The sequence below is a fragment of the Hymenobacter convexus genome (assembly GCF_030580955.1).
GTDB lineage: Bacteria > Bacteroidota > Bacteroidia > Cytophagales > Hymenobacteraceae > Hymenobacter.
The window spans coordinates 57,672-114,797 of record NZ_JAUQON010000014.1 but is presented as its reverse complement, the minus strand read 5'-3'; the positions used below and the strand labels follow the sequence as shown (position 1 = coordinate 114,797).

Genomic DNA, 57,126 nt, shown 5'->3' with positions numbered 1-57,126 from the left:
CTTTATGACGGTGGCGCTGTTTGCCGTCATCGCGCAGGCCGGTTTTGCGGCCGGGCTGCTGGCGGCCTCGCCGTTCAACCGGGTGTCGAACCGCTTTCTGGCCCTGCTCATGGTGGCCATCGCGCTGTGGGTGCTCGACGGGTTTTTTCGCGTTTCGGGGCTGTACGGGCAGAACGCGGAGCTGTATTTCTCGCCCATCTACTACTCGCTGGGGTTTGGGCCGCTGCTCTATTTCTACGTGCGCAGCCTCGTGAACCACGGGTTTCGGTGGTGGCCCCGTTACTGGCTGCATTTCGGGCCGGTGCTGCTACAGGCGGCGCTGTATTGGTGGCTGCGCTTCCAGCCCTACGCGGTGCGCCTCAATTTCTGGCAGCGTGTGCACCGGCCCGTTACCTACCGGCTGGAGTTCATCGGCACCTGGGTTTCGCTGATGGTGTACCTGTTTCTCAGCCTGCGCCTGCTGCGCCACTACAGCCGCTGGCTGGAAGACAACTTCTCGGAAGTATCGCGCCTGCGCCTGCGGTGGCTGCGCTGGCTGCTGGTGCTGCTAGGCGTGGTGAGCGTGCAGTGGCTGGCCGAGCTGGTGCTGCGCGAGTTTTTCGGCTTGTATTACCGCTACGATTATTCGACCGAACTGCTGGGCGTGGTGGTGTTTGTCATCGGCATCGTGGGCCTGCGGCAGGCCGATATGCGCGCCGTACACTTCGCGCCCGGTGAGCCGGCTGATGAAATGGTTGCTGCCGAAATGGCTCCCGCCGCAGCGTCTGAAGTAACCGCATTTCCCGAAGCAAATGCCGCTGCCGAAGTACCTGTTGAAACCGGGCTTCCACGACTCCCGGAATCGTCCGCTCCGGCCACCGCGCCCGGCCCCGACCCGCTCATTATGGAGCGCATCCGCCGGGCGTTGGTCGACGACCAGCTTTACCAGAATCCGACCCTGACCTTGGCCGAGCTGTCGGCCCACATCGGCCTGCCGCCGCGCCTCATCTCCTCCACCGTGAACGCCGGCTTTGGCCGTTCCTTCAACGACCTCGTGAACGGCTACCGCGTGGCCGAGGTGCAGCGCCGCCTCGCCGCGCCCGATGCCCGGCGCTTCACCCTACTGGGCATCGCCTTCGAAAGCGGCTTCAATTCGAAGACGACCTTCAATCGGATTTTCAAGCAGGTGACGGGGGTGGCGCCGCGGGATTATCAGGGCGGAGGCGGGTGACGCCAATTAGGCCCAAATCCGGTATTGGAACGTCCCACATCTGGTTTTGGGGCGATGGGCAGTAGGGCAGAGGGCCACCTTTGGGTCGTACTTCAAACGCCCCAACCATGACCCGTTTCCTGCTGCTGACCCTCGGCGCCCTGGCCCTGCGCCCGGCCCTGAGCCAAGCCCAGACCACCCCCGCCCCGGCCTGGACTGACCACACCCGCGCCCTGCCCGACGAGCTGCGCCGCCTGCCCGTGGGCCTCACGCTCTGGCACTCGCCCAACCCCATTTACCCCGAGCCCAACCCCGCCGTGCCCGGCGGCTACGTGTGGAAACACAGCACCAGTGTGCGCGCCGAAGCCGGCGACCTGCAAATCGTGAGCTGCGGCAGCTACATCTGGTACAGCGCCGCCGGCTGGCAAGCCAACCTGCACGAAACGCCCGCCGAATTTGCCGAGCTGTTTAGTTGCCCCGGCGGCAAATTGAAGAAGGGCGTCACCTACACTTTTGCCAAAAACTACCGCTACGCCGCCAGCGCCAAGCAGCTCTATGGCGGCGATGCCCTCTGGTTCATCATCGCCAAAGACGCCCAGGGCCGGCTCTACAAAGGCTACGGGCTGATTGAAACCGAAGCCGAGCCGCAGGTTGGCAAATAGCCCTTCCCACCTTAAAACATACCCGTATGAAAACCCTTCTGATTTCCCTGTTTTCCTTCTTGAGCCTGCTGGCCACCCGCCCCACCGCCACCACCTACCGCCTCGACCCCGCCGCCAGCACCCTCACCTGGACCGGCCACGCCGAGGCGGGCGCCTGGGCGCCGCAGGGCACCATCCGGCTGCGCGAGGGCAGCGTGGCGGCCGAGGGCCAAACCGTGCGCGCCGCCCGCGTGGTAATCGACATGGCCACCATTGCCCACGAGCAGGCCCAGTTGGCCGAGCACCTGCGCGGCGCCGACTTCTTCGACGCGGCCAAATTTCCCACCGGGGTGTTTGAGCTCACCGAGTTTAAAGCGGGCCGGGCGCGGGGCACGCTCACGCTCAAGGGCCAGGCCCGGCCGGTCGACTTTCCGGTGGCCATCGAGCCGGTGGCGGGCGGCCTGCGCCTGCGCGGCACCGCTACCCTCGACCGCACTCAGTTCGGCATCAACTACAACTCCAGCGCCTTCTTCCAGAACCTGGGCAGCTACGCTATTCGCAACACGTTCGAGGTGGCCTTCGACGTGGTGGCGCGGTAGCGGGCGGCACTTCAGCTTGGCTACAGAATCGAGCGTGACCTTCGCGGCCATCCTGCCACACCAAGCCCGCTTCTCTGTGAAAAACCTGCTGATTATTGCCTGCTGCGCGCTCCTGCCCGGCGGCCCGCCCCGCGCCCAACCGACGGCCCCCGCCCCGCCCTACCACTTGCTCCACACCATTGCCATCGGCGGCGAGGGCGGCTGGGACTACCTCTCGGTGGACCCCGCCGGGGAGCGCCTCTACGTGTCGCACGGCACGCAGGTGGAAGTGGTCGATTTGCACACGCGCCAGCTGCTGGGCACCATCCCGAACACGCCCGGCGTGCACGGCATCGAGGTGGTGCCGGGCGCGGGGCGCGGCTACATCACCTGCGGGCGCAACAACACCTGCGTGGTGTTCGATGTGAAAACGCTGAAGCCCATCGGCGCGCCCATCCCGACGGGGCCCAAGCCGGATGCGCTGTTCTACGACGCCTTTTCCGGCCGCGTGTTCATTTTCAGCAACGACGGCGGGCGCAGCACCGTGCTCGACGCCAAAACCGGCGCCGTGCTGGGCACCGCCGAGCTGGGCGGCGACGCGGAAGCCCCCGCCAGCGATGGCAAAGGCCATATTTTCGTCAACCTCGAAGACAAAAGCGAGGTCGTCGAGTTCGACGCCAAAACCCTGGCTGTGCTGAAACGGACCTCCGTGAAGCCCGGCGAGGAGCCCACCGGTCTCGGCTACGACCCCCGCGCCAACCGCCTCTTCAGCGGCTGCGCCAACGAGAAGCTGGTGGTGACGGACAGCAAAACCGGCAAGCAAGTAGCCGTGCTGCCCACCGCCAAGGGCACCGACGGCGCCGTGTTCGACCCCAGCACCGGCAACGTCGTCGTCTCGAACGGCTCGGGCACGTTTACCGTCATCCACCAGGACTCGCCCACCAAATACACCGTGCTGGGCAGTGTGCCCACCGCCCGCGGCGCCCGCACCATCGCCCTCGACCCCAAGACCCACCACCTCTTCACCGCCACCGCCGACTACGGCCCCACGCCCGCCCCCACCGCCGAGAATCCGCACCCGCGGCCCGGCATCGTGCCCGGCACGTTTCGGGTGCTGGAGTTTGGGCGGTAGGAGCTTGGTAACCACAGGCCCCTGAAAACCGTCATGCTGAGTTTTAGAGGAACGTCATGTTGAGCGTAGTCGAAGCATCTCTACCGCGCAACGCAAACTATTCGATTGATTTTACTATTGCGGTAGAAATGCTTCGGCTGCGCTCAGCATGACGGTCCTTTTGCTAATTGCTCATCCTTTTTGCCGATTCATGTCTTCCTTCTGGCTGCGCCTGCGCCGTGCGTTCCGGGCTCATAAGGTGCTGCTGCTGGCCCTGATGGCCGGGCTGGTGCTGCCCTGGGTGGTGTTTGTGAATGTGGCCGAAGACATCTGGGAGTCCGGCGGCTTCATCGGCGACAAGGCCATTCTGGAGTTTTTGCACCAGCACGCCTCGCCGGGGCTCGACCGGCTGGCGCTGGGCCTCACCGCCGCCGGCGACCCACTGCCGATGAGTGCGGTAGCCATTGCCAGCACGCTGGGGCTGGCCCGGTGGGGCCGGCGCGCGCAGGCGTGGTTTTTCGGGCTCTCGGTGGGCGGCGCCATGGGGCTGAACCTGCTGGTGAAGGTGCTCTTTGCCCGGCCCCGGCCGGCGCTGTGGGTGAGTCTGAAGCCGGCGTTTTACTACAGCTTTCCCAGCGGGCACGCCATGGGCGCGGCGGCCGTGGTCACGGCGCTGGGGTTTTTGCTGTGGAAGCACCCCGGGCGCTGGTTGGCCTGGGCGCTGGGGCCGCTGTTTGCGCTGGGCGTGGGCTGGAGCCGCATGTACCTGGGCGTGCATTACCCGTCCGATGTGCTGGCCGGCTGGACCGGCTCGGTGGGCTGGGTGGCGGGGCTGCACCTGCTGTTTTCGCCCGAGTTTCACGAGCTGCGGCGGCTGTGGCGCGAGGCCCTGCACCGCCGCCTGCCCAAGATGGTGGCGGCGCCCCGCGAGGCTCCCGGGGCGGCGACTTAGCGGCCGGGCGGTTTATTTGCCGGGGTTTCAATCCCGGTTTGCTGCTCAATGACTTCGCCCGCAACATCTATCCCTGAAAATTCACGGCGTTGGACGCTGCTCACGCTGGCGTGGGCCGTATTCGGTGGGCTGGCGGTGGCCGTGGTGCGCGCCAATGGGCTGCCCCTGAGCTGGGATGCTTCGATTCTGCTGTTCTGGCACCGCCACGCCACGCCGGTGCTCGACGGGCTGGCCGTTTTCCTCACCATTGTGGGCAACACCGGGCCGATGGTGGGCCTGGGGGTGCTGGTGCTGCTGGCGCTGCTGCGCCGCCGACAGTGGCGTCCGGCCGTGGTCTGGCTGGTGGCAGTCGGCGGCTCCATGCTGCTCACCCAGGTTATCAAGGCGCTGGTGGCGCGGCCCCGGCCCGCATTCTGGCTCAGCCTGCGGCCCGAAACCACGCTCAGCTTCCCCAGCGGGCACGCCATGGACACGGCGGCCATCGCCACGGCGCTGGTTTTTTTGCTGGGGCGCAGCCGGTTTCGGGGCTGGGTGCGGGTGCTGGGGCCGCTATTCTCGCTGGCCGTGGGCTGGGCGCGCATGTACCTGGGCGTGCACAACCCGTCGGATGTGCTGGCCGGCTGGGCGGCTGCCGTGGGCTGGGTGCTGCTGGTGCAACTGGGGGCCGGGCAGTTCTGGCCGGAGCAAGCCGCTGAACTAAAACGCTTTTGACAAGCCGGGCGCGTCGGCCTCGTACCAGAAGCAGCGCGTGCCGCCTTCGGTGAACTCATTGCTCTCGCGCAGGCCAATCTTGGTCAGAATCCGGCGGGAGCCCGCATTTTCCGCGTCCGCATAGGCGCAAATGCGGGGCAGCCGCAGGGTTTGAAACCCGTATTCGAGCCAGGCCTGCGCCGCTTCCGAGCCGTAGCCCTGCCCCCAGAACTGCGGCCGAAAGCGGTAGCCAAGGTCGTAAAAATCACGCTGGCCGTTCACGGGGCCGGCCACAAGCTTCAGCCCCGCCCAGCCCATGAACTCGTCGGTTTCGCGCCGCAGCACGGCCCAGCGCCCGATGCCAACTGCCGCGTATTGGGCCTGAATGAAGGCGATGGTGTCGGTGCTTTGGGCCAGTTCGGTCACCATCTGGCCGCCCACGCCGCCGAGGTAGCGGTGCACGGCCGGGTCGGAGTCGAGCGCGAACATGCCCGGCGCGTCAGCGGCCGTGAGGGGGCGGAAATGCAAGCGGGCAGAATCGAAAGTTTGCATAATGTTTTATAGCACGGGCCGTTGTCTGCGCGGCGTCGGGCCACTTCGGCACAGGCTGAAGCATGTGTTATAAGGCTATTTCGTCACAATCAGCCGTTGGTGCTGGCCGGCGGCTTCGGCCGTGTACACGCCGGGCGGCACGGGCCGGCGGGCGTCGTCGCGGGCGTCCCAGGCCAGCGCGTGGGACTCGGTGTTGGGTTCCAGCGCCAGCGTACGCACCACCTCCCCCTGCGCGTTGCGGATGAGCAGCGGCGCTGGCTGCCCCTCGTGGCAGGTGTAACGCAGCGTGGTGCCGCCGGGCCCAAAGCTGCGGCTATCTGGTGCTTCCAGCGTCAGGGCCTCGGGCGTAGAATTGGGGGCCATATTGGTCAGAATTTTCAGGCCGCGTATGCTCACGGCCACGCCGGCGTTCATCAGGAAATGCACTTCCAGCTCGTGCTTCCCCGGGTCGTAGGAGTAGCCCTCGGCCGGCACCGGCTTCTCATCGAAATAAAGGGCCGTGGGCGGCGCGGCCACCCGCTGCACCAGCAGCCGCACGTAGCGGAACACCGGCTGGCCAGGGTACTCGCCGTTGCTGCTCAGTATCACATCGGTCTGCGCGGGCGTGCAGAAACCGCGCATGGTCAGCGTCTCGTACTGCCGCTTGGCCAGCGCCTGGGCCGAATGCCCGTCGTCGTCATACATCGTGAACTCCGATTCCGCCGCGCTGGGGTCGGGGTAGTAGCGCAGCAGCAGGGTATCGGGGCGGTACTGGGCAGTGCTGGGCCGGTAGGCTGTCATCGGCAGGAAGGCGCCGGCCCGCACCAGCAACGGCGTGTGGGCCAGCGGCGCGGGCACGCCCACCACGCTGTTGCCGGCATAGGTGTTGTTGGTGTAAAAATCAATCCAGTTGCCGCTTGGCAGCAGCACGTTGCGCCGCCGCTGGCTGGGGTTGAGCACGGGCGCCACCAGCAGGTTGGGGCCGAGGAGGTATTCAGAATTTTGGTAGTCAGAATCAGTTGATTTACTACCCGTCGTCGGGAAATGGTAATAATTACCAAAATTGAGCCCCCGCACCAGCGGCGCGCCCGTCGTCGTGTTCTGCCAGGCCAGCGTGTACAGGTACGGCAGCAGCTGGTAGCGCAGGTGCACCGCGTCGCGCACGCTGCTCTTATAAGGGTCGGGGTAATAATATGGCTCCGGCGGCACGCCCTCGCCGTGGGGGCGCAGAATGGGGCAGAGGCTGGCCATTTGCAGCCAGCGGGTGTACAGCTCCGGGTCGATGCCGCCCACGCAGAAGCCGCCGGCGTCGGAGTGCATGTAGCCCACGCCGCCCATGCCCATGCCCAGCATCACGGGCACCTGGGCGCGGTAGCCGCTCCACGAGCGGTTGATGTCGCCCGACCACGGAAACACACCGTTGCGCTGCATGCCCGCCCAGCCCGAGCGCGCCAGGTTGAACACCCGCTCCTCGGGAAAGTCTTTCGCGTAGCCTTCCGTAAAGATGCCGGCCCAGCTTTGCCCGTAGGCGTTGTGCACGGCGCGGGCCGGGCCGGGCGCGTGCTGCATGGCCGCCGGGTGGTTTTCGGGTTCGCCGAGGTCGGACCACCAGCCGGCGGCGCCTTCCTGGTGCAGTTTTTTGTAATAACCCCACAGCCATTCGCGCGTCTGGGGTTTGAACACGTCCAGTATGCTGGCCGGCCCGGCCCAGAACGACGCCACCGTGAACGGCCGGCCCGCCGTCGTGGTGCCCACCAGCCCCTGCGTGCGCACCGTCGAGTCGTTGCGCGAGGTCCGCATCACATAAGGCTCCGAGATGAGTATCGTCTTCACACCCTGCTTGCTCAAACCGCTCATCATGCCGGTCGGGTCGGGGAAGTTGGCCTTGTCCCAGCTCAAATCGCCCTGTTTTTTGGTGCCCCCAAACCAGTATAAGTCCAGCACCAGTGCGTCGAGCGGGAAGTTTTCGCGGCGCATGCGGGCGGCTACGTTCTGCATCTCCACATCCGTTTTGTAGCCGAAGCGGCTCTGAATGAGCCCCAGCGCCCAGCGCGGCGGCAGCGGCTGCCGGCCCGTCAGGCGAGTGTAGCGGTCCAGGATTTCGGCTTGGTTGCGGCCCGTTATCACGAAGTAGGAAAGCGAAGTCAGCCCTTCGCCGCCGTATTCGAGCACGTTTTTATCGGCTTTGCCCAGGTCGAGGTAGCCAGGCGCGTGGTTGTCGAAAAACAGCATGTAGCCCCGGCTGCTGAGCACCGTGGGCAGGGCGATGTTCAGGTTGGGCTCGTTGTTCTGGGAGCCGTAGTGGGCCTGGTTGTAAAGCTCCAGCCGGTAGCCGCGTCGGTTCACGGGCAGGGCCCGAGAGCCGGTACCGTAGAGCTGCTCGCCCGGCGCGAGGCGGAAGCGCACGCCTACGCCACCGGGCTCAGCCGTGGTGGCGGGGGAGGCGGCCAGACGGTGGAAGGGGGCGTTGGCCTCCACCTGAGTACCGCCGCCAATGTCTCGGATGCTTACGCTTAGGGTTTGCTTGTTAATAACAATATCCTGGCAGTCGGCGTGGTACGTGAGCGTACTGGGCGTTGAAAGGGTGCCCTTGCAAAAGTCAGGACCATATCGGGCAATGGCCTTCGACGGCGGTCCATCGCAGCCTGGGCGGCAAAGTTGCCCCAGCGGCTGGGGTTTCTGCGTGACACTTATTGAGGTATCGAACTTAGTTGCCTGGTCGGCAATGAAATAGGTGACTTTTATTACTCCCGGAGCCCATGGCAGAATTTGCAATGTGCTGCCATCGGTGCTCTTTAGTCGGAGCGTTTCGGGTGCGTATTGCCCTTCGCTGACGGTGCGATAGGTTCGTTCTTTTCCTCCAGCAGCAGGTACAATTACTCGGTACGTTCTGGTTGAGGCCGCCCTTGGGTATTCAGTTATCAGCGAATGATTTACGTACCGCCCGCCCGGTACCGCCCGCGCCGGCAGCACGCGCCGCCCGAACGGGTCCTGCGCCGGCCGGCCGCCGTCGGCGCGCTGGGCCTGGGCATCGGGAGCCAGAAACACCGCTACCAGAGCGGCTACAGAACCAAAAGCGCGTAGAACAACTTTCATCAACGACGAGTCGGGTGGGAGGTGGCACGTGGTGGCAAGTTACAGCCGAAGCCTATTCTCTTGATTCTGGCCTCCAAAAGGCAGCAGTTGTAGCCAGAATATTCAGGTAAGCTGAACTATAAAGCCCAGACCGGGACGTTTTCCCAATCTGGTAGATATTACCTTTGCTATATGACGCCTAAGTCGCCCACGTCCCCGTACGCCGCCGTTTTTATTGATTTTGAGAATGTTTATTATTTTCTCAAGAATCACTTTCATGACCCGCCCGACCTCAACGACATCTGCCTCGACATCATCCGCTCCCTGCGGGAAGAACTGAGCGGCAAAGGCCTCGACAGCCTCATCAGCTACGCATACGCCGATTTTGAGCGCCTTGCCACCGCGCCCCAGGGCGCCCTCTACCTGATGGGCGTGAGCACCCGCAACGTACTGGGCACCGACCATAAAAACGCCGCCGACATGCAGCTATGCATCGACGCGCTGGAGGTAATGTACACCCGCCCCGACATCGGCACCTTCGTGCTCGTGGCCGGCGACCGGGACTACATCCCGGTGCTACAGCATCTGCGCCGTCAGGCCCGCCAGGTGCTGGTGGCCGGCTTCCGCGAGTCCGTGTCCGGCGATTTGCTGCAGAACATCGGCTCCGCTCAGTTTATGGACGCCCGCGACCTGCTCGGCGCCGAGCGCGTGGAACAGCTCGAAAAGCGCCGCGCCGACCGCCTGCGCCTGCAGGAAGAAAGCCGCCGCCTGCGCGAGCAGGGCACGGTGGGTGTGCCCTCAGCTGCTGCCCTTGCTGCCCGAGATGCCGCCGGCACATTCAAGGGACCGCAGGTGGCGCCGGTGCCGGCCGTCGGGGCCCCGCGGCCCATTGTGCCCGCCGCGGCCCGCCCGACCACGTCCCGCTTCAGCGAGGAGGTGCCGGATTTTGCGCCCATTCGCCCGCTGGCGCGCGATGTGGAGCGGCGCACGCTGGCCTTTATTCTCAACGAGTTTCAAAAGCTGGAAGCCAAGCAGCAGCGCCGGGTGCCGGAACTGTGGCTGGGGCCGTTTATGCGCCTGCTCACCGACGAGCTGCCCGAGTTGCCCGACTACGAGCGCCGCGACTTGCTCAACCACCTGCGCGACGCCGGCACCATCCGCATCGAGAAGCGCGAAGGCGAGCCCCACCCGTTTTCCGTCATCGTGGTCAACTACAACCACCCCGATGTGCAGGCCCTGCACCCGGGCGAGGAAAACTAGCCGCCCGCCCGGTTATCTTTGGGCGTCGAACAAAGCCCTTTTGCTGGGCCAGTTCGGCGTGCCAGTGGCGTTCGCGCCGCGTCGGCCGGTTCCGGTTTATTCTCTCATTCCCCAATTCTCGTTTCCATGAGCTTCATTTCCGAAGTAGAATCCAGCATCCAAACCCTGTTTGCCGCCATTGGCAACGGCTTCCAGAACGACCCCGGCGCGGGCTTCAACCAGATTGACAACTGGATTAACCACCTGAGCGCCATCGACCAGCCCGTGCTGCGCCCCATCGTGGCCGAGCTGCAAACCCTGCGCCGCCACATCGAGGGCAACAACGCCGCCGGCATGGCCGAAGCCTTCCAGACCCTGGGCGAGCTCACCGCCCAGTCGGCCCTCACCACCCACAACTTCAGCGGCGAAGGTGACAAAGCCCGCGAAATCAGCCAGAAGCTGATTTCCGCCGCCGGCAACCTGCGCCACATCGCCCGCGTGCCGGTCACGGCTGCCCACTAAGTATCGGTTGAGCCGAATGGGCTCAGCTAACAAAGCAGAACGTCATGCTGAGCGCAGTCGAAGCATCTCTACCGCAATAGTAATTATTTACTTACGCGGTAGAGATGCTTCGACTGCGCTCAGCATGACGTTCTGCTTTATTTACTCTCCTCCTTAATACCCCAGCGCCGTGTCGTCGCCACGCGGGTCGGCGCCGCCTTCCAGGGTACCGTCGGGCAGCACGTGGATGATGTCGAGGCGGCCCCAGGGCAGGTGGGGCTGGGGGTGGTAGCCGCGGGCGCGCAGCGTGTCCTGGGCGGCGGGCAGCAGGGCGCCGGCCTCCACGTCGAGCACGTCGGGCAGCCACTGGTGGTGCAGGCGCGGCGCCGTGACGACTTGCTGGGCGTTCAGGCCGTAGTCGACAATGCCGATGATGCTCTGCAACACGCTGGTAATGATGGTGCTGCCGCCGGGTGTGCCCGTCACGAGGGCCACGCGGCCGTTGCGGGTGAGAATGGTGGGCGTCATGCTGCTGAGCATGCGCTTGCCGGGCGCGATGGCGTTGGCGGTGCCGCCCACCAGGCCGTAGGCGTTGGGCACGCCGGCCTTGGCCGAGAAGTCGTCCATCTCGTTGTTGAGGATGAAGCCGGCGCCGGGCACCACCACTTTGCTGCCGTAGGCGCCGTTGAGCGTCGTGGTGCAGCTCACGGCGTTGCCGAGGGCATCGACGATGCTGTAGTGGGTGGTCTCGTTGCTTTCATAGCCCGGCAGGTTGGCGCCGGCGGTCAGGTCGGCGCTGGCGGTGGCGCGGCCTTTGGGGCGCATGGAGGCGGCCCGCTGCTTGTTGTAGTCCACGTCGAGCAGCTTCTGGGTGGGCACGAAACCGAAGTCCGGGTCGCCGAGGTAGGTGGCGCGGTCGGCGTAGGCGCGGCGCTCGGCTTCGGTGAGGTAGTGCACGGCCAGGGGCGTGTGGTAGCCGGCCTGGGCCAGGTCGACGGGCTCCAGCATTTGCAGCATTTGCAGCAGTGCCACGCCGCCGGAGCTGGGCGGCGGCATCGTGATGACGTCGTAGTCGCGGTAGCGGCCGCGCAGGGGCTCGCGCCACTTGGCGCGGTAGCCGTCGAGGTCGGCCTGGCTCACGAGGCCGCCGCTGCGCTTCATTTCGGCCAGCAGCAGGCGGGCGGTTTCGCCGCGGTAGAAGCCGGCGCGGCCTTGGTCGCGGATGCGGGTGAGGGTGCGGGCCAGCTCGGGCAGGCGCAGGGTGTCGCCGGGCTGCCACTCGCCGCCGCCGGGGCGCACGTAGGCGGGCGGGTTGCCGGGGTTATACTTCTCAAAATCAGCGCGCGTGCGGTTCAGGGCGGCGGCTTCTTTGGTGGTGAGGGCGAAGCCTTTGGTAGCCAACATAATGGCCGGCTGCAGCAGCGTGGGCCACGAAAGCTTGCCGAGCTGCTTGTGCAGCGTGGCCATGCCGGCCACGGTGCCGGGCGTGCCCACGGCCAGCGGGCCGGCGGTGCTCAGGCCGGGCACCACGTTGCCGGCTTTGTCGAGGTACATGTCGCGCGAGGCGGCCTGGGGGGCCGTTTCGCGGAAATCGAGCGAGCCGGCCGAGCCGTTGCGGTCGCGGTAGAGCAGGAAGCCGCCGCCGCCAATGTTCCCGGCCACGGGCAGTACTACTGAGAGGGCAAACTGCACGGCCACGGCCGCGTCGTAGGCATTGCCGCCGCGCTGTAGAATCTGAGTGCCAATGCGCGACGCCTCTGGATGCGCCGATACCACCATGGCGTACCGCGCCAGCTTGGGCGCCGCCGCCTTGGGGATGGGCGTGCCCAGCGAGCCCTCGAAGGCGCGTGAAGTAGACGTGACGGGACGCTCGGCCGAACAAGCCAGCAGCAGCGCCAACGGAATCGCAAGTAAACGTTTCAACATGGAGCAAAATAACGGCTTTAATGCTGGTGGGCAATGCCGCAGGCGATGAAGGCGGGGGAAATGGCGACGGCCGTCGTTTTGAGCGCAGCGAAGGGACTTGTTTAGGCAGAACCTCGCGCCCGTCATCCTGAGCGCAGCGAAGTACCTTCTCACGGCTGAGCAATTGAGTGCGAACGGGAGAAGGTCTTTCCCTCCGCTCAGGATGACAGAAGCTTCGGCTTGCTTATTTCTAATTCAATCGAGCATCGCCTTACATTTGACCTAAACCTCCGCATCTATGGCTAAGTCGAAAACCACCGCTCCCGCCGCCGTCAAAACCCGCAAGCCCGCGCCGCTGGCCCTCGTCAGGAACGACGGCTGGCTGGCACCCTTCGAGCCCGTGCTACGCCAGCGGCAGGCCCGCCTGCAGGCCCGGCTGGCCGAAATTGAGCAGTACCACGGCTCGCTGCTGAACTACGCCACCGCCCACCAGCAGCTGGGCCTGAACCACGACGCCGGCCGCGGCGGCTGGGTGTACCGGGAGTGGGCGCCGGGGGCTGAGTATTTGGCGCTGGTGGGCGATTTCAACGGCTGGGACCGGGGCGCCAACCCGCTGCAAAAGCTGGATTTTGGGGTGTGGGAAGCGTTTCTGCCCGATGCCGAGTATGACCAGCGCCTTGCCCACGGCAGCCGCTTCAAGGTGCACGTGGTGGCCAACGGCCAGGGCAAGGACCGCCTGCCCGCCACCCTGCGCCGCGCCGTGCAGGACGAGGGAACCAAGGATTTCGCCGGCCAAATCTGGCGCCCCGAAACGCCCTTTGTCTGGACCGACCAGAAGTTCCGAACCGCCACGGCCGTGAAGGAGCCGCTCATTTACGAGGCCCACGTGGGCATGGCCGCCGAAGAAGGTCGCGTAGGCACCTACCGCGAATTTGCCGAAAACATCCTGCCCCGCATTGAGGCCGACGGCTACAATACCATCCAACTGATGGCCGTGCAGGAGCACCCGTACTACGGCTCGTTCGGCTACCACGTGGCCAATTTGTTTGCGGCCAGCTCGCGCTTCGGCACGCCCGAGGACCTCAAGTTTCTCATCAACGAAGCGCACCGGCGCGGCATCGCGGTGCTGCTGGATGTGGTGCATTCGCACGCCGTGAAAAACGAGGCCGAGGGCCTGGCCGATTTCGACGGCTCGGGCAACCTCTACTTCCACAAAGGCGAGCGCGGCAACCACCCCGGCTGGGACTCCAAGCTCTTCGACTACGGCCGGCCCGAAGTGCAGCAGTTTCTGCTGAGCAACGTGCGCTACTGGCTCGAAGAATTCCACTTCGACGGCTTCCGCTTCGATGGCGTGACGAGCATGCTCTACCACCACCACGGCGAGGGCGTGGCCTTTGTGGGCTACGACAATTATTTCGGCCCGGCGGCTGATGAGGACGCCATTCTCTACCTGCAACTGGCCACCACGCTGGCCCACGAGTTCAAAAAGGGCTCTTTGCTAGTGGCCGAGGACATGAGCGGCCTGCCCGGCCTGTGCCGCCCCATCAAGGAAGGCGGAGTGGGCTTCGACTACCGCCTGGCCATGGGCATCCCGGACTATTGGATTAAGCTGCTCAAGCACACGCCCGACGAACACTGGCCCCTCGGCGAGCTGTGGTACACCCTCACCAACCGCCGGGCCGGCGAGAAAACCATTGCCTACGCCGAAAGCCACGACCAGGCCTTGGTGGGCGACAAAACCTTGTCGCACTGGCTCTTCGATGCTGGAATCTACGCCCACATGCACATTACGGACGGTGACCCCGGCGCGGCGCGGGCCTTGGCGCTGCACAAAATCATTCGGCTGCTCACGCTGGCGGCCGGCGGCGAGGGCTACCTCAATTTCATCGGCAACGAGTTCGGCCATCCCGAATGGGTCGATTTCCCCCGCGAGGGCAACGGCTGGAGCTACCAGTTTGCCCGCCGCCAGTGGAGCCTGGGCGACAACCCCGACCTGAAATTCCACCAACTGGGCGAGTTCGACAAGGCCCTGATTCACCTGGCCAAAGCCCGGCACCTGCTGGCCGCCGGCCCGGCCACGCTGCTCAAGCACGACGAGGAAAACCAGGTGCTGGCCTTCGAGCGCGGCGGGCTGGTGTTCATCGTGAATTTAAATGTGGAGAAGAGCCTCACCGACTACCGCTTCTGGGTGACGGATGAAGGGAAATACCGCGTGGCTTTGTCGTCTGACAACGCCCGTTTCGGCGGTTTCGACCGGCCCGACGAGGCATTTGAATACGAGACGTATGAGCACCAGCTCAGCCTGTACCTGCCGAGCCGGGTGGCGCTGGTGCTGGCCAAGCAGTAAGCAGCTGCTGGCCGCCGCTCCGGTGTCGAAACTTGTCGGGGTGGCGCAGCACGGAATCAGCAGCAGTCCTGGAGCACACGGTCATGCACGATGACAAAGGTCATCCATAGCACCACCAGGATTGAAAGCACATTGATGACGGTAAGCGCCGTGTAATTATTGGCTTGAAAAGCAGTGAGTTTTTTACTGTTCCGCTTGGCGTAAGCCTTTGACGCAATTGGAATCAGGGCCACCAGCCACAGCACGATAATCCCCGGATAAAACCCCGTGATTGCAATGCCAATAAGGCTGAGCAATGCCACCGTGAGCGCGAGCCCCATTGAGATAGATGTGACAACGCTAAACGCTTTCGTTTCCATTTGGGCAAGGATTTAGGAGCTTAAATTTATATAAAGAACTTTGTAATGCAAAGTATATGGCTTAAGTTTTTGTTCTGACCTTTGGTTTGAGGCCAAACACGCGTTGGTATTCTAATGCTCAGGTCGCTTTAGGCGATACCCTTTGCTCAAGTTGTTAAGCAGTCTTCTGCTACATGCGCAGCGCCAGCCCGTGGCGGTTTTGGCGGGCCATATCAGCTCAACCTGTTTCTGCTGAGCCGGGTGTTCCGGTAGCAAGTGGTGTTTGCAGTTCAGTCAAGATGATGGCTCGAGTGGCCTTCTCTTTGGAGAAATGGCAGGAGATTTTTGCCGGCGAGCTACTTTTGAATGGGGCTACGTGCCGCTGGCCAACTATTAATGGCGGAGTGGTAATCAGCTTCCGCTCATTGTTCTGAAAAGCGCGGCCGGAAGCGTCCTACAAAGCCTGCCTTCGCGCTCCGACGCTTTTTCGTGTCCCGGCGGCACGCCTTTTTCTCCCCGCGCTTGCTTCGCTCTATGCCTCCCTCTACGCCGGTTCCGCTGCCTCTCCGTGCCCTTGATGCCGAAAACGTGCTGGGCGACCTGCTGGCCGTGTCGATGACGGGCATTATCTATTACACGCCGATTTACGACCCGGCCGGCTCGGGCGAGATTGTCGATTTCACCTTCGTTTACCTCAATCCGGCGGCCCAGCGCATGATGCGCATGCCCGAAGTGCCCACCCTGACGCACAACCAGCAGTGGCCCCACAGCCGCCAGCAGGGCACGTTTGGCTTCCATGTCGATGCCTACGTGAGCGGCGAGCCGCGCGAATACAACATCAACTACCAGCTCGACGGCTACGACAACTACTACCGCCTGGCCGCGCGCCGCTCCGGCGACGGCCTGTGGGTGAGCTTCACCGACACTTCCGACCAGCCCCGCTCGCCCGTGGAAGTGGCCCTGCGCGAAGCCCAGGCCGCCGAAAAAGCGGCCCGCGCCGAAGCTGAAATTCAGCGCCAGCGGTTTTACGACATGCTCATGCAGCTGCCCGCCCAGGTGGCCGTGCACGAGGGCCCCGACCAGGTGGTCACGTTCGTCAATCCCAGCTACCGGCGCGCGGCCAACGGGCGCGAGCTGTTGGGCCAGCCCATGCGGGCGGTTTGGCCCGAGCTGGCCGACCACGGCGTCCTCGAAATTCTCGAACGGGTGTACCGCACCGGCGAATCCTTCCGGGCCACCGGGTTTCCGCTGCAGGTCGATTTTGAGCGTACCGGCCAGTTGGAACAGATGTACTACGACTGCTTTTTTCTGGCCCTGCACGACGGCCAGGGTCAGGTAACCGGCGTGCTCGATTTCTCTTACGATGTGACCGACGCGGTGCGGGCCCGCCAGCAGGTAGAACAACTGAACCAGGAGCTGGAAACCCGGGTGCTGGAGCGCACGGCCGCCCTGCAGGAAAGCGAAGCCCGCTTCCGCATCCTGGCCGACGCCGCACCCAACCAGGTGTGGGCCGTGAACCCGGACAGCACAATTCGCTACGCCAACCAAGCTTTCTTGGACTTCGTAGGCGTGCCCTTGGAACAGTACGTGGCCACGGGCTGGGCAGCCTACTTGCCCGCGGAAGAGTTGAAGCGGGCCCAGAACACGCTGGAAAACGCCATCCGGACCCGCAGCCTGTACGTGCTGGAACATCGCATGCGCCGCCACGACGGCCAGTACCGCTGGCTGCTGGCCCAGGGCGCGCCCAGCTTCTACCCCAACGGCGACCTGTACGGCTACGTGGGCTCGGCCATCGACATCACCGAGCTCAAGCAGGCCAACGAGCGCCTGACGCGCACCAACCAGGACCTCGACAACTTCGTGTACGCCGCCAGCCACGACCTCAAGCAGCCCGTCAACAACCTCGCGGGCCTGTTTGAAGAGCTGCGCCGCAGCGTCAGCTTCGCCGACCCGGCCGAGGAGGAACTGCTCGTGCCCCTGATTCAGGACGCCCTGCAGCAGCTCGGCCTCACCATCGACGACCTGGCTGCGCTCGGCCAGGCCCAGCAAATCAGCGAAACCTCGCTTTCGGAAGAAGTGCCGCTGGCCGACCTCATGGAGGAAGTGGTGAACACGCTCGAACCCCAGGTGCGGGCCGTCCGGGCCCGCATCACGGTCGATTTCGAGGCCCGGCCCACGGTGGCTTTCGCCCGGGCCAACCTGCGCACCATCCTGCTCAACCTGCTGGGCAATTCGCTCAAATACGCCGACCCGGCCCGGCCGGCCCGCATTCACGTTTCGGTATGGGTTGAAGAGGGGCAGCCCGTGCTGGTGGTGCAAGACAACGGCCTTGGCTTCGACGCGGAAAAGCACGGCGACGAGCTGTTTCACCTGTTCCGGCGGCTGCACACCCACACGTCGGGCTCGGGCGTGGGCCTCTACCTCGTCAACCGCATCGTGCAGGCCCACGGCGGCAGCATCACTGTAGCCAGCCAGCCCGGCCAGGGCGCCACGTTCCGCGTCCGCCTGGGCCGGGCGTAAACGGTGGCTAGGGCTGGGAAGCTCTAGTTAGTGACTATGGTTGCCGAACTAGATTGTAATGGTAGAGGAGGCTTGGCAATAGCGCGTTGATTTATACTACCCTTTCACTAAACTAACCTGCTTTGACCTGCGAAATGAAAACTAGCGCCCCCTTCACGGCCTTGCTGCTGTGCTGCAGCCTAGGCTGCTCTGCACAAACGGCGCTCGTTCGAGCGCTGGACTACGACACTTTCCTCGCCAACTCCATCCGGGAAAAAGGCCCGAACAGGCGCTTAGATTACCGCGAATCGGTCGTGGTAAACGGGCAAAAGCAGACCCAGGTCGTGTACCTCTACACGAAAGGCAAACACCTTGCGCTCAAAGCCTTTGTCATTCGTGACAGCCTGCCCGATTCCCTGATTGCCTACGCGGAACAGCCTGTCACCAATCGGCGGCTCCGCCACGAGTATGCCCGCTATTTTGCCCAGGTGTTTCGCTACCCAAAATACCCGCGGTATGAGTACAGTGGCCCCGCAGAGCAGCCGTCATCTGTCCTGCCCGCTGCCAAGCCCGAGTGGGTCGTTACGGCCATCCAGGTGGAGACAGGTAAGCGAGGCTTAAAAGCCATGTATCATCACCTGAATCCGGCAGGTTACGAGGCAGAAGATGCGTCCATTATTCGAAAAATGAATGCAGACTTTGATGCCTTACACAAAGCCATCAGTGAATATGCGCAATCTACAGGTCTGCCCCTGAGTCTATGAATTTGCTCGTTTTCGCAAACCATGTTCTACAGAGGCTTGTAAGCATTTCGAACGGTATCCACAGCCCGGATAAAGTTCAGTAAACTGGTTCACCATTCAGGGTTTACGAAACTCATCCCTGAAGTGAGTTTCGTAAACCCTGAATGGCCGGCTTCGGCCGCCATGTTGGGCGGTTTAGTCTGCTCCGGGTGGTTGGTCGCACGGCCGCCTAACCTCTACTTTAGCAGCTCTAATACCACTGCCGTTTTGGCGGGCAGCTGCAGCGTTGCCAGGCTGCTCAGGCTCTCGCCCGTGAGCACGTTGCGGGCTTTGCTGAAGCCCGCCATGCGCTCCGAGAAGCGGGCGGTGGGCAGCGACGCTGCTTTGTCGGTAGTATTCGAGGCCACCAGTACCGTGCCCGTCGCGTCGTAGCGGAAGTACACGTAGAGGCCGTTTTCGGGCAGGTACTGCATCAGCTTGCCGGTGTGCAGCACTTTGTGGTCGCGGCGGTAGGTGGCAAGTTTCTTCACGAAGTCGAAGGCCTCGTTTTCGCGGGCCGAGCGGCCGGCGGCGGTGAACTTGTTGTCCTTGTCATCGGACCAGCCGCCGGGGAAATCCCTGCGCACCTCGGCGTCGGTGGGGTCTTTGAAATTCTTCATCAGAATTTCGGTGCCGTAGTACATGCTGGGGATGCCGCGGGTGGTGAGCAGCCAGGTCAGGCCCATCTTATACTTGTCGAGGTCGTCGCCGATTTCGGACAGGAAGCGGTTGTGGTCGTGGTTGTCGAGGAAGGTGACGAGCTTGGTCGCATCCTGGTACACCACGTCCTGGGCCAGGGTTTGGTACACGTGCTGGGCGCCGCCGTCCCAGCCGGTGGCGGCGGGCGTGCCCACTTCCTTCAGGCCGGCCAGCAGGGCGCCCTCCAGCACGAAATCGAGCGCGCCGGGCTGGTTCGATTTGAAGGGAAAATCAATCTTGCTGCGCGTGTAGTAGGCTTGGTCGATGCTGTTGGTCACCGCCGACTCGCCGAAGATGTGCAGGCGCGGGTACTCGGCCAGCAGCGCCGCGTTGCAGCGGTTCATAAACGGCTGGTCATTATACAGGTAGGTGTCGATACGCCAGGCATCGATGCCGAAATTTTCCACGCTCCAGATGGCATTTTCAATCAGGTAATTGGCCACGTAGGGGTTCTGCTGGTTGAGGTCCGGGAGGAAGGGCACGAACCAGCCGTCGAGGGTGATTTTGCGGTCAACCTGGGCCGCGTGTGGGTCGGTGATGGGGGTGTAGCGGTAGGTGGTGTTGGTGTAGGTGGGCCACTGGTGCAGCCAGCTTTTCATGGGCAGGTCCTGCACCGTCCAGTGGGTGTTGCCCACGTGGTTGTACACGGCGTCCTGCACCACCTTCAGGCCGGCGGAGTGGGCCTGCTGCACGTAGCTTTTGTAAGCGGCGTTGCCGCCGAAGCGCTTGTCCACGTTGTACTGGTCCGTGAAGCCGTAGCCGTGGTAAGAAGCGCGCATGGTGCCGCCCTCGCTGGTGAGCGGCTGGTTGTTTTCGAGCACCGGCGTAAACCACACGGCCGTCACGCCCAGCTCTTTGAGGTAGGGAATGCGCTGGGCCGCGCCCGCCAGGTCGCCACCGTGGCGGAAGAAGGGGTTGGCGCGGTCCATGTTCGGGTCGCGCATATCCACAAATTTGTCGTTGCTGGGGTCGCCGTTGGCAAACCGGTCGGGCATGGCCAGGTAAATAAAGTCGGCCGCCGTCACGCCCTGGCCTTTGGGTGCGTTGTCGCGTGCCTTTAATTCCCAGCTTTGCGTCACGGTCTGGCTGCCCTTTTTGCCCACCAGCTGCACCCGGCCGGGCTTGGCGGTTGCGGCAATGGTGAGGTCGAGAAAAGCATAATTTGGGTTCTCCACCGTGTTGGTTTTCACCAGCTTCACCCCCGGATAATTCACGGTGTAGGCCAACGTGCCCGCGCCGGGGCCGTGCACGATGAGCTGCACGTTGGGGTTTTTCATGCCCACCCACCAGTTAGTGGGGTTCACGCGGTCGATGCGCACGGTTTGGGCGGTGCCCAACAGCGGGAGTAGCAAGAGGAGCAACAGGCAGCTTTTTTTCATGGGAGAGGTTGGGTGGGAAACCAGTGGCAGGAATAATCAACAATTTAGAACGTCATGCAGAGCGCAGCGAAGCATCTTGCCCGCAGCAGGTAAACCAATCGTCCGGGTTAGTGGTGGCGGGCAAGATGCTTCGCTGCGCTCTGCATGACCACCTTTTAAGAACGCCAAGCGCGCTACGGGCGCTTGCGACCCTGGCCCAGCAGCTCCAGGGTTTCGGCCAGGCGCTTAGCGCGGGTTTCGGGGCGCTTGGCGCCTTCCAGCCAGCGCACGAACTCGCGCTGGTGGGTGTAGGCCAGCTTGTCGAAGTAGGCGGCGGCTTTGGGATTGGCGGCGAGCTGTTCGGCCAGGTCGGCGGGGGCTTCCATCTTGCGCACGGCCGTGTCGTGGCGCATGGTCACGCGCACGGTGTCGCCAATGGTTTTATCAATGGCTTTGCGGATTTGCTTGAGCAGGAGCAGGGCGTGGTGGCCGTCGCCGAGCGGCACGGCGCTGCCTTGGTAGGGGTAGCCGTCGAAGGTGACGTGCACCGGCAGCTGGCCGCGCTTGCCGTATACCTCAGCCACCGAAAAGGGAATCACAACAAACACGCCGCCCGTGTCGCCGGCTGCTTCTAAAACGGCTTCGAATTCGTGTTCGGGCTGCATGCGGAATCGGGGTTTAAGGGTGGTCAAAATGGGTTGATGGGCACAAAGAAAACCCATTCCTCCCAAGCCGCCCCGCCCGGCTCAGCCAGCAGCCAGCTCGTGCAATAGCGTCCGCAGGACTTCCTCATCGTCGGCGGGTACCACGCGCACTTCGCCGGTATCGGCGCCGTAGGCGGCGCGCAGCTGCTGGCGCACCTGCTCGGTAGGCACCAGTACGAGGTGGGCCCGGCGCAGCGTCATGCGCTCCACTTCCAGCAGCCAGCCGCGCTCGGCAGGGCAGGCAAAGTCGACGGCCAGGCTGGCGGCATACAGCACCAGCGGCCGGCGCGAGCTGTTGCGGATTTCGAGCGCGGCCAGCCACGCCGGCCAACTGGGCGCATAAATCACCCCGAAATCGGAGCGGCCCTGTACCAGCTGCGCTGCCTGGCGGGCATACTGAATCATGCGGGAATTCAGGCCATCCAAAGATGGTGTGCGTGCCGCAAGGACCGGCGCCGGCGCTGAAGTAAGCGGCGCAGTGTTCTGAGTAGGTGTCTCGGGTGCCTCATCGGCGGGAGCCGCTTCTGCAGGCGTGTCCAGCGTTAAATCATCTTCCGGGGCCGACAAGTCGTTGGCTTCGGCTGCCCCAATTTCTCCCGTTGTTTCTTCGAAAACTGCCGGCTGAATGTGGGCTTCTGGCGGGGCAGTTAGGGCCTCAGACGCTCCGGTTTCGACTGCTTCAACCGCTTCGAGTTCATCGGCTACCCCGGTCTCTCCGGTCATTGCTGCTTCCTCCGCGCCAGCTTCCGCAACCGGAACCCGCGCCACCGGCGCGGCCAGCGGGCTGAAGCCGGTGGGCCAGCTCAACGCGGCCTGGGCCAGGTCGGCCGCTTCGCGGATGATGGGCGCGGGGATGAGCGGCGGCACGGGCAGCCGCACCGGCGGCCCGGCCGGCGCCGTGGCGCCGAGGTAGGGCACGGCCGGCGCCGACCAGGACAGATGCTGCGGAGCATGGGCGCCGGTAGGCCACTGGCTGCGGGCGGGGCTATTGGCCGGCGCGACCGGGATTTTGGGCGCGGGCAAAGTGGCTTTTATTTCGGCCGGGCCGGCGGCGGCGCGGTCTTCGAGTCCAACTAGCACGGACGTGAACGCCGACGCGGTGCCGCTGGCCACCACCGTGAGGCGCCGGATGCCGGAAGCGCCAGGGGCGAGGGTAGCTTCGGCAGTTGTTGCTACGGCCTCAGTTTCTGTGATTGCTGCCGTTTCTGATGTGGTCGCGGGGGCGCTGGCCGCGACGGTTTCAGGGCGGGCGGGGGCGTATTCTGCCGGGGCGCTGGCTGGCGCAATGAAGCCAGGCGAAGGAGATTCCGCACCAAATTCGGGGTTTAGGCTGGTACTGGTTTCCTCGGGCAGGTGCGGGTACACGGCCAGCACGGGCTGCTCGGTGGCGAGGTGGTAGACCAGGGGCAGGGTGGGGGGCAGGGCCGCCCCGCCGAACACGGCCACGCTGGGGTCGGCATCGTCCCAGGCGAGCAGCAGAACGGAGAAATCGGACGGGGTCATGGGCAGCTGGAGGGGGCGAAACCGGGCCGGTGGGAGGGGTGGCGGCGGCGCGGCGCGCTATCAGTTGCCAATGCTACGCACGCCAACCCATATATCGGCGAAAAATCTGCGCCGGGCGAAAATTTCGGCCGCAGCCGGCCCGGAAAAAGTATCTTGCGTACTTAACGCTTTTCGCACCGGCCGGGCCGGTCTTTTTTTGCCCGGCCCGGCCGCGCCTTTTTGCTTCGCATAAATCTATGGATACGACCATTCAGGAGAACAATTACATGGTGAATGACCTGGCGGCCAAAAGCCACCAGGAACAATACCCCGGCGCCGTGCTGCGCGCCGATACCCTCGACCACAACCGCTTCCTCTTCACTTGCCAAAACGGCGTGCGCTTGCTGCTGCACGTGCTCAGCGACAAAATCCTACGCTTCCGCTACCTCACCGACGGGCCGCTGAACTCGGATTTTTCCTACGCCGTGCCGGCCGATGCCACCACCCGGCTGGCGCCGGCCGTGGTCGAATTCCGCGAGAAGCCCGACCACTACCGCCTCACCACGGCCCGCCTCATCTGCATTATTCAGAAGGAAACGCTGAAAACCCGCGTGCTCGACCGCTCCGGTACCATTCTCTCGGACGACGAAAAGGGCTTCCACTGGGAGTACGACTACGACTCGGGCAACGACATCGTGAAGATGAGCAAGCAGGTGCCGCCCGGCGTGCACTACTACGGCCTCGGCGACAAGCCCGACAACATGAACCTGCGCGGCAAGCGCTTCACCAACTGGGGGTCTGATACTTACGGCTACACCAAGGGCTCCGACCCGCTGTACAAGAACATTCCGTTCTACCACGTGCTGCACCAGAAAATTGCCCACGGCATTTTCTTCGACAACACCTTCCGGGCCAGCTTCGACTTCGCGGCCGAGCGCGCCGACGTGACCAGCTTCTGGGCGCAGGGCGGCGAGCTGAACTACTACTTCATCTACGGCCCCACGCTGATGGAGGTGACCCAGGAATACACCCTGCTCACCTGCCCGCCCGAGCTGCCGCCCCTCTGGACGCTGGGCTACCACCAGTGCAAGTGGAGCTACTTCCCCGAGAGCAACGTGAAGGAAATCACGAGCGGCCTGCGCGACCGCAAGATTCCCTGCGACGCTATCTACCTGGATATCGACTACATGGAGGGCTACCGCTGCTTCACCTGGAGCAAGGCGCACTTCCCTGAGCCCAAGCGCCTGGTGCAGGAGCTGAGCGACGATGGCTTCAAGTTGGTGGTCATCATCGACCCGGGCATTAAAATTGACCCCGACTACTCGGTGTACCAGGAGGCCATTGCCAACGACTACTTCTGCCGCCGCGCCGACGGCCCGCTGATGAAGGGTTCCGTCTGGCCCGGCCTCTGCAACTTCCCCGATTTCACCAACCCCGAGGTGCGCACCTGGTGGGCCGGCTTGTTCAAAGAACTCATCCAGGACATTGGCGTGAAAGGCGTTTGGAATGACATGAACGAGCCGGCGGTGTTTGAAAAAGGCACCTTCCCGCCCGATGTGCGCTTCCACTACGATGGCCACTGGGCCTCGCACCAGAAGGCGCACAACATTTACGGTATGCAGATGGCTCGCGCCACCAACGACGGCGTGAAGCAGTTCTGCTACCCCAACCGGCCCTTCACCATCACGCGCAGCACCTACTCGGGCGGCCAGCGCTACTCCTCGGGCTGGACCGGCGACAACATCGCCTCCTGGGAGCACCTCTGGCTGGCCAACATCCAGTGCCAGCGCCTGAGCATCTCGGGCTTCAGCTTCATCGGGAGCGACATCGGCGGCTTCGTGGACACGCCCACGCCCGAGCTCTACGCCCGCTGGATTGCGCTGGGCGCCTTCCACCCCTTCTTCCGCACCCACAGCTCCGGCGACCACGGCGACCAGGAGCCCTGGAGCTTTGGCGACGAGGTGACCGACCTGGCCCGCCACTTCATCGAACTGCGCTACCGCCTGCTGCCCTATATGTACACCACGTTCTGGCAGTACGCCACGACCGGCACGCCCATGCTGCGCCCGCTCACCTTCCTCGACCAGAACGACACCGAAACCTACCTGCGCATGGCCGAATTCGGCCTCGGCGACAACCTGCTGGTGTGCCCCATCACCCAGCCCGGCGCCGAGGGCCGCTGGATGTACCTGCCCCGCGGCGACTGGTTCTACTACTGGACCGACGCGCCCACCAGCGGCGGCGCCGAAGTCTGGGCCACCGCCGACCTCACCCGCATCCCGCTTTTCGTGAAGGCCGGCGCCGTGCTGCCCATGCAGCCCGTGCTGCAATATGTGGGTGAAAAAGTCATCGACGAGCTCACCCTGCACGTCTACTACAAAAACGGCACCCTCGAAAGCGTGCTCTACGACGACGGCGGCGAAGGCTACGGCTACCAGGAAGGCCAGCGCACCCTGCGCCGCTTCACCGTGGCGGGCTCGCCCACCGATTTGGTTATCACCCAGGCCATTGAAGGCGATTTCCAGCCCAGCTACGCCACCTACCGCGTGGTGCTGCACGGCGTGGCCGGCCCCATCGAAGTCACCACCGACGGCCAGGCCGCCCAGGTAACGGAAGCCACCCTGGAAACAGGCTTGAAGTTGCCCAGCCTCGTGGTGCCGGTCGGCTTCGGTGAGGTGCGCGTGCGCGTGGTGCCGCCAGTGGCGGAGAAGGAGAAAGTGGCGGTTGTGTAAGGCATTTGATAACGTGTTTCGCTATGCCGCCAAAAGCTTATGCAGAAAGAGCAATTTGCAATCAATCTTCAAGCAGCTGTCCAGTCAACATTGTCTTTGACCAGACAACTATGCTGGAACAGAATTTCTGATACTGTAGACTTCGTCATTCGGCCAGATAATCTCAATGACGAGGCTCCTTATTTGAGTTTGTTTGAATGGGAGCGTTTTCAGGCTCGGAAGCAGGAAATAGGGCAGCATCTAACAGCCGCAGAAGTAGTAGAGCGGTTATGGGTAGCGCAAAAGGTGCCGGCATACGTCAACATTTCTGTTTGCGATGCTACATTCAAGAAGGCTACCTTGGAGCTATTTATTGACCGACGTTTGCGTCAAGATATTTCAGATATCTACCATGAGCGAGAGGGGTACCCGCCATTTCATGTTGCAATACCTATTCCACCCTATGTTTCGCTTATGTCACATAAAACCAGATTTCATAGCAACTGGCAGCGGTGGCCGTGGCGAATAGGATTAGTCCTGTGGCAAATGTGGTGGAAGTGGTTTTGCCAAAAGGAAAGGTTTGTTTAAGGGAGTTGTTTACTGATGTAGTGAGCACCTAAAAAACCAAAACAGGGCACTCCACGGAGTGTCCTGTTTCGTTCCTGCCTACTTTGCCCTTTCGACTGGGGCAGATTCAAAGCGGCGGACGCTTCCGGCATCGTCATAACCCGCGTACTGAGTAATAACAGAGCGGACCTAATTGCTGCTGAAAATACTTTGGAGTGTTTGCCCGCGGCTCAAATAACCAAAGCCACGCGGGAAACGGCGCCGGCGAGGGTAGATAAGGCGGTTGCTTCGGCTACTGTGGCCGCTTGAGATTCCTGATTGTTCCTTTCAGACAATACGATGAACGCAATTACTGTCCTGGCCGGCTTGTGGAGCGCCGCCTTTTTCGGGGCCACCAAAAAAGAGCCTGCATCGACGCTTGTTGTGTCTTATGGCGCCGTTGGATGTACGTGTACCCAATGGGTTATTAATACGAAGTCATTCGTGAAATACCCGGAATACATCTATCTGGAAAGAAACAAGGCGACTCTTGCAGAAGCTGATGACTTGTGGGACGGGAATAATATTCCACTTCAGCTTCGTGTAAAGGGATATTTCAAGCTGGGGAAAGGAGTTCCGGCGAGATTCATGACCGCGCGATACCTGACGAGAGGTCGACCTGACCCGGCAAGAATATTTTGCTATACCTCCTTCACTGTGCTAAAAAACGGCCATCGAACCCGCTGAATTCCGGGTATCCGCCGCCTCGCTTACAAATACGCCAGCCACCAGTACGTGTGGGTTTGCTTGAAGCGCTGGTACCAGCGGCACGGCCAGTACATCAGCACCACCACTGTGGCCCACACCAGGTAGGCCCGGGCCAGGCTGGGCACGTAGCCGGCGGGCCAGTCCTTCACGTCGGCAAAGGCCAGGTTGATGGCTTTGCCAAAAGCCACCGTTGTCCACGCCCAGGCCGTGAGGCTGAGGAGCGAAAAGTGCCCGATGTAGTAGAAAAACGGCACCTGCCCAAACGTGCGCAGTATCCGCGCCAGCCCGCCGGTGGCCGTTTCGGCCCAGCTGAGCAGCAGCAGCGACACGCCCAGCGTGAGGCTGACGAAGAGCAGCGACGGCGGCGACTTTGTGACGTTTAGAAACGAGAGCGCCGTGTGCAGCGGGCCCTGCGGCTGCGCGCTCCAGGGCTGCGGGTCGCCGTACCAGTTGGTGGCCCGCAGCACCAGGAAAAGCACCAGCAGACCGGCCCCGGCCCAGCGCAGGCGCCGGTTGCGCGCCGGCAGCGGCAGCCTAAACCACGGCCCCAGCACGTAGCCGGCCAGCAGCACCCCCAGCCACGGCCCCAGCGAATAGCCCACCAGCGCCGGCTTGCCCAGCAACGGCAGCACAAACGGCCCGTTGCAGAGCAGCGCCCACCCGGCGTTGGCCGGCGTCACGGGCGCGATGTTGGGCACCAGGTTGTGGCCGAACACGATGGCCGCCGCCAGCGCCGCCAGCGCCCAGCGTGGCAGCCAGCGTAGCCCCGCCAGCAGCACCAGGCCCGCCCCGATAACATAAATCACGAGCAGCAACAGCAGGTCGTGGCTCCAACTGATGACGAAGGTGAGCAGGACTACTTCCAGGAAAATGAGCCACAGCCCCCGCGTGAGCAGAAACCAACTCACGGCCGCCCCATCCTGTCGCTTCTGCTCATACAAATACACGCTGCAGCCCGACAAAAACACAAACGTGGGCGCGCAGAAGTGCGTGACCCAGCGCGTGAGAAACAGCAGCGCCGGGGCGTGGGCCACGTCTTCGGGACGCACCGGGAAGGGGCTCCAGAAATCGCGGGTGTGGTCGAGGGCCATGATGACCATCACCAGGCCCCGCACCACGTCGAGGGCCTGCACGCGGGGCGTGGCGGCGCGGGGCAGCACGGCCGGCGCCGCAAGGGTAGCATTGGAAGACATCGACGGGTGGGATTAAAGTGAGCTGGAGCAGAATGAGTTGGCCCGGCAGGCGTTCGGCAAATATGGGATGCAGCGCGCACTTTGCCTGAGCCGCGTCCGCTGCTAGAGGGCACGGGTGTAAAAGCCAGTTGAGAAAATCGTTTTCCGAGTCATGCTGAGCGCAGCCGAAGCATCTCTACCGCACAAGTAATTCATTTACTACTGCAGTAGAGATGCTTCGGCTGCGCTCAGCATGACGTTTTGTGGTCATTTTCCTCCGTTTCTCACTTGGCCCAAGTGTGGCCCAGGGTTGTACTTTTTCGGAAGGATAACGCCTCCTAAATTGCCTGTAAGTTCTTATATTTAAGCACCAAACTATTCTTTTTCAGCCTCATTATGCGTCAACGCTACTCCCTGTTGCTGGCCCTGGCCTTGCCCGGCGCCGCCTTTGCCCAAACCAAGCCGGCCGCGCCCGACCAGGAGTTCACCCGCTACCAGGCCACCCGCAGCAGCCGGCCGCATGTATACGTGGGCCTGCAGGCCGCCATGCCGGTTTATTGGCGCGAACTGGCCGCGCGCGACCAAACCATGGACTGGGACCTGCTGGCCGCTTTCGCGGGCGTGCGCTTCAACGACCGGTGGGCCGCGCAGGTGGGCCTCAACCTGGGCGGGTTTGGGCATTCGTACGATATTATTCCCGGCGTGACGGGCCCCGGCGGCCCGGGCATGCCCACGGGCACGGGCCGCTTCAGCGGGCGGTTTGGGGCCGTGCCGGTGCTGGTGCGCTTCAGCCCGGGCTGGCAGCTGGCCCCGCAGTGGCGGCTCGAAGCCTTTGCCGGCGCCACGCCCCAATGGCAGCAGTTCGATACGCAGGAAGCCACCGCGCTGCCCGGCCAGCCCTTGCTCGAAACCGCCAGCCGCCAGCGCACCACCAGCCTCTACGCCACGGCGGGGGTGGCCGGGGCAGTGGCCGTAGGGCCAGGCGCCGAAATCGTGGTAGAAGCCGCCCTCAACCAGCGCTGCTACAGCAGCGGCGCCGCGCCGTATGAAGCGGCGCTGGTGCCCATGGCCGGGGCCAGCTTCCGCTACCGCTTCGGCAGTCGGCCCGGGCGCACCAGCTACTTGTAGCGCGGTTTTTCGCGCTGGATGGGCCGGTAACCCGCAAAATTTTTGCCTCTACGGCAATAGTGTTTGCGGCCAAACGTTACGCCTCATGTCCAGTATTCATTCAAGGTAAATGAATAAAGCCGGGCGGCAAGAACGAATAGAGCCTTGAAAGCTACACGCCTTGGGTGGCGCGTGATTACCAATAGACGCTGCAATGAAAAGGCTTTTGGTAGTTTTGCTGCTCCTGTACCTACCCGCGCGGGCCCAGCACCTTGCCGCGCACAAGGTCCCAGCGCACGAGGAGGGCGTCAACGTTATCGCCGTGGCCATGCCTGACAGCGGCGCCGTGCTGCTGGAGCGGGTGGCCCGGGTGTTGCTGCAACAGGGCTACCTGATAAGCTCCCGCGACCAAACCACGCTGCAGCTAACGACCGAGCCCCAGCCGCTGCATGGCTGCAGGTGCGCCGCTACGTTTCAGGTGACGGTGATGGGGCACGCCGCGTTGTTGTCGGGCGTGGTCAGCCGGCCCCTTTCGTCCTTTATAAGCCCGCTTTACTACTCAGCATTCAGCCACGTTGCCTTCCAGAATCTCGACTATGTAGCCGAGGCCTGGTCGTTGCTCGAAACCATTGCGCATGGGCTATCCGACGAGGCAGTGTACTTTCAGCATCCTTAAAACAACGGGTTTCGTTTATTTCCACATCTTCGCCCGGCTTCACTTCAAGGGTTAAAGGCTGTTGCCCAATAAATCGACCCGTTGCTAAAGCGGCAGCGAGATGACGAACTCGCTGCCCTGCCCGGGCTGGCTTTCTGCGGTGAGGGTGCCGCCGTGGCCCTGAGTCACGATGTCGTAGCTCAGCGAGAGGCCCAGGCCCGTGCCCTGGCCGGTGGGCTTGGTAGTGAAGAAGGGCTGGAAAATCTTGGCCAGCACATCGGCAGGCATGCCCGTGCCGTTGTCCTGCACCCGGATTTCGAGCTGGCTGCCCACTTGCCGGGTGCGCACGCGCACGGTGGGCGCGTAGCCGGCCTCACCGGCCTGCTGGCGCTGGCGCACGGCGTAGAAAGCGTTGCCGAACAGGTTGAGCAGTACCCGGCCCAGGTCGGTGGCCACCACGGGCACCCGCGGCAGGGCGGGGGCGAGGTCGGTTTCGAGGGTGGCGTTGAAGGATTTGTCGGCGGCGCGCAGGCCCTGGTAGGCCAGCCGCAGGTACTCGTCGGCGAGGCGGTTGAGGTCGGCGGGGGCGCGCTCGCCGGCGCTGGTGCGCGAGTGGTCCAGCATGCCGCGCACGATGGCGGCGGCCCGGCGGCCGTGGTGGCAGATTTTGGTCAGGTTCTGGGCCACGTCGCCGGCCAGGGCTTCCACTTCCACGGTGTCGCCCACGGCCTGGGCTTCCTGCAGCTCGGCCACCAACTCGGCGCTCACATCGGCAAAGTTGTTCACGAAGTTGAGCGGGTTTTGAATCTCGTGGGCAATGCCGGCCGTGAGCTCGCCCAGGCTGGCCATCTTCTCGCGCTGAATGAGCTGGGCCTGCGTAGTGCGCAGCTCCGTGAGCGAGTTGTTGAGCTGGTCGCGCTGGATTTGCAGGTCCTGTTTCTGGCGGCTCACCAGCTGGCCCAGGCGCTCGGAGCGGCGGAAGGCGAAGTAGAGCACGGCGGCCAGGCCCAGCAGCCCCGCCACCCCACCCAGCAACACCCACGACACGAGGCGTTGCTGCCGGGCCCGGGCTTCGTCGCGCAGCTGGGTTTGGCGCAGGCCGGCAATGCGGGCCGTTTGGGCGCGGTCGGCCTGCTCGGCTTCGTACTGGGCCACGTGGAAGTTGCCCTGGTTGGTTTCCAGGGTATCGGCCAGGGCCACGGCGGCCAGAGCGAAGTCGGCCGCCGGCCCGGCCTGCCCCTGCTGCCGGTAGCAGCGGGCCAGCTCGCGCAGGTAGGCCAGGCGCAGGGGCCGGCTCTGGCTGATGAGGGACTGGCGCAGGGCTGCTTTCCAGCGCTGTGCGGCCCGGGCCGGCTGGCCCAGGGCGGCGTAGTAGCGGGCCCAGGTAGCATCCAGCTCAAAGGCCCCCTGCGGGCTGTTCAGCGGCATCTGCAGGGAATCGGCTATCTGCTGTGCCTGCTCCAACAGCGGGCCTGCTTCGTCCGTCCGGTGTTGGGCCAGCAGTATCGTGCTTTTCAGCAGCAGCCCGTAGGCACGGTCCGACAGTACTTCGATGGGGTTCGATTTCTGGGCCACCAGGGCGCTGTCGGCGTAGCGCCAGGCCGCCGGGTAGTTTTTGTCGTGCAGGGAAATGGCGGCAATGCTCCGGTAGATAAAGGAGGTGGATTGGTTGCGGTGCGGCACCCGCAAGGCCAGCCGCAGGTATTGCAGGGACTTTGAGAAGTTGCCCCACAGGGCATAGTTGGCGCCCACCACCTGCAGCTCATTGAAGTACCACCCGGTGCTGAAGCGCCGAAACCCATCGGCGGAGCGCAGGTAATTGCTCACCGCCTGGTTGTAGTCGCCGCGCGAAACGTAGTAGCCGCCCAGCCCGTGGTAGCAGGCGGCGGCGCTGTGCAAATCGCCCCGCTTCAGGTAGTAAGCCAGCCGCGCCTCGTAGAAGGCCCGCCGGGCCTCCGGCTGGTTCAGGCGGTTGTAGTACTGGCGCAGGTTGACCACCAGCTGGGGCACGGACCGGCCGAGGGAATCGAACGCGGCCAACGCCACTTTCAGGGTGTCGAGCGCGGCGGCGGGCTGCGCGGCGGCTAGCCGGACCCCGGCCAGCACATGGGCATAGGCCGTGCGCTCGGGGCGTTTCAGCCGGGCCGTTAAGGCGGCCAGCTCCTGCACCTCGGCGCCGTTCGTGCCATCCTCAAACGTCAGGTCGACGAGGTGCAGCAGGGTACGCAGGCGGGCCGTGTCGGAGTGCTGCCCGGCCAGCACTTTGCGTAGCGAATCGGGCGGGGCGTCCCAGTACCGGAACGAGGCCGCCATCGGGGTTTGGGCGGCCAGCGGCCCGTGGCCCAGCAGCACCAGCAGGCAGAAAAGTGGAGCGAAGCGCAGTAGACGAGTGGCCATAAAGAGCAGTAAGCAGACAATTGACAAACCTACATACTAATAGGTTAGGATTGAAAGAGTATCCGTTTGGACGGAACCCGCCCCGCAGCCTTATAAAAGGAAAGCGCCATTCGCCCCGATGGATTGGTGAAGTGCCGCGCTTGTGCGTCATTTGCGGCTTAGCCTTCCCACCCATCCATGCCCGGCACCGTCATCCAAACCATCGGTATCTACAAGCTGCTCGTACCGCTGAAAGAGCCCTTCATCATTTCGCTCGGCCCGCTTACGGCGGTCGAAAACATTGTGGTCGTCATTCGCACCGCGGGCGGCCTGGTGGGCTACGGCGAGTGCAGCCCCTTTCTCACCATCAACGGCGAGAGCGTCGATACCTGCTTCATTGTGGGCCAGTACTTTGCGCCGGCCCTGCAAGGGCGCGACGCGCTGGACCTGGCCGGCAACCTGGCCGAGCTGGACCGCATCATCTACGGCAACAGCAGCATCAAAAGCGCCTTCGATATTGCCCTGCACGACCTCGCGGCCCAGCACGCCGGCCTGCCGCTCTACGAATTCCTGGGCGGCAAAAACGATAAAATCCTCACCACCGACATGACCGTGAGCCTCGGCCCGCCCGCCAAAATGCAGGCCGACGCCGTGCGCTTCCAAGAGGAAGGCTTCCCAGCCATCAAGGTGAAGCTGGGCGGGACCCTGGACGATGACGTGGCGCGCATTCGCGCCATTCGGGCCGGCATTGGCATGGCACACCCGTTGCGCATCGATGCCAACCAGGGCTGGCACACGGCCGACCACGCCATTGCCGTGCTCCAGGCGCTGGCCGAGTTCAACATCGAGCACTGCGAGGAACCCATTCTGCGCCAGCATTTCATGGAGCTGAGCCGGGTGTCGGCCGCCTCGCCCATCCCCATCATGGCCGACGAAAGTTGCGGCGACGAGTACGACGCCGCCCGGCTCATCCAGCTGCAGGCCTGCCAGATGCTGAACATCAAGCTGGGCAAGTCTTCCGGCTTCCACCGGGCCCAGAAGATTGCGAAGCTGGGCGAAGCCGCCGGCCTCACGCTGCAAGTGGGCGGCTTCCTCGAATCGCGGCTGGGCATGACGGCCGCCGCCCACCTCGCCCTGAGCAACCCGGCCATTCACCACTGCGATTTCGACACCCCGCTCATGTTCACCGACGACCCCGTGCTGGGCGGTTTCCGCTACGGGCCGGGCGGCCTGATTGAGATGCCCACCGGCCCCGGCCTGGGCGCCACCATCGACGAGGACTGGCTGCGCCGGGCCGAACAGGTTCATTTCTGATGCGGCCGCGCGTGAGCATCCGGCTGCTGCTGTGGCTGAGTTTCCTGCTGGGCCCGGCCGCCCCCGCCGCGGCGCAATTCCGGCCGAACGGCCTGCGGCAAGTGTTGCGTCACGACAGCGCGGGCCTGGGCCGCGTGCTGGCCCGCCCCGACAACTACCGTTTGCAAATCCAGTACACCCGCATTCGGCGCGATGCGGCGGGGCGGCCGCATTTCCGCACCACCACTTATCGGGTGCGGCCCCGCGAGTACTTCTACCCGGCCAGCACCGTGAAGCTGGCCGCCGCCGCGCTGGCCCTGCAGAAACTGCGCGATATCAACAGCGTGAAGCAGTACGCTTTCCACGGCCAGATTCCGCCGCTCAACCCCGATTCGCCCATGCTGACGGATTCGGCCTTTGCGGGCCAAACGCGGGTGTGGCGCGATACCAGCAGCGCCAGCGGCCGGCCCACCGTGGCCAATTATGTCCGCAAGGCGCTGCTGGTGAGCGATAATGACGCCTTTAATCGCCTCTATGAATTCGTAGGGCCCGAGGAGCTTAACCGTGAGCTGGCCCGCCTGGGTCTGCACCACAGCCGCCTGCAGCACCGCCTCTCGGTGGGCGACCAGGAGCCCGGCAGCCGCCACCTCAATCCCATCCGTTTCTACGCCGACACGGCGGCTACACAGATGCTCTACCAGCTGCCGGCCCGCTATGACGCCGCGCCCTGGCCGGCCTTGCACCTGCGGGGCGAAGCCATCGGCAACGCGTATGTGAAAGGGGCCAACGTGGTGCCCGGCCCGCTCGATTTCAGCCAGAAAAACGCCTTTTCGCTGCCCGACCAGCAGCGACTGCTACAGGCCATTCTATTTCCCGAAACCGTGCCGCCGGCCCGGCGTCTGCGCCTCGCGCCCGAGGATTATGCGCTGCTGCGCGAGGCGATGTCGCAGCTGCCGCGCGAGAGCCGGCACCCGCGCTACGACGTAGCGCACTACCCCGATACATACGCCAAATTCCTGCTGGGCGGGGCCGGGCTCGCGGCGCTGCCGCCGGGCGTGCGGGTGTTCAACAAAATCGGGCAGGCTTACGGCTTTCTCATCGACAACGCCTACGTGCAAGATGAATCCCACGGCGTCGAATTCCTGCTCAGCGCGGTGCTCTACGTGAATGCCGACGGCGTGCTGAACGACGATAAATACGAGTACGACGCCATCGGCTTCCCCTTCCTGCGCGACCTGGGCCGCCGGGTGTATGAGGCGGAGCTGCAGCGCGCCACGGCGGCGCAGAAGTAGCCTTAGAGCGGGTAGGACGACGCTTCCAGGCCGTCATGCTGAGCGCAGCCGAAGCATCGCTATTCAATACTAATTAATTACTTGCGCGGTAGAGATGCTTCGGCTGCGCTCAGCATGACGGCCAGAATATTTTCCTGTACCTATTACAGAAACCGCGCTTTTAGCTCCGGGGTGGGCAGCCAGCAGCTTTCCTGGCGCCCAAACCAGCGGTAGCGGTGCCGGGCCACGAAGCGGTAGACGGCATCACGCCAGGCGCGGGGCAGCACTTCGGCCAGCGCCGCCACCCGCCAGATGCCGCCCAGGCCGCGCGCAATGCGCAGCACCGCGCCGGAGTGCGAATACAGGCGCCCGCCGTTGAGCAGCACCACCGAGTCGGGGTCGGCCGTGAGGGCAGCGGGCGCCACCCCGTGGGCGGCCAGCAAGGCCCGGCCGGCCTCGCTTTGCAGGGCGGCGAAACGGAAACGGCCCGCCGCGTCGTGGCGAATGACGAACTGCACGAAGCCGTTGCAGAGGTTGCACACGCCGTCGAATAAGATGATGTCGGGAGGGGAGGAGGGAAGCATAAAGCAGGGCGCTGGCCCGGGCATAACGCCGGAATGCGCCGGTGTGTTCGGCCTTCCAGGGTAAGCTCGTGTGCAACCATGCGCCCCCAGGCGCGGTACAGAAGATTCCTTCCCTGAATAAGAACGAATGATGAACGAGCACCCGGGCTTCTGGGGCGTGCTGAAGCGCCCTTTTGTGCTCGATTTGCGGGCGCTGGCCTTGTTGCGTATGGCTACGGCCGTGGTGATACTGGTCGATTTGGCCATTCGCAGCACCGACCTCGAAGCCCATTACGCCAACTTGGGCGTGCTGCCCGTGCCCGCCCTGATGGAGCACGCCTGGACGCCCTACCAGTTCTCGCTGCACGCCGCCACCGGCCTGTGGCAGGGCGAGGCGGTGCTGTTTTTGCTGGCGGCCGGGGTGGCCGGCGCGCTGCTGCTGGGCTACCACACGCGCCTGGCCACGGTGGCCTCGTGGGTGCTGCTGGTGTCGCTGCAAAACCGCAACACCCTCATCGGCCAGGGCGGCGACGACCTGCTGCGCATGCTGCTCTTCTGGGGCATTTTCCTGCCCTGGGGCCGGGTGTGGAGCCGGGATGCGCGCGACCGGCCCGCCCCGGCGCGGCTCGACTACTTCAGCGCCGCCACGGTGGCCTACGTGGTGCAGCTGGCGCTGCTGTACTGGTGCACGGCCCTGCTCAAAAACGGCGCCGAATGGACCCGCGACGGCACCGCGCTCTACTACGCCTTCAGCCTCGACCAACTGCTGCTGCCCGGCGGCCGGCTGCTCTACCCGCACCCCGATTTGTTGCGTTTCCTCACCTTCGGGGCCTATTTCACGGAGCTGTTGCTGCCGTTTGCGCTGTTCGTTCCGGTGGGGGTGCGGTGGTGGCGGCTGCTGGTGGTGAGCGTGCTGTTCGGGTTCCACCTCACCATCAGTCTCACCCTGTACGTGGGCCTGTTTTTCCTCATAAACTGGGCGTCCATCATCGGCCTGCTGCCGCCGATGGCGCTGGACTGGCTTGCGCGTCGGTTCAGCTCGCAGGCGCCGCGGGTGCGGCGCTGGCAGGGGCGCCTGCCCGCGTGGCAGCTGCCGTGGCGGCTGCACCTGGAGCGCAGCCGCCCGCCCACGGCCGCCGGTCAGCGGCACGTGCGCGTGGTGCGCGATACCTTCGTGGCCGTGGTGCTGGCCTACGTCTGCTTCTGGAACCTCGACGACGTGGCCGTTATCCGCCCGGCCACCGGCGGACTGCTGGCGCCCGTGCGCTGGCTGGGCTACTTGTTTCGCATCGACCAGCACTGGGGCATGTTCGCGCCCGTGGTGTTCAAGGACGACGGCTGGTATATCCTCGAAGGCACCACCACCAGCGGCAAAGTACTGGATTTGAACCGCGACGGCGCCCCGGTGCGCTACGCCAAGCCGGCGGCCGTAGTGGCACTATTCAGGAACGACCGGTGGCGCAAGTATTCCGAGAACTACCTCTTCGTGGATAATGCCTGGATGCGGCCCTACTACTGCAACTACCTGCTGCGCATCTGGCACGAAAACCCCGCGCACGCCCCGCTCCGCCACCTGTCGGTGGTGTACATGAAGGAGGTTTCTTTGCCCGACTACCGTGTGTCGGAGCCTACCCGTGAAGTGCTCTGCGACTGCGAGTTGCCGGCCCAAAGCCAAGCATCGGGCGCTGAGTAAAAAAAAGAGAAGAGAAATAAAAATACGTGTTTGTGCGGGGCAATACGGGCACCCCGCACCCAAAATGTCCGTATACCCGAAGGCCTATTTTGGCATTCTCTCCACATTTCCTGTTTATGAAACGCAAATTGTTTACTGTGCTCTCGGGCGCACTCTTGTGCTCGTCGCTCACAATGTTTAGCGCCTGCACGGCTTCTGAAAATGTCGATTCTTCCGGTGGCACCACGCCGAAAACTACCGGCGGCACTACCTCGGCCAGCGACATCAATGGGGTTCCGGCCGGCAGCGCCAGCCCCCGCGGCACCACCAATGGCACCACTACCTCGGGCACTACCACCTCCGGAACTACTACTTCGGGTACGACGACCTCCGGCTCCACTACCTGATTTGCTACCCCTTGCTTTTTGTCAACAGGGCCATTTCTTTCACGGATTTGGCCCTGTTTTTTTCGTGATTGAAGCGTGCCCGAATTAAATAAAGCCCGTCATGCGGAGCGCCGTCGAAGTATCTGGCGTGTGGCAGCAAACAGTGACTGGCGCGGTAGAGATACTTCGACGGCGCTCCGCATGACGTCTTGCCTGTTGCCCCTTGTGGATTAAGCGCCCCGCTACGCCCACTGCTTGAGGTACTGAAAAACTTCCGGGTGCGTGAGCAGCCCGCCGTGGTGCTGCTGGCCAAACACGGCGGTGCGCACGTTGGCGCCGGCGGGCAGGGCCGCCTCGTCGCCAAAGGTGGCGTGGCCGCGGGCGCTGCCGTGGCCCACCAGCCCGTCGCCGAAATACTCGCGCAGGGCCGAGGGGCGCGTGGCGCGCAGCCACGAGCCCATCAGAATGTGGTATTGCACGCCGGGCAGCGGCGGCACGGGCGTGCGCGGCGGCGTGAGGTCGTTGGCGTGGGCGTCCTGCCAGTCCTCATCCACCAGAATGGAGTAGCGCAGGTCCTTGATGCCGTTGCTGCGCTGGTTCAGCGCCTTGCTCAGAAACCGCGTGGGAAACAGGTTGATGCGTTCCAGCAGCCGGGCCGTGAGGTGGGAGTTCTGCTCCAGCCACGAGCCGTCGTTGGGCGTGCCGATGAGGAAGATGGACCGCAAATGGGCCAGCCAGGGCGCGGCTTCCAGAATGGGTTGGTTGATGATTTTGGGTTGCTTGGTTTCGGCTTGCAATGCCTCGCCAAATTCCTTTAGCCGGCCCACGCCGCTGCCATAATGCCCCGCCGAGCGGATGATGAGCCCGCCCATGCTGTGGCCCACCAGCACCAGCTCGCCGATGGCGTCGGGCCAGGTGTTCACCAGCTCGGTGAGGAGGCGGTTGAGTTCGCGGCCGTTTTCGGAGAGGTGCAGCCCGGAATTGAAGCGCACGTAGAGGGCGCGGCAGGGCAGTTCTTCGGCTAGGCGCGGGCCGTAGCGGCGGCTGGTGGGCGGGTCCTGGAAGCCGGTTTGCCAGATGAGCTCGTCGCCCATCAGGCCGTGCACAAACACCACCGTTTTCTGGTGCGGCTCGCTCAGGCGCAGGTCGGCCACGGTCACGTCCTGGCCGCCGCGCCGGAAGCTCATCCGGATGGCGCGCTTGTCGAAGCGCGCGGCCAACTGGTCGCCGAGGGCGCCGTTGAGCACCGGCAGAAAAAAATGCTGGTGCGCCTTACCCGAGCGCACGAGGTAGCCGGCACCGCGCACCGGCAGCAGGGCCGCCCGCCCCACGGCCCCAAGGGCCCGGCGAAAGCGGGAAGGCGAGGGCGAATCGGAGTCGGCCATGAGCAGAAAGAGGGGCGCGCGGCACGCGCGGCTCCCGAAAGTAACGCCCCGGGCGGTATTGGGTTGGCCTTCCGGGCGAAATCACCGTACTTTGTGTGTCCAATTCCCCGACAGACCTACGACCTACTTCATGAAGCTTTCTTCTCGTCCCGCCCTGGCCCTGCTGCTGGGCACCGCTTTGGCCGCCACCCTTTCTTCCTGCGACTACCGCTGGAGCCCCGGCGAAAACCAGCAGTTCAAACACGGTTTCACCGGCACCCCCGGCTGGCACAACTCGGACGTGAACCGCGACAGCATCAACAACCAGCAGAAGGTAACGGCGCCGAGCGGCACCGGCTCGGCCACGGCCATCAAAAATGGCACCGTGCAAGACAAGCTGAACTCGGCCCCGGCCGGCGCCAGCGCCACCGGCGGCCAGGACGCCAGCGGCCAGATGGGCACACCCGAGCAGGCCCAGGCGAAAAAATAACGTTTCGTTTCAACGAAAATCCAGAAAAGCCCGCTGCCGTTCCGGTAGCGGGCTTTTTGTGTAAGAAACAAGTGCCATCAAAAAGGCTTATTCCGAGCTTATCAGGCCACAGCCGGCCGGTCAGGCCGCCGTCGGCTGGAGGCCCCGGCCGCGCCGGGTGCTGCGGCGGCCTGACCGGCCGGCCAACGCTACTTTGCGGACTCGTCCATGAATGAATTCATCACCAGCGCCAGCGCGCGCATGCCCGTGCCCGGGGCGCCTGAAGCGCCGCCGGTACCGCTGGGCGCGCGGCCGGCCCGCCATTTGGCCGGCATTGATGCCCTGCGGGCGGTGGCGGCCCTGAGTGTCTGCCTGTTTCATTTTTCGAGCGGCACGCTGCCGGGGCTGGAGGTGCCGGCCGTGCGGGCAGCGTTCGCGCCGGGGCACCTGGGCGTCGAAATGTTTTTTGTGATTTCCGGCTTTATCATCCCTTATAGCCTGGTGGTCAGCCGGTACCGGCTGGCTGATTTCCCGCGCTACTGGCTGCGGCGCGTGGTCCGCATTGTGCCACCGGCCTATTGCTTGCTGCTGCTGGTGGTGGGACAATGGGTTTTCCTCGCCCACGGGTTCCACAATGCCACGTACAGCCGCCTGCTGGCCGAGCTCAGCTGGTCCCAGATTCTACACAACGTGCTGTTCACTGTTTCGCTCACGCCTTCCAGTTGGATGAGCGGGATTTTGTGGACGCTGGCGGTCGAGCTGCAGTTTTACCTGTTCGTGGGGCTGCTGTTTCGCGGGCTGTTTGTGCGGCAGCCGTGGTGGTTCGTGCTGGGCTTCGTGGCGGCGGGCCGGCTGCAGTACCAGCCGGTTTTCGACCACCTCTATTTTTTCCACTACAGCAGCCTGTTTGCATTGGGCGGCGTGGCACTGCTGTGGCAGCAGCGCCGCCTGCCGGCTTGGGCGGCCGTGGCCAGCGCGGTGCTGTTTGGCGCGCTGGCGTTTCGGCAATTGGGGCTTTATGCGGCCCTGGTAGGCGTGGGCACGGCCGGGGCCATTACGGTTCTGCAGGTGCGCGTGCCGGGGCTGTCCTACCTGGGCCGGTTTTCCTACTCGCTCTACCTCGTGCACACCCTCGTTGGCACCACGGCCGCGCTGGCCCTGGAGCAGCTGTTTCCACCCGACTCAGCCGCCGGCAAGCTGGGGCTGGCCGCCGTGTGCCTGGCGGTGGCGGTGGCTGGCACTGCTGTTTTTTACCGGCTGGTCGAAGCCCCTTTCGTGCGCCTGGCCCGCCGAATCGGGCGCTAGCCGGCGTTTCGGCCTACAGTGGCACCGGCGGCTGGCCCGGCCGGGCGTAGCCGAAACGCACCGGCGGCGCCACGGCGTGGTAGCCGTCGAGGCCGGAAATGGCGGCGGTGGCCAGGGCCGCGAGGTCGAGGGTGCCGTCTGCGCGCAGGGCTTCGTCGCGCACGTAAACATGCTCCACGGTGCCCACCAGCAGCATGGTGCCGTTGCTGATGGCGTGCTCTTCGAGCAGCCGCAGGCCGATGCTGAGCGGGCTCTCGGCCACGTAGGGCGCGGCAAAGCCGTCGCGGTAGACGGCCGTGAAGCCGCAGGCGTCGAACTCCGAAACCTCGTCGGGGAAGTTGGCCGAGGTGTAGTGGGCCTGAGCGGCCAGGGCCTCGGGCACGTGGTTGAGGGTGTAGCAGCCGCTGGCTTTCAGGTTGGCGTAGGTGTGGCGGGGCACGGTGGTGGGGCGCGTCACGATGCCGAGCAAGGCCGGGTCGGAGCCCAGGTGCAGGGCCGAGCTGAACACGGCCAGGTTGGTGTGGCCATCGGGCGCGGCCGTGCCCACCAGGTTGGCCGGTTTGAAGCCCGGCAAGCCGTTGACGAGGTTGAGGCGGTAGATTTTATCGAAAGCCTGGATGTCGGCGGCGGTGAGGTGGCGCATGTTCGGAGCGGAATGGTGGGGATTCGGCAGTAGGGGCACTACCGCTGGGTGGGTCAATTGTTCGGCCAGATGGGGCATGCGTATTTCGGGCCTACCTTGGGGCGTCGTTGTTACCTGGCTTTATTCTGCGAATAAATATGCGTTTTCTATTACGGCTGCTAGGCGTGTTGCTGCTGGTGCTGATAGTGATTTTGGCAATCAATACCTGGCGCCTGCCCTCGCATCAGCTGGGCGCTGTGCCGGCGGCTGCGCCGGTGCCCGTGGCCGATTCGGCCCTGGCCCGTCTGGCCGGCGCGGTGCGGATACCCACGGTTTCAACGACCGATTACGCCCAGACCGACACGGCCCAGTTTGGCCGCTTTGGCCGCTACCTGCGGCAGTCGTTTCCGAAAGTCTTCGCCCAGCTGAAGCTCGAAAAATTCAACGACTACGGCCTGCTCTTCACCTGGCCCGGCCGCAATGCTGCGCTTAAGCCCGTGCTGCTCGTGGGCCACTACGACGTGGTGCCCGTGCTGCCCGGCACCGAAGGCAAGTGGGCCCGGCCGCCCTTCGCCGGGGTGCAGGCCGGCGGCTACCTCTACGGCCGCGGCGCCTTCGACGACAAAGCCAGCGTGCTGGCCCAGCTCGAAGCCGTGGAGTACCTGCTCGGCACCGGTTTTCAGCCCACGCGCACGCTCTTGCTGGCGTTTGGGCACGACGAGGAAACGCTGGGCCGCCGGGGCGCGGGCGCCATTGCGGCCGCCCTGCGCCAGCGCGGCACCCGGCCGGAATTCGTGCTCGACGAAGGCGGCCTGGTGAAAACCGACGGCGTGGCCGGCATCAAAAAAGTGGTGGCACTGGTGGGCATCAGCGAAAAAGGCTACCTGAGCCTGGAACTGACGGCCACCGGCCGGGGCGGCCACTCGTCGATGCCGCCGGCCCAAACGAGCATTGGCATTGTGGCGGCCGCCGTGGTGAAGCTGGAGCAAAATCCCTTCCCGGCCCGCCTGGAGGGCGGCGACGACCACCTGCTCGACTACCTGGCCTCGGAGGTGCCGCTGGGCCAGCGCGTGGTGTTTGCCAACCGCTGGCTGTTTGCGCCCCTCATCAAGAAAATTCTGGCGGGCACGGCTTCCGGCAATGCCACGCTACGCACCACCACGGCCGCCACCATTTTCCGGGCCGGCGCCAAAGACAACGTGCTGCCCATTGATGCCACGGCTACCGTCAACTTCCGCCTGCTGCCCGGCGACTCAGCGGCCGGCGTGGTGCGCGAAGTGCACCGCATCATCGACGATGCGCGCGTGGCCGTGAAAGTGGTGGGCCGGCCCAACGCGCCCTCGCCGGTATCGGACCCCGATGCGGCGGCGTTTCAGCGGCTGCACCGCACCATCCGTAGCGTTTTTCCGGAAGCCATTGTGGCGCCCTACGTGGTGGTGGGGGCCACCGATGCCCGCCAATACGCCGACCTCAGCCCCAACGTGTACCGCTTCCTGCCCGTGCAAATGAACCAGGAAGGCATCGACGGCATGCACGGCACCAACGAGCGCCTGCCCGTGCAGCACTACCCCAAAATGGTGCAGTTTTACGCCACTCTCATTCGCAATAGCCAGTAAACGAATGGATTCTAATGGGTGGCAGGGCGCCGGTCGAGGCACAGCCGGTTGTGCTGGCAGTGCAGCACCAGTGCAAACAGAAACAGGCCGTACACCAGCTGCGTGCCCACGGTATCCCACTGTTCCAGCAGGCTGCTGCCGAACACCAGCGCCGTCATCAGCAGCAAGGCCGCGGCCAGCGCCGGGCGCGTAAACAGCCCGATTATCAGCAGCAGCCCGATGCTGCCCTCCACAAACGGCAGCACTGCCGCAAACGGCCGCACCAGTAGCTCGGGCAGCATGGAGTTGGCAAATTGCTTCACCATGCCCGCCTGAAACGCGGCCAGCTTGGGCAGGCGCACCAGAAAATGCGTCAGAAAAGCCACGCCCATCAGCAGGCGGCCCAGCACGAAGGCCAGCTCAGGATTGGTCAGGTTCAGCATAAATTCCCTTACGAGCCGGGCGGTGGTTGAGTGTAGCGCGGACTTTTAGTCCGCGAATAGCTGGTTGCGCGCAGTGCCGTTCACTCGCGGACTAAAAGTCCGCGCTACAGTTCACCGCTCCAGCTTGAAGCCGGGCTCCCGGGCCGGCGGCGCCGTGCGGTTGGCCACGGCCCAGCCGGTGAGGTACATCCAGCGGGTCATGCGCGTGAGCTTGGCGTAGTCGATGCGGCTGGCTTCGTCGCGCGGCGTGTGGTAGTCCACGTGCAGCAGCGAGGTGTACATGATGGCCGGGATGCCCAGCCGCGCGTACGGCAGATGGTCGGAGCGGAAGTACCAGCCTTCGGGGTGGGTGGGCTTGTCCCACTCGGTATCAAGCTTGAACTTGGGGCCGGCTTGGTTGGCCGCCAGGGCGGTTCGCACGAGGTCGGAAGAGTTCAGGTGGGGCGGGGTCGAGCCCAGCAGGGCGGCGCTGTCGGGCGCGTTGCGGCCCATCATCTCGGCATTCAAAACCGCCACAATGGACGACTGCGGCACCGTGGGGTGGGCCGAAAAGTACGTCGAGCCAATCAGCCCCCGCTCTTCCGAACCCTGGTACACAAACAGCGCCGAGCGCCGCCCCGGCTGCTGCTTGAAGGCCCGCATGATGGCCAGCAGGGCCGCGCAGCCGGTGGCGTTGTCGTCGGCGCCGTTGTAGATGGAGTCGCCGGCCACGGGGGCGCGCACGCCGTCGTGGTCCTGGTGGGTGCTGAAGAGGACGTACTCGTTTTTGAGCTGCGCGTCGGTGCCGGGCATTTTGGCCACGATGTTGACGGACGGGTACTGGAAGCTCTCCACCTTCAGCTCGGCGGTGAGCTGCTGGCCGGCCTGCTGCACCCAGCTGGCCGCGCTGGCGGGCAGCCACACCACCGGCGGCGTGCTCACCACGCGGGTGGTGGCCGCGCCGGGCAGGCTGTAGCGGCCTCGCTCGTAAATGTGGCTCCAATGGTCGTACAGCGCCTGCTGTTTCGGGTCCGATACAAACACCACGGCTACCGCGCCAGCCTTCACCAGCTCGCCGGCCTGCCCCACAAACTTGCCAGACACGTAGCGCCGGTAGCTGATGCCGTCCGTCGGCGCGCCCGCAATCTGGACCGCCACGGCCTTGCCTTTGATGTCAACCTTGGCCAATTCAGAAGCCGAACCGGTGCCTACGTACACCAGCGGCGCATTCACGCTGGCGTTGGTGGGGGCTGTCACCGCTCCGTCCTCATTCAGCTTAATCTCGTGGCTGCCAATGCGCAGGGTGCTGCTTTTGCTCAGGCGCGTGCGCTGCAGGTTGAACCACTGGAAATAAGTGCCGTCGTCGCCGGCCGGCAGCATGCCGGTAGCCCGAATCTGGTCGGCCAGCCATACGGAGGCCTTCAGCTCATCGAGCGTGCCGCCCTCGCGGCCCCGAAAGTGGTCGCCGGCCAGCGCAAACAGGTCGCGCTTGATGTCGGCTTCGCGGATGGCGCTTTCGGCGTTGGCGGGCTTGGCAGCGGGCTTCTTCTGAGCGGTGGCAGTGAATGGAGCCGCTAGCGTAAGGCTAGCCAATAGCAGTTGAACGGTAGTTTGAAAAGGTATTTTCATGTGGGGTTAAAGCAAGGATAATCCAGTTTGTTCAAACCACGTAGGCGCAGGACGTATCCCTATGCCCTTCGATTCACCGCCCCGGCGCATTTGGCGCCAAGTACTGGTCAAGCCAGTCCAGCCACAGGCGGTTCCACTCAGCGCTGCGCACGGGGTCGCCGGGCACGTGGGCGGCGATGGGGAAGGCTACGAAGCGCACCGGGACGCCGTTGTCTTTCAGGGCGTGGTACATTTTGTACGAGTTGCTGATGGGCACGCGGAAGTCGCCCACGTTGTGCAGAATGAGGGTGGGCGTGCGCCAGCGCGTGGCCCGCGACAGCGGCGACTGCACCCGGTAGTGCTCCAGATTGGCGGCGCTCAGCCAGGGCGACGGGCCGTAATGGCCGGCGTTGGCGATGTTGTTGTCGCTCAGGTTATAGCTGTCCAGCAAATCGACCACCGAAGCCGCTGCCACCGCGCAACGCCAGCGGCGCGACTCGCCCATCAGCCAGGCCGTCATGAACCCGCCGTAGCTGGCGCCCGACAGCGCAATGCGGCTCGTATCGACCCAGCCGCGCCGTTCCAGTTCGGCAATACCCGCCAGCACGTCGCGCCCCGGCCCCGCGCCCGCATCGTCGCGAATGGCCCGCTGGAAAGCATAGCCCAGGTTATCGGAGCCGCGGTAATTGGGCTGAAATACCACGTAGCCGTGCGCCGCCACCGCCTGCCCCAGCCCGTAAAACGCCGCCCGCGAGGCGTTGGACGGCCCGCCGTGCATCATCAGCACCAGCGAGTATTTTTTGGCGGGGTCGAAATCGGGCGGGTAGGTGAGGATGCCGTCGGGCCGCAGCTGGTCCGACTGCCACTCCACGGCTTCCATGCGGCCCAGAGCCAGCGCGGCGGTTTCGTGGTTGAAATCGGTGAGGCGGCGCGGGGCGGCGGTGGGCGAGGCCAGGTAATACAACTCGGCAGGCCGGCCCGGCTCGTTGGCCGTGACGGCTATGGCGTTGCGCCGGCCCACGCTCATCTCCACCCAATAACTGCCGTTCGGCGACACCGGGCCCAGTTTCAGCTTCCGGCTTTTGCCATCCAGCCCCTGTTGCCAGATGGAAACCGTAGGCCCGTCGTTGCCGCCCACAAACAGGCTTTTACTATCAGGGCTCCACAGGGCGCGCTGCAAATTCCGGTCGAGCGCCCGGCAGAGGTGGCGCGCCGGGCCGCCCGCCGCCGGCACCACGTCAAACTCCAACGATTCAAAAAACGGTGGCTCGCGCGGCGTCTGATAGCTCAGCCACTTGCCGTCGGGCGAGTAAGCGGGCAAATCGACGCGATGCGGGGAGCCGGGCAACTCGCGCAGGGCACCGGTAGCTACATCCAAGGTGTACACGGCCGTTTCCTGGTCGCCGGTTTGGGCACTGGGGCGCAGCACACAGGCCAGCGTGCGGCCATCGGGTGCCCAGGCGAAGGGGGCGGAAGAATCGTCGGGCAAGCTGAGCGGGCCGCTGGTGAGGCGCCGGGCGGGCTGCCCATCGGTGGCCGAAACCAGCCAGATATGGTCGGGTGCGGGCGGCGCGGTGGCGGTCACGCTGCCGTTGCCCACCTCGAAGCTGTCGTTGCCGCGGGCCACTTCCGCCGCGTTGGCCGGCGCATCGGCGGCCGAGTAGGCGAGGGCCGTACCAGCCGGACTCCAGCTATACAATTGCACGTTCTCAACGGCCGTGGTCAACTGACGCACTTCGCCGGAAGCCAGGTTCTGTACGAAAAGCTGGGTGTGCGCCTCCTTGCCCGTGCCGGTGCGCGCCAGAAACGCCACCCGGTCGCCGGTGGGCGCCCAGCGCGGCTGCTTCACGGTGGGCCGGCCAGCTACCAGCACGCGCTGCCGGCCACTGGCCACGTCCATCAATACCACTTCGGCCTCGTTGCGGTTGGTACTGAGGTTGGGGCGCGACACCACCACCAGAATACTTTTGCCATCGGGCGAGAGCTGCGGGTCGCCCACGTTCACCACGCGGCTGATGTCGGCCAGCTCGAAACGGCGCTGAGCCGGGCTGAGGCGGGGCAGGAGCAGTAAAAGCACCAGCAGCCCGAGAAGCTGGAATGACGGAAACGGTTTTGGGTGAATGATTTGCATAGCCGTTTTGGAGGAAAAGAGAAGAACGTCATGCTGAGCGCAGTCGAAGCATCTCTGCCGCAATAGTAAACCCAATCGAAAGGATTACTTATTGCGGGCAAGATGCTTCGGCTGCGCTCAGCATGACGCTCTTTCCTGACCTAACTACCGCTCCTTACTGCACGGCGTTGCGCGGGTCGGGCTTCATCTTTAGTTCGTAGTCGTGCGGGGCGTCGGCGCCGGCCAGGTTCTGCACGAAGTAGTCCCAGCGGCGGCGCGTCATGTAGGGCGAATACTGGCCGTAGCCGTGGCGGGCGTTCGGGAATACCACCAGGTCGTAGCTTTTGTTGGCTTTGGTGAGGGCTTCCACCACCAGCATGGTGTTATAGGGCGGCACGTTGTCGTCCATCAGGCCGTGGGCCAGCATGAGTTTGCCTTTCAGGTTTTTGGCGAAGCTGGCGTTGTCCTGCTTATCGTAGCTGGTGGTGCCGTCGGCGTTGGTTTTGAGCAGGCCGAGGTAGCGCTCCGCCCAGTCGTCTTCGTAGTTGCGGTTTTCATGGTTGCCCGATTCCGAGATGCCCACTTTGAAGAAATCGGGGTAGCGGAACATGGCCGCCGCCGTGGCATACCCACCGCCCGAATGGCCCCAGATGCCGGCCCGGTCCAGGTCGATGTAGGGGTATTTCTGAGCCAGCTGGCGCATGCCCGTCACCTGGTCCGAAAGCGTGTTTTCGGCCATGTTGCCGTAGCAGGCGTCGTGGTAGCTCTTCGAGCGCAAGGGGTTGCAGCTGCCCTCAATCACCACCACCACAAAGCCCAGCTCGGCCAGCGCCTGGTGGTCGCTGCGTGCGGCCGAGAACGACCAACTGCCCACGCCGCCGCCCTGCGGCCCCGGGTAGATGTAGTTGATAATGGGGTACTTCTTGCTCGGGTCCAGGTTCGAGGGCGTGAACATCAGGCCGTACAGGTCAATCTGGCCGTCCTGGGCTTTCACCGTGATGGGCGTGGGGGCCTTCCAGCCGGTGGCGGTGAGGCGCGAGATGTCGGTTTTCTCCAAGGTCGAAATCAGCTTGCCGTCGGCGGCGCGTAGCACCGTCACGCCCGGCTTGTCGGGCTGCGAATAGGTATCCACGAAGTAGCGGCCCGAGGGCGATACCATCACCTGGTGGTTGCCGGCTTCGGGCGTGAGCAGGGTGAGGTTTTTGCCATCGAGCCCCACGCGGTAGAGGTGCGTGAAGTAAGGGTTGCCAGATTCGCGGCCATCAGCCAGGAAATACGCCTGGCGCTTCGCCTCGTCCACGCTCAGCAGCTGCGTCACCACAAAATTGCCCTTGGTAATCTGGTTCTTCACTTTGCCGCTGCCAGCGTCATACAGGTACAGGTGGCCCCAGTTGTCGCGCTCCGAGTACCAAACTATTTCCTTCTTCTTGGGCAGGTAGCGCCAGTTAATCGCGCCCTGGCCCGACTCGTACTGCGTGGCCACGCTTTCGCTGAATACATCGCGCACGGCGCCGGTGGCGGCATCGGCCACCCGCACTTTTTCTTCCTTGTGGTCGCGCGAGGTCGACACAAACGCCAACTCGCGGCCGTCCGGGCTCCAGTCCACGTCATCGAAGGTGCCGCTGCTCGAAATATCATCCGAGAGCGAGCCGCGGTGCGGGTCGGGCGCCATCTGGAAGCGCACCACTTTCGCGGGATTTACTTCGATGACGACCCGCTCAATCATGGCAATGTCCTTGTCGCCGGGCAGCGGGTATTTCCAGCTTTTCAGCGTCGGGTGGCCCACGTTGGTGGTCACGAGGTACATGTCGCCCACCTGGCGCTGGTCCTGCCGGAAGGTGGCGATTTTGCGCGAATCCGGCGACCAGCGCAGCACCGGCTTGTCGCTGTGCGTCCAGCCGGCGTTGTCGGTGGCGTAGCCGTAGTCCTTGGCGCCGTCGGTGGTGAGCTGGGTGCTTTGGTTGGTTTTGGTGTCGCGCACCCACAGGTTGTCGTCTTTGATGTAGGCAGCCAGCGTGCCATCGGGCGACTCTATCTCGTTCTCCGCATTGGGGCTGGGCTTGGCGGCCGGCGCGGTATCGGGGCTCAGCTGGCCGCTGGCCAGGTCGTATTTCCAGCTTTTGCCGCCGGCCGTGAAGGCGATGGATTTCTCATCGGGCGCAAACGAAAAGGTGCGGAAAGGCAGCCGGCTGCCCTCGTAGCTTTTGCCGCTGGCCGTGGAGAGGGCGGCGGCGAGCTTGGCGTGGTCGAAAGCCGGGACGCGGGTTTTGCGGGCCGGGTCCACGAGGATGAACTCGCTGCCTTGGGCCGTCATCGTGCGGTACCAGAACCGGTCGCCCGCGAGCCAGTTGGGCTGGCCGGCGCTGTGGTCTATCAGGGCCTGCGTGTTGTAGCCCAGGGCGCGCTCGGCGCGGGCGTAGTCCTCGGCCGTGCGCACGGGCCGCTGCTGGGCTCCGGCAACGGCCGAAACAAAAAAGGTCGCGGCCGTGACAAGGGCCGGTACGTACTTGGGCATAAGTGAGCGGAGAAAAATAGGGGTGGGCATCGATTGAAAGAGGAAAGGTAGCGCGGTTTGCCCAACGGTTGCACCGCTGGCGACGGGGCAAAAAGAAAGCCCCGCGAACGGAGCTTTTCTAAATTCCATGCGCATGGGCAAGTGAGGCTACTGAGCTTTAGTAGCCATCGGCTCGGCCACCCGCTGCAAATCCAAATCCTGAAAGTCGTAGCTGAAATCGGTGGCCGGCGATATCGGCTTCATTTTCAGCCCCGAGGCCCGGCCCTGGTCGTCGAGGGCGAAGGTGACGAAGGCATCGGCGTTGAAGCTGCGGGCCTTCCAGCGCACCACGCAGGTGCTGCCGCGGTAGGGCAGCACCTGGCCCACCAGGCGCGGCGCCCGCACGGCGCGCAGCCAGAGCTGCGGGCCCTGCTGGTACACGTTCACATCGCCTAGCCAGACGTCGTGGTAATGGCCCACATAAGCGCTGTAGTCCGGCTTTTTGGGTGCGGCTTTCTGGGCCAGGGCCACCTGCTTCCAGGCGGCGGCCACCGCCTGGTCCGACTCGGTAGCCCCTTGCTGCTTGTAGCCCAGCATTTCCTGCACCCGGTCCTGGCCCGTCACGCCCAGGTAGTGGTCTAAAATGTGGCTCGTAATGGCATTGAAAGCCAGTCCTTCCTCCTGGTTGGTAAGCACGATGATGCCCAGGTGCAGCTCGGGCACCAGCTGCACCTTGGTGACCATGCCCACCTCGCCGCCGGTGTGCGACACCACTTTATAGCCCCGCGCATCGTTGAGGAACCAGCCTAAGCCGTAGGCGTAAAAGTGCGTGTTGTAGGGCGACGGGCCGGGGCCCACCGGCAGAATGGTTTGCGGCGACCACAGCTCCCACTGCGTCCGCGGTTTCAGGAGCGGCGCGGGGGCGCCGGGGCCGCCCAGCAGCATCAGGGCCCACTTGCTCAGGTCGTTCACGCTGCTGTACATGCCGCCGCACGGCGCGGCAAACGCACCCCGGTCGCGCTGAATCACCTGCACCTTGCCGTCTATCTGGCCGTGGGCGTCAATCACGTTGGTCGGGTCGGGCAGGCGCGAATAATCGGTGGCGGTGCGGGTCATGCCCAGTGGCTTCAGCAGGCGGGTTTCCACAAACTCGGCCCAGGGCTGCTTGGCCACGCGCGTCACCACTTCGCCCGCCACAATGTAGAGGTTGTTGTCGTAGTCAAATTTGCTGCGAAACGACGACACCGGCTTGAAATAGCGCAGGTTGTGAATCACGTCCTTCACCGTGAAGTCGCTGGAATCGGGGAAAAACATCAAGTCGCCGGCGCCCAGCCCCATTCCGCTGCGGTGGCACAGCAGGTCGCGCACCGTGAACTCGGCCGTCACATACGGGTCGTACATCCGGAATTCGGGGATGTAGTCCGTCACCTTGTCGTCCCAGCGCAGCTTACCCTCGTCCACCAGCAGCCCCAGCGCTGCCGCGGTGAAGGCTTTCGTGTTGGAGGCAATGCCAAACAGGGTGTTGGCGTCCAGTGGCGCCTTGGTTTTCAGTGAACTCACGCCGTAGCCCCTGGCCATCACCACCTGCCCGTCCTTCACCACCGCCACCGCTATGCCGGGCACATCGAAGCCCTTCAGGGTGCGGGCCACCACGGCGTCCACGGCCGCCACATCGAGCGGAGCCGTAACGGGCGGGGCCATTTGCGCACGGCCGGCAGCAGGGACAAAGGCCACCGCTGCGCTCAGGCCCAGCACCATGGCCAAGCGCCCGATAGGAGTAAAGAGTTGAATCATTCTTCAGAAAGTTTGGCTAAAAAGCAGAATTGCCCGGCAATGTAAGCCGGGCGCTACAATTCAGACTATTCCTTCTCTGGCGCAGCTACGCAGGCCGACCCTACCGCTGGCGCACCGCCCAGGCATCCATGTGGCGCTCCAGAATGGCCAGCGGCATGCTGCCGCCCGCCAGAATCTCGTCGTGGAACGCCCGCAGGTTGAATTTGGGGCCAAGCTGCCTTTCGTAGCGGGTGCGCAACTCGCTCAGCTTCAAGGCGCCTACTTTGTAGGCCAGGGCCTGGCCGGGCATGGCCAGGTAGCGCTCCACTTCGGCCGTAGCGGCCGATTCGCCGATGGGCTCGTTGGCCATGAGGTAGGCAATGGCCTGGTCGGGCGTCAGGCCTTTGGTGTGCAGGCCCACGTCCACCACCAGGCGCAGGGCGCGGTGCATTTCGTCGCCCAGCGCGCCCATGCGCTGGTAGGGGTCGGCGTAGAGGCCCAGCTCCCGGCCCAACGACTCGCAGTACAACCCCCAGCCTTCGCTGAAAGCCGGGTACATGGCAAAGCGCCGGAACTTGGGCAGGCCGGTGTTTTCCTGCTGCAGCGAGAGCTGGTAGTGGTGCCCGGGAATGGCTTCGTGCAGAAACAGCGACTCCATGCCCGAGGTCACGTTGAACTGAGTGGCATCGAGGATGGGCACGTAGAAAATGCCCGGCCGGGAGCCATCCGGCGCCCCGCGGTTGTATTCGGCCGTGGCCGTTGGTTCGCGAAATTTCTCGGTTTCGCGAATTTCGAACGGCGACCGGGGCACCCGGCCAAACAGCTTGGCCAGGTTGGGCGCCACGCGCGCCTGAATGCCGCGAAAGGCATTGAGCACCTGGTCGGGGGTTTGGTAGGGGCTGAACCGGGGGTTGCTGCTCAGGTAGGTAAAAAAGCCCGCCAGGGAGCCCCGGTAGCCCACGCGCCGCTTAATGGCCTCCATCTCGGTCCGGATGCGCTTCACCTCGGCCAGGCCGGTTTGGTAAATGGCGTCGGGCGTGCGGTCGGTGGTCGTCATCAGGCGCACGTCGTAGCGGTACATTTCGGCGCCGCCGGGCACGTCACTCAGGCCGGTGCTGGTGCGGGCCTGGGGCAGGTATTCGTTCTGCAGGAAATCGGCCAGCCGGCGGTAGGTCGGCACCAAATCGGTGGCAATGGCCTGCTGGTAGGCCGCCGCCAGCCGCACCTTGTCGGCATCGGAAAAGCCGGCCGGAAAGTGCAGGGCCGGGCCGTAGAACGGGCTGCGAAGCACGTCAGAAGTTACCTGGGCCTGCAGTTGGGGCACAATGCGTTGCACCACCACGCGCGGCAATACCACGGCCGCCTTCATGCCCAGCCGGAAGTTGGCCACGGCCGAGTCGGCCCACACCGGGAACCGGTCGACGCGCGCCAGCCAGTTGTCGTAGTCGCGCACCGTGCGGAAAGGCTGCGCCCCGGTGCCCGTGCCCAGTTGCGCCAGGGTGTTGGGCACGCTGAAAAACGGGTCCAGCGGCATCATCCAGGTATTCAGGCGCAGGCCGTCGAGCCGGGTGCGCATTTCGTACTGAAAAATGTCGTAGCTGAGCTTGTCTTCGGCCGAAAGACGGGCGCGGTCGATGTTCAACAGGTCGTTGAGGTAGCGGCGGTAGAGGCGCTGCTGCTGCTGGCGGAAGGCCTGCGTCTGGTCGTTGGGCAGGCGGTCGTTGTAGCGGTTATCGCCCTGGGCCATAGCCGCCAGCGGAAACAGCCGGGCGCGGTCTTCCCAGTAGGTATTGAACAAGTTGGCGAGGAGCACCGCCGCCGCGCCGGACCGGCTGGCGGGCGGCGCCTGGGCCCCGGCTGGCCGCGCCAGCAACCCCAGCGCCGCCAGCAAAACGAAAACCAACTTCCGCATCAAGAATTGAATAAGCTGGCAATCTACGTCTTTTTGACGCATGGAGCCACCTTTATTCCAATTATGTGCAGCAAAAACCCCGCACCGGGACGAGCCGATGCGGGGTTTTGCTGGGTTGGTATAGAAAGCGTTCTGAATCCGGAACGTCATGCTGAGCATTCTGCGCATCAAGCAGAGGACCGAAGCATCTCTAATGCAACAGTAAATCAATTCAACGAAGCGGTAGAGATGCTTCGGTCCTCTGCTTAATGCGCAGAATGCTCAGCATGACGTTCCTTTGCTCACTGCTCACTGCTCACTGCTCACTGCTCACTGCTCACTGCTCACTGCTGCGTCTTCGCCCAGGCGTCCATCTTGGTTTCGAGCACGGCCAGCGGCATCACGCCGTCTTTCAGCAGCTCATCGTGGAAGTTGCTGAGGGAGAACTTGCTGCCCAGCTGCTTCTCGTAGCGGGCGCGCAGCTCCTGAATCTTCAGCTGGCCGATTTTGTAGGCCAGCGCCTGGCCCGGGATGGCCATGTAGCGCTCGATGGCCGAGGTGTCGTCTTCCTCGCTGGCGGGCATGTTGTCGAGCATGTAGGCGATGGCCTGCTCGCGGGTGAGCTGGCCGGTGTGCAGGCCCGTGTCCACCACCAGGCGCACGGCGCGCAGCATCTCGTCGTTCAGCGCGCCCACGTATTGGTAGGGGTCTTTGTAGAGGCCCAGCTCCTTGCCTAGGCTCTCGCAGTAGAGGGCCCAGCCCTCCGTCATGGCGCCGTAGCCGGCAAACTGGCGGAACTTGGGCAGGCTGGTGTTTTCCTGCTGCAGCGAAATCTGGTAGTGGTGGCCCGGAATGGCCTCGTGCAAAAACAGCGACTCCATGCCTTGGGTCACGTTGTACTCGGCGGGCTTGGGCAGGGGCACGTAGAAAATGCCCGGCCGCGTGCCGTCCGGCGAGCCCTGGTTGTACTCAGCCGACGCGGAGGCTTCGCGGAAAGCCTCGGTACGGCGGATTTCAAACGGCGACTTGGGCACCCGCCCGAACATCTTTTTCAGGTTCGGGTCGATGGTTTCCTGAATCTTGCGAAAGCCGGCCAGCACTTCCTCGGCCGTTTTGAAGGGCATGGCCTTGGGGTCGTGCTTCAGGCTCTCGAAGAACTGCCGCAGCGTGCCCTTGAAGCCCAATTGGGTTTTCATGCGCTCCATCTCGGCGCGCAAGCGGGCCACCTCGCGCAGGCCCAGGGCGTGGATTTCGGCCGGGGTTTTGTCGGTCGTAGTCCAGTAGCTGGCGTAGTAGCGGTAGATTTCTGGCCCGCCCGGCACGGCGTTGATGCCGCTGGTGGCGCGGGATTTTGGCAGGTATTCGTTGGCCAGAAAGTCGCCCAGCTTCTTGTAAGTCGGCACAATCTCCGTCAGAATAGCCTTCTGGTATTCGGCGGTAATCCGCTTTTTGTCCGCGTCCGAAAACTCCTTCGGGAAGCGCGTGATGGGGCCGTAGAACAGCGACTTGGTCGCGTCCGTCACCTGCATGTCCTTGGCGCGCATCTGCGGAATCATCTTCTCCACCAAGGCCTTGGGTAGCACCACGCCGGCCTTCATGCCGCGCCGGAAGTTGCCAATGGCCGAGTCGGCCCACACCGTGAAGCCGCGCACCCGGCCCAGCCAGTTGTCGTAGTCCTGCACGGTTTTGAAGGGCTGGTTGCCCTGCCCCGAGCCAAACTGCCCCATGCTGATGGGCAAGCCCCAAAACTGCTGAAACGGCAGCATCCAGGTGTTCAGCTTCAGCCCGTCCACGCGCTGCTTGAGGTCGTACTGAAAGATGTCGTAGCTGATTTTATCGTTCTCGTCCAGCCCTGCCCGGTCGAACTTGCCCAGCCGCGTCAGGTAGTCCTGGTAAAAGGTGCGCAGCGTGTCCCGAAACGCCTGGGTCTGGTCGTTGGGCAGCAGGTTGTTGAAGCGGTTGTCGCCCTGGGCCGTGGCCGAAAGCGGGTCGAGCCGCGACTGCTGTTCCCAAAAGCTGGCAAACAAGCCATTGAGGCCCTTCGTGGAATCGGCCGTAGCGGTTGTGCCGTTGACGGCCGTGGCCGTTTCTGAGGTTTTAGTTTGGTTGCAGGCCGTGGTGAGCGCCGCAGCGATGAGGCCAGCGAGGGCGATTTTTTTCATGAGCAATAGGAATGTGCCGCAAGCTACGAAGCCGCCTGACACCCGCCCAATTTCCTCCGGCTACTGCGCCGGTGCCGGTTCGGCGGCCAGGCGCGCCACCGCCCGCTGCCCCAGCGCCTTGGCCACCTGCCAGCGCGAGTAGCTCCGGTCGGGCCGTGGCAGGCCGATGACGAGCGTGCGCCCGGGCAGCCCCACGTACAAGTCTCCATGCATGTCATCGTAATACGCCTCGTGGCCCAGTCCGCTCACGGACAAAATATTGCGCCGCTTCAGGCGGTTGCCGGTTTGTACGATGGCAAAGGCCGAGGCCGGCCGGTACGACACCACCACCACCGCGTCGGGGCTGTTGGCCTGGCCTTCCGGCACGAAGCGGCAGGCGTCGCCCCCGGCTTGTTGCTGCACGGCTTGCCCGGTCAGGTCGCCCACCTCGCGGGGTGTGAGCAGGCGGCAGGTTTCGGTGGGCAGTGTGGCCGTGGTATCGAGTTGTACCGCCGTGGAGCGGCCCGAGCCGCCGCTCGACTGCTCCAGGGGCGCGTTGCCGCTGCAGGCGCCCAACCACGCGCCCACCATTGCCAGGGCCAGCACCCGGCAGCCGCGCCATCCATCGAGAATAAAAGCCATTGATAACGGGCAGAAGCAGGAAAAACAGCTGCTCCTCGCTGCCTTACTACGGCTGCTGGCCGGAAAGGGCAAAAGCACGGCCCTAAAAAGGCCATTGGTTTAAACGCAAAAAGGCCCTGCTTCCTACGAAACAGGGCCTTTTTTAGGGTGCTAAGCCGATAACTATTCGCGCACGAAGCGCTGAACGCTCCGGCCGCTTTCCGTCACGATTTCGAGCAGGTAGATGCCGGCGGGCAGGGGCTGCACATCCAGGCCGGCGGCCGACGTGGTGCCGATGAGCAGGGCCTGGCCCTGGCCGTTCAGCACCCGGAACTTGGCCGGTGCGGCCAGGCTGCCGAAAAACAGGGTGCTTTTGGTCGGGTTGGGGTACACGCTGGCTTCGCCGCCCACGGCCCAGCGGGCCGTTACCACCGGCGAGTAGGCCACCGTGCCGTCGGCATCGAGCTGACGCAGGCGGTATTGCGAGACGCCTGCCAGGGGCGTGCGGTCGAGCGCGGTGTAGCTGTGAGCTACTACGCTATTGCCCTGCGCGGCCACTTTGGCAATCGTCTGGAACGACTCGCCGTCGGCGCTGCGCTGCACTTCAAAGACGGCGCTGTTTTTTTCCGAAGCCGTGGCCCAGTCCAGCACAATGCCGCTGGCTTTGGTGGTGGCCGTGAATTTGGTCAGTTCCACCGGCAGGGGGTTCACGCCGGGGTAGCCGGTGGCCGTGCTGGTGCTGGCCAGCGAGAAGCCCGAAGTGGTAGTGGGGAAGGAGGTAAAAGGTGCGGAGGTCAATGAACCAGCAACGGGCGCCCCGTTGGTGGCAGTGCCCGTGCTGGCCGAGTTGCCAATGCTGGACCACGTGTTGGCCGCGTTGCGGATGGCCATTACAAAGGTGGGGTCAGCCGGGTAGTTAACAAAGTCATCGACGCCGAAGGTGATGGTAACCGTAGCGTTGGTGAGCGTAACGGCCGCAGTGGGCGCTAACTGAAAATACCGGCGGAACGAAACGCGGGTGAGCGGAGCCGTCAGGGTCTGGTTAGGAGCGGTTTCAATCTGCTCGCCCACATACGTAGCCGCGGCCGACTGCCCGGTGGTGTTCAGAAAGAGGGGACGGTAGTTGCCACTTTTCCCGACCGGGAAAATAATGTTCGAATTGGTGCCGGCACTGGTAATGTGGGCCACCGGGCCGTTAACGTAGCTAGCAGAGCTGCCGCCTTGAGCGTCCACACCGGCACCCAGCGTCAGCAGGGCCGTGCTCGTGGTGTTGATGATGCCCGTGGTCAGGATGAGCAAGCCGTTTACCTGCGCGCTCCGCTGGAGCGTAAGGCCCGCGCTGTTGTTCATTTGTACGTGCGCGTTGACGCCAAAATTCAGGGTGCCCGCGCCGCTGATGGTTTGAAGCGAGGAGCCGTTAAAGCCTACCCGGCCGGCCCCGCCGCTGGGGGTAAAGTTCAGTGTGCCGCCATTGGCCAGCAGATTGCCCTGCAACACGGTGCCGGTGCCCGTAGAGCCGCCCGTGAGGTTGTCGTTGAACACGCCGGCCGTCATCGTCAGGTCGTTGAGC

45 protein-coding genes (2 of these 45 running past the window's edge) are annotated in these 57,126 nt (G+C 64.1%); 24 read left to right on the top strand and 21 right to left on the bottom strand.

Going from position 1 to position 57,126, the window contains the following annotated elements:
• The 6 genes from Q4S41_RS22470 to Q4S41_RS22445 all read left to right on the top strand — a co-directional run.
• Window positions 1–1,210, top strand: partial view of a helix-turn-helix domain-containing protein gene (locus Q4S41_RS22470; RefSeq protein WP_305033386.1) — the 3' portion only. Its footprint begins 17 nt before the window's first position; the window shows 1,210 of its 1,227 coding nt (coding positions 18–1,227); its start codon lies off the left edge, out of view; its stop codon occupies window positions 1,208–1,210.
• Window positions 1,211–1,317: 107 nt separating this feature from the next.
• Window positions 1,318–1,851, top strand: coding sequence for a hypothetical protein (locus Q4S41_RS22465; protein WP_305033385.1), 534 nt, complete (start codon window positions 1,318–1,320; stop codon window positions 1,849–1,851).
• A 26-nt stretch (window positions 1,852–1,877) separates the two neighbouring features.
• Window positions 1,878–2,429: a YceI family protein gene (locus Q4S41_RS22460; protein ID WP_305033384.1), complete on the top strand. Its 552-nt coding sequence runs from the start codon at window positions 1,878–1,880 to the stop codon at window positions 2,427–2,429.
• A 16-nt stretch (window positions 2,430–2,445) separates the two neighbouring features.
• Window positions 2,446–3,540, top strand: coding sequence for a YncE family protein (locus Q4S41_RS22455; protein WP_305033383.1), 1,095 nt, complete (start codon window positions 2,446–2,448; stop codon window positions 3,538–3,540).
• Between the two features lie 190 nt (window positions 3,541–3,730).
• The gene (locus tag Q4S41_RS22450) at window positions 3,731–4,471 is read left to right on the top strand and encodes a phosphatase PAP2 family protein (protein WP_305033382.1); all 741 of its coding nucleotides are present in this window, start codon (window positions 3,731–3,733) and stop codon (window positions 4,469–4,471) included.
• A gap of 48 nt (window positions 4,472–4,519) precedes the next feature.
• Window positions 4,520–5,182 (top strand): phosphatase PAP2 family protein, encoded by a 663-nt coding sequence (locus Q4S41_RS22445; RefSeq protein WP_305033381.1) that lies wholly within the window; start codon window positions 4,520–4,522, stop codon window positions 5,180–5,182.
• On the opposite strand, the gene Q4S41_RS22440 is transcribed toward Q4S41_RS22445, so the two are convergent.
• Window positions 5,168–5,713, bottom strand: a complete 546-nt coding sequence (locus Q4S41_RS22440; RefSeq protein ID WP_305033380.1) for a GNAT family N-acetyltransferase — start codon at window positions 5,711–5,713, stop codon at window positions 5,168–5,170. The two genes, Q4S41_RS22445 and Q4S41_RS22440, sit on opposite strands and share 15 nt — an antisense overlap.
• A gap of 75 nt (window positions 5,714–5,788) precedes the next feature.
• Entirely contained in the window at window positions 5,789–8,665 is a 2,877-nt protein-coding gene (locus Q4S41_RS22435) for a TIM-barrel domain-containing protein (protein WP_369811344.1), read from the bottom strand.
• On the opposite strand from Q4S41_RS22435, the gene Q4S41_RS22430 reads away from it, so the two are divergent.
• The 3 genes from Q4S41_RS22430 (at window position 8,621) to Q4S41_RS22420 (ending at window position 10,528) form a co-directional block, all read left to right on the top strand.
• Window positions 8,621–8,776, top strand: coding sequence for a hypothetical protein (locus Q4S41_RS22430; protein WP_305033378.1), 156 nt, complete (start codon window positions 8,621–8,623; stop codon window positions 8,774–8,776). The two genes, Q4S41_RS22435 and Q4S41_RS22430, sit on opposite strands and share 45 nt — an antisense overlap.
• A 183-nt stretch (window positions 8,777–8,959) precedes the next feature.
• Complete coding sequence (locus Q4S41_RS22425) at window positions 8,960–10,027, top strand: NYN domain-containing protein (protein ID WP_305033377.1); 1,068 nt, start codon at window positions 8,960–8,962, stop codon at window positions 10,025–10,027.
• A 126-nt stretch (window positions 10,028–10,153) separates the two neighbouring features.
• Window positions 10,154–10,528, top strand: coding sequence for a hypothetical protein (locus Q4S41_RS22420; RefSeq protein WP_305014096.1), 375 nt, complete (start codon window positions 10,154–10,156; stop codon window positions 10,526–10,528).
• Between the two features lie 153 nt (window positions 10,529–10,681).
• On the opposite strand, the gene ggt is transcribed toward Q4S41_RS22420, so the two are convergent.
• Window positions 10,682–12,433, bottom strand: a complete 1,752-nt coding sequence (ggt, locus tag Q4S41_RS22415; protein WP_305033376.1) for a gamma-glutamyltransferase — start codon at window positions 12,431–12,433, stop codon at window positions 10,682–10,684.
• Between the two features lie 277 nt (window positions 12,434–12,710).
• On the opposite strand from ggt, the gene Q4S41_RS22410 reads away from it, so the two are divergent.
• Window positions 12,711–14,759: an alpha amylase C-terminal domain-containing protein gene (locus Q4S41_RS22410; RefSeq protein WP_305033375.1), complete on the top strand. Its 2,049-nt coding sequence runs from the start codon at window positions 12,711–12,713 to the stop codon at window positions 14,757–14,759.
• Window positions 14,760–14,815: 56 nt separating this feature from the next.
• Here Q4S41_RS22410 and Q4S41_RS22405 read toward each other — a convergent pair whose 3' ends face one another.
• Window positions 14,816–15,118, bottom strand: coding sequence for a hypothetical protein (locus Q4S41_RS22405; protein ID WP_305033374.1), 303 nt, complete (start codon window positions 15,116–15,118; stop codon window positions 14,816–14,818).
• 513 nt (window positions 15,119–15,631) lie between these two features.
• Between Q4S41_RS22405 and Q4S41_RS22400 the strand changes: the two genes are divergently transcribed.
• Window positions 15,632–17,617, top strand: coding sequence for a sensor histidine kinase (locus Q4S41_RS22400; protein WP_305033373.1), 1,986 nt, complete (start codon window positions 15,632–15,634; stop codon window positions 17,615–17,617).
• 134 nt (window positions 17,618–17,751) lie between these two features.
• Window positions 17,752–18,360: a hypothetical protein gene (locus Q4S41_RS22395; RefSeq protein ID WP_305033372.1), complete on the top strand. Its 609-nt coding sequence runs from the start codon at window positions 17,752–17,754 to the stop codon at window positions 18,358–18,360.
• Window positions 18,361–18,575: 215 nt separating this feature from the next.
• Here Q4S41_RS22395 and Q4S41_RS22390 read toward each other — a convergent pair whose 3' ends face one another.
• The 3 genes from Q4S41_RS22390 to Q4S41_RS22380 form a co-directional block, all read right to left on the bottom strand.
• Window positions 18,576–20,456: an alpha-amylase family glycosyl hydrolase gene (locus Q4S41_RS22390; RefSeq protein WP_305033371.1), complete on the bottom strand. Its 1,881-nt coding sequence runs from the start codon at window positions 20,454–20,456 to the stop codon at window positions 18,576–18,578.
• A gap of 173 nt (window positions 20,457–20,629) precedes the next feature.
• Window positions 20,630–21,100: a YdeI/OmpD-associated family protein gene (locus tag Q4S41_RS22385; protein WP_305033370.1), complete on the bottom strand. Its 471-nt coding sequence runs from the start codon at window positions 21,098–21,100 to the stop codon at window positions 20,630–20,632.
• An 81-nt stretch (window positions 21,101–21,181) separates the two neighbouring features.
• Window positions 21,182–22,642 carry a glycosyltransferase gene (locus tag Q4S41_RS22380; RefSeq protein WP_305033369.1) on the bottom strand — a complete coding sequence of 487 codons (1,461 nt, stop codon included), beginning with the start codon at window positions 22,640–22,642 and terminating at the stop codon, window positions 21,182–21,184.
• A gap of 236 nt (window positions 22,643–22,878) precedes the next feature.
• Here Q4S41_RS22380 and Q4S41_RS22375 point away from each other — a divergent pair, with 236 nt between their 5' ends.
• The 3 genes from Q4S41_RS22375 (at window position 22,879) to Q4S41_RS22365 (ending at window position 26,625) form a co-directional block, all read left to right on the top strand.
• Window positions 22,879–25,353 carry a glycoside hydrolase family 31 protein gene (locus tag Q4S41_RS22375; protein WP_305033368.1) on the top strand — a complete coding sequence of 825 codons (2,475 nt, stop codon included), beginning with the start codon at window positions 22,879–22,881 and terminating at the stop codon, window positions 25,351–25,353.
• Window positions 25,354–25,392: 39 nt separating this feature from the next.
• On the top strand, window positions 25,393–25,920 hold the full coding sequence (locus Q4S41_RS22370; protein WP_305033367.1) for a hypothetical protein: 528 nt from the start codon (window positions 25,393–25,395) through the stop codon (window positions 25,918–25,920).
• Window positions 25,921–26,238: 318 nt separating this feature from the next.
• The gene (locus Q4S41_RS22365; protein ID WP_305033366.1) at window positions 26,239–26,625 is read left to right on the top strand and encodes a hypothetical protein; all 387 of its coding nucleotides are present in this window, start codon (window positions 26,239–26,241) and stop codon (window positions 26,623–26,625) included.
• A gap of 23 nt (window positions 26,626–26,648) precedes the next feature.
• Here Q4S41_RS22365 and Q4S41_RS22360 read toward each other — a convergent pair whose 3' ends face one another.
• Window positions 26,649–27,839 (bottom strand): DUF1624 domain-containing protein, encoded by a 1,191-nt coding sequence (locus Q4S41_RS22360; RefSeq protein ID WP_305033365.1) that lies wholly within the window; start codon window positions 27,837–27,839, stop codon window positions 26,649–26,651.
• A 375-nt stretch (window positions 27,840–28,214) separates the two neighbouring features.
• Here Q4S41_RS22360 and Q4S41_RS22355 point away from each other — a divergent pair, with 375 nt between their 5' ends.
• The gene (locus tag Q4S41_RS22355; RefSeq protein ID WP_305033364.1) at window positions 28,215–28,946 is read left to right on the top strand and encodes a hypothetical protein; all 732 of its coding nucleotides are present in this window, start codon (window positions 28,215–28,217) and stop codon (window positions 28,944–28,946) included.
• Window positions 28,947–29,139: 193 nt separating this feature from the next.
• Window positions 29,140–29,601 (top strand): hypothetical protein, encoded by a 462-nt coding sequence (locus Q4S41_RS22350; RefSeq protein WP_305033363.1) that lies wholly within the window; start codon window positions 29,140–29,142, stop codon window positions 29,599–29,601.
• An 84-nt stretch (window positions 29,602–29,685) separates the two neighbouring features.
• Here Q4S41_RS22350 and Q4S41_RS22345 read toward each other — a convergent pair whose 3' ends face one another.
• Window positions 29,686–31,977: an ATP-binding protein gene (locus tag Q4S41_RS22345; protein ID WP_305033362.1), complete on the bottom strand. Its 2,292-nt coding sequence runs from the start codon at window positions 31,975–31,977 to the stop codon at window positions 29,686–29,688.
• 177 nt (window positions 31,978–32,154) lie between these two features.
• On the opposite strand from Q4S41_RS22345, the gene Q4S41_RS22340 reads away from it, so the two are divergent.
• Both Q4S41_RS22340 and Q4S41_RS22335 read left to right on the top strand, forming a co-directional pair.
• Window positions 32,155–33,270, top strand: a complete 1,116-nt coding sequence (locus Q4S41_RS22340; RefSeq protein WP_305033361.1) for a mandelate racemase/muconate lactonizing enzyme family protein — start codon at window positions 32,155–32,157, stop codon at window positions 33,268–33,270.
• Window positions 33,270–34,541 (top strand): serine hydrolase, encoded by a 1,272-nt coding sequence (locus tag Q4S41_RS22335; RefSeq protein WP_305033360.1) that lies wholly within the window; start codon window positions 33,270–33,272, stop codon window positions 34,539–34,541. The genes Q4S41_RS22340 and Q4S41_RS22335 overlap by 1 nt, the downstream gene beginning before the upstream one ends.
• Window positions 34,542–34,684: 143 nt before the next feature.
• On the opposite strand, the gene Q4S41_RS22330 is transcribed toward Q4S41_RS22335, so the two are convergent.
• On the bottom strand, window positions 34,685–35,104 hold the full coding sequence (locus tag Q4S41_RS22330) for a thiol-disulfide oxidoreductase DCC family protein (RefSeq protein ID WP_305033359.1): 420 nt from the start codon (window positions 35,102–35,104) through the stop codon (window positions 34,685–34,687).
• Window positions 35,105–35,231: 127 nt separating this feature from the next.
• Between Q4S41_RS22330 and Q4S41_RS22325 the strand changes: the two genes are divergently transcribed.
• Both Q4S41_RS22325 and Q4S41_RS22320 read left to right on the top strand, forming a co-directional pair.
• Window positions 35,232–36,776, top strand: a complete 1,545-nt coding sequence (locus Q4S41_RS22325; RefSeq protein WP_305033358.1) for an HTTM domain-containing protein — start codon at window positions 35,232–35,234, stop codon at window positions 36,774–36,776.
• Between the two features lie 116 nt (window positions 36,777–36,892).
• Complete coding sequence (locus Q4S41_RS22320) at window positions 36,893–37,162, top strand: hypothetical protein (protein ID WP_305033357.1); 270 nt, start codon at window positions 36,893–36,895, stop codon at window positions 37,160–37,162.
• Window positions 37,163–37,383: 221 nt separating this feature from the next.
• Here Q4S41_RS22320 and Q4S41_RS22315 read toward each other — a convergent pair whose 3' ends face one another.
• Window positions 37,384–38,526 carry an esterase/lipase family protein gene (locus Q4S41_RS22315; protein WP_305033356.1) on the bottom strand — a complete coding sequence of 381 codons (1,143 nt, stop codon included), beginning with the start codon at window positions 38,524–38,526 and terminating at the stop codon, window positions 37,384–37,386.
• A 130-nt stretch (window positions 38,527–38,656) separates the two neighbouring features.
• On the opposite strand from Q4S41_RS22315, the gene Q4S41_RS22310 reads away from it, so the two are divergent.
• Both Q4S41_RS22310 and Q4S41_RS22305 read left to right on the top strand, forming a co-directional pair.
• Window positions 38,657–38,995: a hypothetical protein gene (locus tag Q4S41_RS22310; RefSeq protein ID WP_305033355.1), complete on the top strand. Its 339-nt coding sequence runs from the start codon at window positions 38,657–38,659 to the stop codon at window positions 38,993–38,995.
• A gap of 207 nt (window positions 38,996–39,202) precedes the next feature.
• Window positions 39,203–40,279, top strand: a complete 1,077-nt coding sequence (locus Q4S41_RS22305; RefSeq protein ID WP_305033354.1) for an acyltransferase family protein — start codon at window positions 39,203–39,205, stop codon at window positions 40,277–40,279.
• 13 nt (window positions 40,280–40,292) lie between these two features.
• Here the strand turns inward: Q4S41_RS22305 and Q4S41_RS22300 are convergent, their stop codons facing one another.
• The gene (locus tag Q4S41_RS22300) at window positions 40,293–40,922 is read right to left on the bottom strand and encodes a flavin reductase family protein (RefSeq protein ID WP_305033353.1); all 630 of its coding nucleotides are present in this window, start codon (window positions 40,920–40,922) and stop codon (window positions 40,293–40,295) included.
• A gap of 137 nt (window positions 40,923–41,059) precedes the next feature.
• On the opposite strand from Q4S41_RS22300, the gene Q4S41_RS22295 reads away from it, so the two are divergent.
• The gene (locus Q4S41_RS22295) at window positions 41,060–42,517 is read left to right on the top strand and encodes a M20 family peptidase (RefSeq protein WP_305033352.1); all 1,458 of its coding nucleotides are present in this window, start codon (window positions 41,060–41,062) and stop codon (window positions 42,515–42,517) included.
• A gap of 11 nt (window positions 42,518–42,528) precedes the next feature.
• Here Q4S41_RS22295 and Q4S41_RS22290 read toward each other — a convergent pair whose 3' ends face one another.
• From Q4S41_RS22290 to Q4S41_RS22250, 9 genes are all read right to left on the bottom strand, one after another.
• On the bottom strand, window positions 42,529–42,939 hold the full coding sequence (locus Q4S41_RS22290) for a MauE/DoxX family redox-associated membrane protein (RefSeq protein WP_305033351.1): 411 nt from the start codon (window positions 42,937–42,939) through the stop codon (window positions 42,529–42,531).
• A 111-nt stretch (window positions 42,940–43,050) separates the two neighbouring features.
• Window positions 43,051–44,547: a M28 family peptidase gene (locus Q4S41_RS22285; protein WP_305033350.1), complete on the bottom strand. Its 1,497-nt coding sequence runs from the start codon at window positions 44,545–44,547 to the stop codon at window positions 43,051–43,053.
• Window positions 44,548–44,620: 73 nt separating this feature from the next.
• Window positions 44,621–46,657 carry a S9 family peptidase gene (locus Q4S41_RS22280; protein ID WP_305033349.1) on the bottom strand — a complete coding sequence of 679 codons (2,037 nt, stop codon included), beginning with the start codon at window positions 46,655–46,657 and terminating at the stop codon, window positions 44,621–44,623.
• A 154-nt stretch (window positions 46,658–46,811) separates the two neighbouring features.
• Window positions 46,812–49,151 carry a S9 family peptidase gene (locus Q4S41_RS22275; RefSeq protein WP_305033348.1) on the bottom strand — a complete coding sequence of 780 codons (2,340 nt, stop codon included), beginning with the start codon at window positions 49,149–49,151 and terminating at the stop codon, window positions 46,812–46,814.
• Window positions 49,152–49,298: 147 nt separating this feature from the next.
• A complete protein-coding gene (locus Q4S41_RS22270; RefSeq protein WP_305033347.1) occupies window positions 49,299–50,924 on the bottom strand; it encodes a serine hydrolase in 1,626 nt (541 codons plus the stop codon).
• Between the two features lie 100 nt (window positions 50,925–51,024).
• Window positions 51,025–52,815: a DUF885 domain-containing protein gene (locus Q4S41_RS22265; protein ID WP_305033346.1), complete on the bottom strand. Its 1,791-nt coding sequence runs from the start codon at window positions 52,813–52,815 to the stop codon at window positions 51,025–51,027.
• A gap of 323 nt (window positions 52,816–53,138) precedes the next feature.
• Complete coding sequence (locus tag Q4S41_RS22260) at window positions 53,139–54,956, bottom strand: DUF885 domain-containing protein (protein WP_305033345.1); 1,818 nt, start codon at window positions 54,954–54,956, stop codon at window positions 53,139–53,141.
• A gap of 60 nt (window positions 54,957–55,016) precedes the next feature.
• A complete protein-coding gene (locus Q4S41_RS22255) occupies window positions 55,017–55,577 on the bottom strand; it encodes a hypothetical protein (RefSeq protein WP_305033344.1) in 561 nt (186 codons plus the stop codon).
• A 162-nt stretch (window positions 55,578–55,739) separates the two neighbouring features.
• Window positions 55,740–57,126: the 3' portion of a T9SS type A sorting domain-containing protein gene (locus Q4S41_RS22250; protein ID WP_305033343.1), read on the bottom strand. Its footprint extends 920 nt past the window's final position; the window shows 1,387 of its 2,307 coding nt (coding positions 921–2,307); the start codon falls outside the window, past its right edge; its stop codon occupies window positions 55,740–55,742.

Bases quoted from the DNA above. Each gene is read 5' to 3' on its own strand.
- Q4S41_RS22465 (WP_305033385.1), top strand. From the start codon at position 1,318: ATGACCCGTTTCCTGCTGCTGACCCTCGGCGCCCTGGCCCTGCGCCCG.
- Q4S41_RS22460 (WP_305033384.1), top strand. From the start codon at position 1,878: ATGAAAACCCTTCTGATTTCCCTGTTTTCCTTCTTGAGCCTGCTGGCC.
- Q4S41_RS22450 (WP_305033382.1), top strand. From the start codon at position 3,731: ATGTCTTCCTTCTGGCTGCGCCTGCGCCGTGCGTTCCGGGCTCATAAG.
- Q4S41_RS22445 (WP_305033381.1), top strand. From the start codon at position 4,520: ATGACTTCGCCCGCAACATCTATCCCTGAAAATTCACGGCGTTGGACG.
- Q4S41_RS22440 (WP_305033380.1), bottom strand. From the start codon at position 5,713: ATGCAAACTTTCGATTCTGCCCGCTTGCATTTCCGCCCCCTCACGGCC.
- Q4S41_RS22430 (WP_305033378.1), top strand. From the start codon at position 8,621: ATGATTTACGTACCGCCCGCCCGGTACCGCCCGCGCCGGCAGCACGCG.
- Q4S41_RS22425 (WP_305033377.1), top strand. From the start codon at position 8,960: ATGACGCCTAAGTCGCCCACGTCCCCGTACGCCGCCGTTTTTATTGAT.
- Q4S41_RS22420 (WP_305014096.1), top strand. From the start codon at position 10,154: ATGAGCTTCATTTCCGAAGTAGAATCCAGCATCCAAACCCTGTTTGCC.
- ggt (WP_305033376.1), bottom strand. From the start codon at position 12,433: ATGTTGAAACGTTTACTTGCGATTCCGTTGGCGCTGCTGCTGGCTTGT.
- Q4S41_RS22410 (WP_305033375.1), top strand. From the start codon at position 12,711: ATGGCTAAGTCGAAAACCACCGCTCCCGCCGCCGTCAAAACCCGCAAG.
- Q4S41_RS22405 (WP_305033374.1), bottom strand. From the start codon at position 15,118: ATGGAAACGAAAGCGTTTAGCGTTGTCACATCTATCTCAATGGGGCTC.
- Q4S41_RS22400 (WP_305033373.1), top strand. From the start codon at position 15,632: ATGCCTCCCTCTACGCCGGTTCCGCTGCCTCTCCGTGCCCTTGATGCC.
- Q4S41_RS22395 (WP_305033372.1), top strand. From the start codon at position 17,752: ATGAAAACTAGCGCCCCCTTCACGGCCTTGCTGCTGTGCTGCAGCCTA.
- Q4S41_RS22390 (WP_305033371.1), bottom strand. From the start codon at position 20,456: ATGAAAAAAAGCTGCCTGTTGCTCCTCTTGCTACTCCCGCTGTTGGGC.
- Q4S41_RS22385 (WP_305033370.1), bottom strand. From the start codon at position 21,100: ATGCAGCCCGAACACGAATTCGAAGCCGTTTTAGAAGCAGCCGGCGAC.
- Q4S41_RS22380 (WP_305033369.1), bottom strand. From the start codon at position 22,642: ATGACCCCGTCCGATTTCTCCGTTCTGCTGCTCGCCTGGGACGATGCC.
- Q4S41_RS22375 (WP_305033368.1), top strand. From the start codon at position 22,879: ATGGATACGACCATTCAGGAGAACAATTACATGGTGAATGACCTGGCG.
- Q4S41_RS22370 (WP_305033367.1), top strand. From the start codon at position 25,393: ATGCAGAAAGAGCAATTTGCAATCAATCTTCAAGCAGCTGTCCAGTCA.
- Q4S41_RS22365 (WP_305033366.1), top strand. From the start codon at position 26,239: ATGAACGCAATTACTGTCCTGGCCGGCTTGTGGAGCGCCGCCTTTTTC.
- Q4S41_RS22360 (WP_305033365.1), bottom strand. From the start codon at position 27,839: ATGTCTTCCAATGCTACCCTTGCGGCGCCGGCCGTGCTGCCCCGCGCC.
- Q4S41_RS22355 (WP_305033364.1), top strand. From the start codon at position 28,215: ATGCGTCAACGCTACTCCCTGTTGCTGGCCCTGGCCTTGCCCGGCGCC.
- Q4S41_RS22350 (WP_305033363.1), top strand. From the start codon at position 29,140: ATGAAAAGGCTTTTGGTAGTTTTGCTGCTCCTGTACCTACCCGCGCGG.
- Q4S41_RS22345 (WP_305033362.1), bottom strand. From the start codon at position 31,977: ATGGCCACTCGTCTACTGCGCTTCGCTCCACTTTTCTGCCTGCTGGTG.
- Q4S41_RS22340 (WP_305033361.1), top strand. From the start codon at position 32,155: ATGCCCGGCACCGTCATCCAAACCATCGGTATCTACAAGCTGCTCGTA.
- Q4S41_RS22335 (WP_305033360.1), top strand. From the start codon at position 33,270: ATGCGGCCGCGCGTGAGCATCCGGCTGCTGCTGTGGCTGAGTTTCCTG.
- Q4S41_RS22330 (WP_305033359.1), bottom strand. From the start codon at position 35,104: ATGCTTCCCTCCTCCCCTCCCGACATCATCTTATTCGACGGCGTGTGC.
- Q4S41_RS22325 (WP_305033358.1), top strand. From the start codon at position 35,232: ATGATGAACGAGCACCCGGGCTTCTGGGGCGTGCTGAAGCGCCCTTTT.
- Q4S41_RS22320 (WP_305033357.1), top strand. From the start codon at position 36,893: ATGAAACGCAAATTGTTTACTGTGCTCTCGGGCGCACTCTTGTGCTCG.
- Q4S41_RS22315 (WP_305033356.1), bottom strand. From the start codon at position 38,526: ATGGCCGACTCCGATTCGCCCTCGCCTTCCCGCTTTCGCCGGGCCCTT.
- Q4S41_RS22310 (WP_305033355.1), top strand. From the start codon at position 38,657: ATGAAGCTTTCTTCTCGTCCCGCCCTGGCCCTGCTGCTGGGCACCGCT.
- Q4S41_RS22305 (WP_305033354.1), top strand. From the start codon at position 39,203: ATGAATGAATTCATCACCAGCGCCAGCGCGCGCATGCCCGTGCCCGGG.
- Q4S41_RS22300 (WP_305033353.1), bottom strand. From the start codon at position 40,922: ATGCGCCACCTCACCGCCGCCGACATCCAGGCTTTCGATAAAATCTAC.
- Q4S41_RS22295 (WP_305033352.1), top strand. From the start codon at position 41,060: ATGCGTTTTCTATTACGGCTGCTAGGCGTGTTGCTGCTGGTGCTGATA.
- Q4S41_RS22290 (WP_305033351.1), bottom strand. From the start codon at position 42,939: ATGCTGAACCTGACCAATCCTGAGCTGGCCTTCGTGCTGGGCCGCCTG.
- Q4S41_RS22285 (WP_305033350.1), bottom strand. From the start codon at position 44,547: ATGAAAATACCTTTTCAAACTACCGTTCAACTGCTATTGGCTAGCCTT.
- Q4S41_RS22280 (WP_305033349.1), bottom strand. From the start codon at position 46,657: ATGCAAATCATTCACCCAAAACCGTTTCCGTCATTCCAGCTTCTCGGG.
- Q4S41_RS22275 (WP_305033348.1), bottom strand. From the start codon at position 49,151: ATGCCCAAGTACGTACCGGCCCTTGTCACGGCCGCGACCTTTTTTGTT.
- Q4S41_RS22270 (WP_305033347.1), bottom strand. From the start codon at position 50,924: ATGATTCAACTCTTTACTCCTATCGGGCGCTTGGCCATGGTGCTGGGC.
- Q4S41_RS22265 (WP_305033346.1), bottom strand. From the start codon at position 52,815: ATGCGGAAGTTGGTTTTCGTTTTGCTGGCGGCGCTGGGGTTGCTGGCG.
- Q4S41_RS22260 (WP_305033345.1), bottom strand. From the start codon at position 54,956: ATGAAAAAAATCGCCCTCGCTGGCCTCATCGCTGCGGCGCTCACCACG.
- Q4S41_RS22255 (WP_305033344.1), bottom strand. From the start codon at position 55,577: ATGGCTTTTATTCTCGATGGATGGCGCGGCTGCCGGGTGCTGGCCCTG.